Source organism: Sphingosinicella sp. BN140058 (genome assembly GCF_004135585.1).
GTDB lineage: Bacteria > Pseudomonadota > Alphaproteobacteria > Sphingomonadales > Sphingomonadaceae > Allosphingosinicella.
In genome coordinates this window covers 4609680-4667350 of record NZ_CP035501.1, presented here as the reverse complement: position 1 = coordinate 4667350, position 57671 = coordinate 4609680, and the positions used below count along the sequence as shown (strand labels likewise).

Genomic DNA, 57671 nt, shown 5'->3' with positions numbered 1-57671 from the left:
ATCGAGCCGGCGGCCACCAGGATGTCGTTATTGTAGGTCGATGCATCGATATATTGCGCGTCGAGATTGACCCGCAGACGATCGCTCACCTCCCATTTGATGTTCCCGGAAAGATCGCGCGTTCCCTCCCGGTGGGCGAAGTTGCGCGCCTCGTTCTGCAGATAAAGGCCGTCGCGCAGGGTCGCGCAATTCGCCCCCTCCCCGCAGAAATTGACGAACGGCAGGCCCGGAACGGCGGAGCCGGCATTGATCGCCGACTGGAGGCTCTCATAGGTGCCGTTGAAGCTGCCGTGCGGCTGAGTCAGCGTGCCGGATTCGAGCATCCCGTCGGCACCGAAGACGAGTGCCGGGGAGCCCGGCGCCGGCCCGAGCACGCTCGACGTGCGCGGATTGAACGCCGGCGTGCCGAAGTAATTGCCGTCCAGAATGACGTGGCTGGCACGTTCGAACCAGCCGTTGCGATAATGGGAATCGATATATTGGACGCTGGCGAGCAGGCTTCCGCTGGTATTCTCGAACTGCCCGGCAAGCGCGATGCCGCGGCGCTTGCGATCGTAATCGACCTGCGAATAGCGGATGCCGTCGGGCGCGAAGGCGAAGCCGGTGCCGCCGAACGGATTGCCGGTGCAGTTGATGCTTCCGTCCGCGTTGACGTTGCCGGCGGCCGCCGTGCCGAAGCCCGACGTGCAATAGGTATCGATCTTGTCCATGATGACGCTTTCGGTCCGCGTCACCACATGGCTATGGGCATAGCTTGCGAGCAGGCCGAAGCGCCCGATCTCGGTCTCGAAGACGTTGCTGATCAGTGCCGAATATTCCGGCGTCCAGCGGCCCGAGGCGTCACCGTAATTGTAGCGAAAGTTGCCGGTGACGAGCAGCCCCTTCTGATCGAACGGCAGGCGCGTGCGCAGGTTCACCGTTCCGGCGATGCCGCCCTCGATCATCTCGGCGGTCTGATTCTTGTAGGCATCGACCCCGGCGAGCAGCTCAGGGGACACGTCGTTGAACTGGAGGCCCCGCGCCGAATCCGCGGAAAAGCTTTCCCGGCCGTTGAACTCTGTCCGCACCTGGGTCAGGCCCCGGATCAGCACGCCGGTGGGCTCGCCCGACGGATGGGTGCTGTCGTCGGCCGATTGCAGGCGGTTGACGGTGATGCCCGGAACCCGCGCGAGCGCCTCGGCAGCCGATTTGTCCGGGAATGCGCCGATGTCGGTCGCGGTGATCGAGTCGACGAACGTGTCGGAATTCTTCTTGATGTCCTGCGACGTGCCAAGCGCGTTGCGGACGCCGACGACGACGATCTCGTCGTCGCTGCCGCTCTCTGCTGCCACGTCGCGCGTGCCTGAATTGGAGGATTGCTGCGCCTGTGCCGCCACAGCCTCGTTACTGGTTTCGGTAGCTTGCGCCTGAACGGCGCTGCCGCCTCCAATCAGGGCAAGAAGCGACACGCCCGCGTGGAGCATGACACTGGCGCAATTCGGCTGAAATGCCTTCACGATATCCCTCCTGCTGCCCGCCTGTTTCGACGGTTCGAACGGCCACTCTCCGCACGGTCGGGAACGCGACTCCGCACACCGACCGGCCCCGTGACCAACAACAGGATTGCGCAATCTTGCATGGCGATCAAGGCATTTTTTGCATAACAACCGTTCAGGAGTGCAGAATGCTCCTTACATAGCGATGCAATGTTGCATTATGTTGCACGGGTTCGCACTAGCGGCCTGGGCCGTTTTCTTGGTTGGGAATGGCGAACGTGAGCAACGCCGCAGCCGCCAGGGACGCGCCGGCAAGCGCAAGCGTCAGGATGGCCTCGCCGCCGAACATCCAGCGCACCAGGAAGCCGAGGGACGCTGCGGCGACCAGTTGCGGCAGCACCAGGAAAATGTTGTGGACGCCCATATAGACGCCCATCTTCCGGGGTGGCACCGCGTCGGCGAGCATCGCATAGGGCAGCGACAGGATCGACGCCCAGGCGCAGCCGATGCCGATCGCCGGAATCCACAACAGGCCGGGCACGTCGATCAGGACAAAGCCGGCGAAGCCGAGCGATCCGAGCAGCAGTGCGCAGCTGTGGGTGGCGCGACGCCCGATCACACGCGCCGCGCTGGGCAGGGCGAGCGCCACCAGCGCCGACACCGCATTATACTCCGCGGACAGCAGGCCGACCCAGTCGGCGCTTTCGCCGTACAAGGCCGATTGCGGATCGGTCGTGCCGTAATGCCGGGCAGCCACCGCCGGGATGACATAGACCCACAAAGCGAACATCCCGAACCAGGTGAAGAACTGGACGATGGCGAGACGCTGCAGCACCGCCGGCATGTGCAGGATGTCCTCGACGATCTCGATCATTCCGATCGAGCTTTGTCCCGCCCGCCGCAGCTGCACGGCGGCGATCTGAAGCAGCCCGAAGGCGATTGCGATGCCGGCGACGAGCTCGAGTTCGCGTCCCCAGCCGCTGCGCACCGCGCCGAAGCCGAGCAGGCACCCGCCGGCGATCCAAAGGGCGCCGCTCCGCTTCAAGGTGGCGGCGCCGGTCGAGCTCGGTATCGGATGATGGTGCGCAGCGTCCGGATCGTAGTCGAGGCATTCGGGCGGCCGCTCGCGTGTGGCGAAGACGGTCCACCCGACCGTCGCCAACAGGGCCGCCGCACCGATCGCGAACGACATCCGCACCGACAAGGGCAATCGGCCGGGTTCGGCCTGGCCGCTCAGACCGAACCAGTGGGTGAGCATCCAGGGCAAGGCCGCCGCGAAGACCGCGCCGAGACCGATGAAGAAGACTTGGGCGGCGAAGCCCGTCGTCCGCTGCGCCTGGGGCAGGTTGTCGGCGACGAGCGCCCGGAACGGTTCCATGGCGACGTTGATCGACGCGGTGAGCAGCCACAGAATGAAAGTGGCGATGATCAGGCTGTCGGCATTCGGCATGGCGATTAGCGCCGCCGCGGTCAGCACTGCGCCGGCGAGGATATAGGGGCGCCGACGGCCGAGCGGTCCCCAGCTATGGTCGCTCAGATAGCCGATCACCGGCTGCACCAGCAGCCCCGTAATCGGTGCCGCGATCCAGAGAATGGCGAGTTCGTCGACCCGCGCGCCGAGCGTCTGCAGGATTCGGCTGGTGTTGACGTTCTGCAGCCCCCAGACGACCTGGACACCGAAGAGACCGCAGCACATGTTCAGGATCTGACCGCGGCTCAGCGGCGTCCTGATTGCCTGCGCCGCTTCGCTTTTCTCCCCCGACCCTTGCAATGCCTGCCTCTCGATGTGCAATTGACGTCCGTGACGGGCCGCTTCCGAACTGGGTAACATGGGCACCAATAGCAGCAACAGCACCACGCTCCAGGATCTCGCGACTCTTGCCGGGGTTTCGCCGTCGACGGTGTCGCGCGCGCTCAACGATCATGCGCTGATCAGCACCCGCACCAAGCAACGCATCTGGGCGCTCGCCCGCGAGCACAATTACCCGTTCAAGCAGAGCATGCCGCACGCGCCGATCGGCGCCGAAGGCTCGATCGTCATCGTCACGCCGCACATGCGGGCTGCGCCGCTGCCCCTCTCCCACCCTTTCTTTCTCGAACTGCTCGCCGGCATCGGCGAAGCGGCGCGCGCCCGGGACTGCGACCTCACCGTCAGCCACACCGCGCCGGTCAGCTACGAGGATCTGGTGCTGACCACCACCACCAGCCGCGCGGACGGCGTGATCTTTCTCGGCCAGAGCATGCTGCACGACGGCTTCAACAAGCTCGTCGACACCAATGCGCGCTTCGTCGTCTGGGGCGCACAGATGCCGGGCCAGCGTTACTGCTCGATCGGCTCCGACAACCGCCTCGGCGGCCGCCGGGCCACCCTCCATCTGGCGCGGCTCGGGCGCAAGCGGATCGCATTTCTGGGCGGCAGCGATCCCGAGGCGCAGCAGCGTCGCCGCGGTTATCTCGACGGCCTCAAGGAGAGCGGCCTGGACGAGGATCCGATGCTTCTTCTGCCTGTCGAGTTCGAACTCGAATCCGCCGACGCCGCGCTCAGCGGGCTGCTGCAGCGCGGCGACCGGATCGACGGGGTCGTCGCCGCCAGCGATCTGATCGCGCTCGGCGCCATTCGTGCGCTCCGCCGCGCGGGCCGCGCAGTGCCGCGAGACGTGTCGGTGATCGGGTTCGACGACATGCTGTTCAGCCGCCTCAGCACGCCCACCCTCACCACCATCCGCCAGGACACGCAGGAAGCCGGCCGCCTGCTGGTCGCGCAAGTGCTCGATCCGAGCGCCCAGCCCCAGTCCAAGCGCCTGCCCACCGAACTGATCGTTCGCGAATCCTGCGGCGGCTGAGCGGGGGGGCACGCTTGACCCGAGATCACTCCGCTCGATCGCCGATCAGCACCGCTTGATCTCCGGTCAGCACAGTGGATTCCCAAGCGGCACCGTTCGGGCTGAGCTTGTCGAAGCTGCTCTCTTCTCGGGCGAGGATCGTGCAAACAGGGCTTCGATCGGCTCAACCCCTACGAACTTGGCAGATTGCTCTGTCAAGTGCTTGGCCGCCTTCTCATCATCAAAGCGCCTGCGTTCCGGCTCCGTAATGTTTGCGGCCTAGGCGCCACACTGGCCCACAATCGCCATTCCTGCTTCGGAACCGCTTCGTGGCGCCCGCAATCCCGGGTAGAGTCGGATCATGTCCTGGCGATGCACATTTGGGCTCCACCAGCCTTACCTCACCTCGGTGACGCGCAAGGGCGCGGGATTGCGGGCCCTGTGCGAGGGCTGCGCGACTCCGCTCGAGCGCAGCGAGTCGGGGCGCTGGAGCCCGGCCGCGCCGCTCGCCACCCGGTAGCGGTCGAGCCGCCGGACGATGTCCGGCGGCTCTCCTGATCAGGCCGCGTCGACCAGCACGATCTCGCTGTCCTCGAGAGCGGTCACGGTGATTGTCTCGAGCTTCTCGATCGCGGCACCGTCGCGGGCATTCACGCGGACTCCATTCACTTCGATCGCACCGATCGCCGGCACCAGATAGGCGCGTCGCTCGGCACCGATCCGGTACTGCGTCGTCTCGCCCGCCTTGAGCGTCGCGCCGACGACCTTGGCGTCGGTGCGGATCGGCAGCGCGTCCTTGTCGTCCGAATAACCGCTCGCGAGGGTGACGAACTGTCCGGCGCGATCGTCCTTCGGAAACGGCTTGGCGCCCCAGGCCGGCTGCTCGCCGTTGCGGGTCGGGATGATCCAGATCTGGAAGATCTGCGTTTCCTCGGCTTCCAGATTATATTCCGAATGGGTGACGCCGGTGCCCGCGCTCATCACCTGAACATCGCCCGCTTCGGTGCGGCCGACATTGCCGAGGCTGTCCTTGTGGGTGATCGCCCCTTTGCGAACATAGGTGATGATCTCCATGTCGCGGTGCGGATGCGGCGGAAAGCCCGTGTTCGGCGCGATCGTGTCGTCGTTCCAGACGCGCAGATTGCCCCATTGGACCCGCTTTGGATCATGATAATTGGCGAACGAAAAATGGTGCTTGGCGTCGAGCCAGCCGTGGTTGTCGCCGCCGAGCGTGCTGAATGGGCGCAATTCGATCATCGTAGGTCTCCTTCGCTGTCCGGTAGCGGCCTGCGGCCTTGTCCGGGCGGGCTCTCTCTCCCGCGTCTCGATGACGCTGATATGGACCTTGCCCGCTCTCCTGTTCAGTGGGATAAAGTCGCTTCCATCGTTCGAGAAAGTTGAATGGCAAGTCCTGGAACACCCACGTTCGACCAATTGCGCCTGTTTCTTGCGGTGGTCGAGACCGGCAGTTTCGGCGGCGCCGGGCGCAAGCTCAACCGCGCCGTCTCGGTGGTGAGCTACGGCATCGCCAATCTGGAAGCCCAGCTCGGCCTCACCTTGTTCGACCGCGAAGGCACCCGCAAGCCGCAGCTGACCGTCGCCGGCCAGGCGGTGCTCGCCGAAGCCCGCACCATCGCCGGCGGCGTCGACAGCCTGCGCGCCAAGGTCAAGGGACTGCTGGAGGGGCTCGAAGCCGAGGTCAGCCTCGCCGTCGACGTAATGCTGCCGACGGCGCGGCTCGGCTCGGTGCTGCGCGCCTTCCGCACCGCCTTTCCGACCGTGGCGCTGCGCCTGCACGTCGAAGCGCTGGGCGCCGTCACCGCGCTCGTCCTCGACGGCCGTGCCGGGCTCGGCCTCAGCGGCCCGCTCGCCACCGATGTCGACGGAATCGAAAGGATCGCGGCCGGATCGGTGCAGATGGTCCCGGTTGCCGCACCCGATCATCCGCTCGCGCGCATTCATCCGCTGCCCCCAGGCGCAGCGCGCGATCACATCCAGCTCGTCCTCACCGATCGTTCTCCGATCAGCGCCGGCCGCGATTTCGCGGTGCAGAGTCCACGCACCTGGCGGCTCGCCGATCTCGGCGCCAAGCATGCCTTGCTGCGGGAGGGGATCGGCTGGGGCAACATGCCGTTGCCGATGATCGAGGCGGATTTGGTCGAGGGCAGCCTGGTCCGGCTGATGATGCCCGACGATCCCGGCGGCACCTACCGCTTTTGCGCCATCCATCGCCGGGACGCGCCGCCCGGCCCTGCTTTGTCGTGGCTGCTCGAGCGCTTCGTGGAAAGCGGCGCGGAAGACGTGGCGACACCCGGCACCGCCGACCTCTGAAACGCAAACGAGCCGGAGCTGCGGCTCCGGCTCGCCCGCTCTTGCGCGTTTGTCAGCGCCGCGCGTCGAGGCTGAAGCGCCCGGCCCCGAACGCGGCCACTTGCAGCAGGCCGCCGGCCATGGCGACGTTCTTGAAGAAGTGGATGAACTGGTTCTGGTCGGCGAAGTCGGCGTGGAACGCCAGCGCCGTCACCAGCGAAAAGCCCGCCAAGGCGGCCGCGACCAGGCGGGTGCGGTAGCCGGCGATGAGCAACAGACCGCCGACGAGCTCGACGAAAACGGCGCCGGCCAGTGCGAGCGTCGGAAAGGGCAGTCCGGCCGACGCGATATAGCCGATCGTGGGATCTGGCGCGGTGAGCTTGGAGATGCCGCTGAGCACGAAGATCGCGGCGAGCCCGATCCGGCCTGCAAGCGGCAGAATCGCACCGGCGATGGTGCCGGCGGGTGCAACGCTCGAGGCGGCGGTGGGATGGAGAGTGGCGGTGGTGAGCATGGACGTTCTCCTGTCGAAAACGCTGCGCGCGCTGCGTCGGCGCTCGAAGGGAATTTAGCCGTGGCAGCTCTCCGGAGGAGTGGAATAAGATCGCACGATCCGTTCGACTTTCTCGAAGTCTCAGGATCGTTCGCCCGCACGCTGTTCATGGAGCGCGGCATCGGCCGCGCTCCATGGCAGTTCGGGATCAGCCGCGGATGAAGGCGAGCAGATCGGCGTTGATGATGTCGGCATTGATCACGAACATGCCGTGCGACAGCCCCGGATAGGTCTTCAGCGTGCCGTTCTTGACCAGCTTGATCGCCTTGTGCGCGGAATCCGCGATCGGGACGATCTGGTCATCCTCGCCATGGAGGATCAGCACCGGCACATCGATCGCCTTGAGGTCGTCGGTGAAATCGGTCTCGGAGAAGGCTTTGATGCAGTCATAATGGGCCTTGAGGCCGCCCATCATGCCCTGCCGCCACCAATTGTCGACGACGCCCTGGACGGCCGTCGCGCCGGGACGGTTGAAGCCGTAGAACGGACCGCTGGCGACCTCGCGGTAGAATTGCGCCCGGTTGGTTGCGACCGCAGTGCGGAAGCCGTCGAACACTTCGATCGGCAATCCTTCGGGATTGGCATCGGTCTTGGCCATGATCGGCGGCACGGCGCTGATCAGCACCGCCTTCGCAACCCGGCCCTCGCCGTGCTGCGCCACGTAGCGTGCAACTTCGCCGCCGCCGGTCGAATGGCCGATATGAACGGCATCCCGCAGATCCAGCGCCGCCGTCAGGGCGGCGACGTCGGCAGCATAAGTGTCCATCTCGTTGCCGGTCTCGGTTTCCGTCGAGCGGCCGTGACCACGGCGATCGTGCGCGATCACTCGGAAGCCCTCGCCGAGGAAGAACAGCAATTGATTGTCCCAATCGTCGGCGCTGAGCGGCCAGCCGTGATGGAAGACGATCGGCTGCGCGTCCTTCGGGCCCCAGTCCTTGTAGAAGATTTCGGTCCCGTCCTGCGTGGTGATGAAAGGCATGTTGGTCTCCACTGATCGCTCAGACTCGCGAACCGTCTCGCGCGCCTTGCCGCGCCGATATCCCCCGCCGCGTCCGTGACAATACCCGTTCGGGTGGTCGCGGCTGCGGCAGCATTCGTCCCGCCATGGTGCAGCGCTTGAGACAAGCAGTCCGAAACCGGTTACAGGGACGGAACGAAAACGTTGATCGGACACGAGCCCGGTGCTTATGGTCGCTTCGGAGAGGATGCCTTGGGCACGAATTGGCTTGGGAGCCGAATGTGACTGAGGCTTGTAGAGTGACGCCGGCACCGATCCGGGTGCTGGTCGTCGACGACGACGCGGCGGTGCGCGGGGACATCGTCGCAGCGCTGGCGCGCCACGACGACATGGTGGTGATCGGTGAGGCTGCCGATGGCGATGACGCAATCACCAAGGTCGCCCGCCACCGGCCCGACATTGCCTTGCTGGATCCGCGTGCCGGAGTGCTCGAGTCGATCAGGCAGCTCCGCGCCGACGCTCCGTCGGTACAGATCGTCCTGCTCGCCGCTCCGGGCGACCCGCTGGCGCTGCAGGCACGTGCCGCCGGCGCGGCCGGCACCGTGCTGAAGGACCGGCTCCGCAAGGATCTTCCGGCGACGATCCGCGCGGTCCATGGCGGCCGCCGCGCGATCGTTGCCGAAATCGCGCTTCAACGTGCCGGTGCGGCCGAGGAGGAACGGCTGAGCGAGCGCGAGATCCGGATCCTCAGCCTGGTGGCGGAGGGCCAGGCCAACAAGCAGATCGCCTGGCAACTTGCGCTGTCGATCGACACGATCAAGGCGCATTTGAAGACGATCTTCGCCAAGCTGGACGTCGCCGATCGCACTCACGCGGTGGTGACCGCGGCACGCCGCGGCTTCCTCCGCATCTAGGAGGGCGATCGAACATGCGCTGCGATCCCGGGCAATCCACGCCTTCCGGATACGATCGTCCTGCGCCCGCGCGGCCGACCTTGTCCCCGATCGGGGCATCGGAACGGACGGATCCGCTTGCCCCAAAATTGCTTATTGTTCACAAGCAACCGCAAATACCGCCTTTCGACTACTGTGAAGATAGCCCTATCGCCTTACATCTAAAAGCCTTGGCCCGCCGCAGGCACCGCGTGCTCACGCCGGCCGATCGCACCTCGCCCTCGGCGGGATCATTGCCGCGCGAGTATGCCTGTTGAGCGAAGCACCTGCCGTTTACATCGTCGAAGATGATTCCTCCGTCGCGAAATCGATGATGATCATGCTTGAGCTCACCGGTTTTGCACCCATTCTCTTCGAAACCGCCGACGATCTGTTGTCGCAGATCGGCCAAGTCGCGCCGGGCTGCCTGGTCATCGATCTCAATCTTCCGGGTACGGACGGCCTCTCCGCGCTTCGCGAACTTCGGCGACGCGGAGTGACATGGCCGGTCCTGATGATGACCGGCGCCCGCGCTGGCGAGATCGAGGGTGAGGCAATCGGGCTCGGCGCATCCGCGGTTCTCGAAAAGCCATTCTCGACTGAGTTGTTCCTCGCCGAGGTCCGGCGCGCGCTCGGAGCGGCAATCCTGGCGGTGTGACGGCGCGTCACGGTCGTTGCGCCGCGTCCGCCGCGAGACTAAGCATCTGGAGATTGGGGGATCCGCCATGCTCCAGCCGCAATTCGCCACTGCCGAAATGGGGTCGGATTTCTACCGGCTGGGCTACGTCGTGGCGCCGCTGCTGACGCCTCGAGAAGTCGCCGAGACGCGGGGCGCACTCGCCGCCGCGATGCAGAGCCACGAAATGTCCGGCCGGTCCGAAGATGATCTTCGGCAAGGCCATATCAGCTACTACAACGACAACGGCGCCTATCAGGAAGACGTTGCGGCGCTGGTCCGTGCCGCTCTGGCGCCGGCGCTACCGCGGATCGTCTCCGGCTATCGGGTCTCCGCCGGAGGCGCCTTCGTCAAGCCTCCCGGCGGCGGCGAGATGGGTGTCCATTGCGATTACCGTGCGACCAACGATCCGGACGCGGTAACCTTTACCATCTGGTGCGCCCTCGATGATGCCGACGAGGAGAATGGCGCCCTCTGCATGCTGCCGGGGAGTCACAAGGTCGAGGGACAGATCATCGGGCCGGGCGTGTCGCCCTATTTCGAAGCCTATCCTGATCGCATCAAGCCGAGGTCGCGCCCGGTACCGGTTCGCGCCGGCGAGGCGCTGCTGTTCCAGACCGGCATGATTCACTGGTCGCTGCCCAACCACAGCGACCGGCCGCGCCCGGCCATTCACGCGATCGCTCTCCCCGAACAGGCACCGCACGTCATCTACATGCCACGCGGGGACGCCCCGCCGACCAGCTTCGAGATTCTCGATCTCAGCCGGCTTCTCGCATTCCACCCCGGTGTCCACCCGCCGAGCCTCGGCCACATCGAGCATCGCAACCTGCCGCTCGGCTGGGGCGCGCTCGAGACGCTGGTGGACGAAGCGACGGGGCGGCCCGCACCGGCGGCCTCCCCGGGTCTGCTGGCCCGCTCCCGGACGTTCCTGCGCCGAACGCTCGGTGGAACGCCGGCCTGACTGGATCGAGACTCGCCCGACGAGATCGGCTAAACGTTCGGGGCGAACCGCCTGTGACTTGCTGCTGGAGGTCAGGATGAAGCCCATCGCATTTGCCGTCGCAACCCTGCTGTCCGTGACTGCGGTCGTTGCCTCTGCCCATCATGGCTGGAGTTCCTACGACGAGACCAAGCCGATTACCCTCACCGGATCCCTCAAGGACGTCTCCTGGAGCAATCCCCACGGCACCGCCCGGATGCGCTGGCAGGGACAGGATTGGGACGTCGTGCTCGCGCCAGTCGCCCGGATGGAGTCGCGCGGTCTCAGCAATGCGATGCTCTCCGGTGGAAAGAAGGTGACGATCACCGGCTATGCCCGCCGCGACGGTATCCGCGAGCTCCGGCTCGAACGGATCCGGGTCGGGGACCGGATGGTCGAGCTGCGCTGAGGCGTGAACGGGGCACTGGGCGCTCTCGCCGCCTTTGCCGAAGCGAGCGGCTTCGGACCCTGGGCGCGTTCCTCGCCAGCGGTCTACCCGCTCGCCAACATCGTTCATCTGCTCGGCCTAAGCATGCTGGTTGGTGGCATCGGCATCCTGGATCTGAGGATCATCGGTCTCTGGCGCACACTTCCGCTGCCTGCCCTGGCCCGCGCGCTGACTCCGGTGGCGATTGCCGGCCTGCTATTGCTGGCGGCGAGCGGCACCATCTTGTTCGCCGCGGACGGAAGGGCGCTCGCAACCTCCTTCATGTTTCGACTGAAGCTGCTGCTGATCGCGACCGCACTCGCCAATGCTGTGCTGTTCCGCTGGAGCTGGCGGGATCTGGCCGCGGCGCCGTCCTGGCCGATGCGCCTGCTGGCCACGGCGTCGTTGCTTCTCTGGCTTGCCGTTGGCAGCGCCGGCCGGATGATCGCCTATAGCTGAAACCGACCGCCGCAGGCGCGCTTACGGCGATTTCGTTTCGGCGCCGGTTCGGCCCGTTTTGGCGCCAATAGGCCTGAGCTCCGCCTGCGGACGTGATACAGAGGGGCCGCGGGCCCAAGGCACCGCAGCGATCCGGCAGACCGAGAGGGGTCACGCCGGATTGACGAAAACAAAAGGGGAGACGCATGCGTACCACTCGTTCCTTTACGTCGGCGTTGCTCTACGGCATCGCCCCACTCGCCGCCACCGCACCGGCCGCCGCGCAGCAGGCGGCGGTGCCGGAGTCGCCACAAACGGAAGGGGCCGACACCGCTGGCATCGCCGACACGTCCGCGGATCAGGACGAGATCGTCATCGTCGGCACCGCCGGCGCTGGCACCCGCCGTCAGGACGCCGCCTTCGCGGTGACCACGTTGAGCAATGCGGCGATCGAACAGGCTGCGCCTAACAGCACCGCCGATCTGCTGCGAACGGTTCCTGGCGTGAGCGCGGAAAGCTCCGGCGGCCAGAACGGCGCCAACATCTTCGTTCGCGGCTATCCTTCCGGCGGCGATGCGCAATTCGTGACCTTCCAGCTCAACGGCGTACCGATCTTCCCGCCTCCGACCCTGTCCTTTCTCGAAAACTCGCAGCTGGTTCGGCTCGACGAGACGGTGCAGCGGGTGGAGGCTGTGCGGGGCGGCACGGGCTCGCTCTTTTCGAGCGGGCAGCCCGGCCTGACCGTCAATGTCGTCCAGCGCGAGGGCAGCGACACGCTTCACGGCCTCGGCAAGATCTCCTACACCGATTATGACGAGCTGCGCGGCGACGCCTTCATTTCCGGGCCGATCAACGACGACACCTATTTCATGGTCGGCGGCTTCTATGCGCGCGGCCACGGCCTTCGCGACCCCGGCTTCCGTGCCGAGGATGGCGGCCAGCTCACCGCCAATCTCCGCCACGATTTCGGCAACCGCGGCTCGGTGCTGATCTACGCGCGCTACCTCAACGATCACGGCCAATGGCTGCTGCCGATCCCGATCATCCAGAATGGCGACGACATCAGCGAGTATCCGGGATTCGATGCCGGCACCGGTGCGCTCGCCGGACCGGATACCCGTATCACAACCAACAATGTCGGGCGCACGCTGGACCTTGCGGAGGGCCGCGGCGCCAACGTCGGCAACATCGGCGTGACCTTCGATTACGAGTTGGTCGACAATCTTCGCCTGCGCGAGCGGATGAGCTGGCTCGGCGGAAGCGCGGATACGGTCGGGCTGGTGCCGGTCGATCCTCCGTCGAGCGCGGCAGCGATGGCCGTCACGCTCGGCGGCCCTGGCGCGACCGTCGGCAGCCTGAGCTTCGCCTCGGGCGGCGGCTCCACTCTTCCGGCCGGTCAGCAGGTGATGCGTGCAGGCGCCTGGGAAGTGCGCAAGGAGATCCAGTCCTTCGTCAACGATCTCGCGCTCGAGCTCAAGACCGGCGGCAACATCCTCACCGCGGGCTTCTACTATGCCGATTTCGATACCCGCGATCGCTGGGCGCTCGGCAACCAGATGCTGCTGACGGCGGAGGAGAATGCGCGCCGGCTGAACCTGGTGCTTGGCGACGGCCGATTGGCGACCCGTGACGGATTCACCTCGGGCGCGACGTTCGCCGTGAATGCATATTATACCGGCACCGACTACGCCTTCTACGCGGTCGACGAGTTCCAGATTACCGATCAGCTGCGAATCGACGCGGGTGCCCGCTGGCAGCGCCACGTCGTCGACGGCCGCATCGAAAACCTGACCACCAACGTGGACACCGACGGCAATCCGGCGACCCTGTTCAACAACGGCACCTCGGTGCTGAACGGCAGCTTCCGCACCGTCGATTTCAGCAAGTCCCGCTGGTCGTGGACCGCGGGCGCGAACTTCGATTTCACCGACCGGATCGGGGTCTTCGCCCGGTACAGCAAGGGCCGCAGCTTTCCGCAGTTCGACAATCTTCGGGACAATCTCACCATTACCGCGACCGTCGACACGTACGAGGCCGGGCTCAAGCTCTCCATGCCGTGGCTGAACCTCTACGCCACTCTGTTCCACAACAAGTTCCGCGGGCTCGCCAGCACCCAGATCATCGGCAACCAGCTGGTGGAGTCGATCGGCGGCGCCAAGGCGAACGGAGTCGAGCTCGAAGGGGTGGTTCGTCCCTTCCCCGGCTTCTCCCTGAGCGCTTCGGGAACCTGGCTCGACGCCACCTACCAGGATTTCTTCACGGCCGGCGGCACGATCGACAACAGCGGCAACCGCGTCCAGCGGCAGCCGCGCTGGCGCTGGCGGGTAACGCCTTCCTACGAGGTGGATCTCGGCAGCATCAAGCCGGCGCTGTTCGCCACGCTCGAATATCTCGGCGATCGCTTTTCCGATCCGCAGAACCAGCAATTGCTGCCGCATTTCTACCAGCTCGACGCCGGCGTCTCCGTCGATCTCAACGATCGGCTGCGGCTGCAGGTGACCGGCAACAATCTCACCAACGAGATCGGCCTCACCGAAGGCAATCCGCGGCTGATCGGCTCGCAAGGCAGCGGCCCCATCCTCGCCCGTCCGATCCTCGGCCGCTCCTTTCGTTTCAGCGTGGCGTACGAGTTCTGAGGAGGCGTTCGTGACGGAAACTCCCCTCCACGACTTCGTGGAGGGGCCGCGGGTGGCTCTTCCTTTCTTGGACAAGTTCGAGAGATGTGATCACCCCTCCCTTTACTGCCCTCCCAACAGATCCGGATAACGCTCCAGCAGCGCGCTCGCGACCCCATTGGTCCAGCCGAAGCCGTCCTGCAGCGGATATTCGCCGCCGCCGCCCGGGCGGCGCTCCTCGACATCATATTTCTCGAGCATCTTGCCGGTCTCGCCGTAGGTACGGGCAATCGTGTCCAGCCACCGCCTGGCGATGTCCCGGGCCAGCGTCGCCTCGCCGTTGCGCCTCAGGCCGTCGATCGCCACCCATTGCAGCGGCGCCCACCCGTTGGGCGTATCCCATTGCTGGCCGGTGCGGTGGGGTGTGGTCCGCAATCCGCCCGGTGCGAGCAGAACCCGCTTCACGGTGGCCGCCACGGCGCGCGATTGCTCCGGTGACGCGGCGCCGACGAACAGCGGGTAGAGCGTCGCAGCGGAGACGATCGTCGTCGGCCGCCGCGACCCGCGATCCCAATCGGCATAGCGGCCTTCCGCCGCAACCCACAGATACCTGTCCATCGCCGCCTTGCGGCGCGCTGCCAGCCGCTTAAACTCCTCGGTGCAGGCCCGGTCCCCCGCCGCGTCGCAGCGCCGCGCGATCCTTTCCTCCATCGCCAACAGCAGGCTGTTGAGATCGATCGGCACGATGTCGGTGGTTCTGACGCTCGCCAACGATGCCGGATCGGCGAGCCAGCGCGAGGAATAATCCCATCCGCTCTCGGCCCCGGCGCGCAGATGCCGGTACACGGTCGTGGCAGGGCGCCCCTCTGCGGCCGCCGCGGTGGCGACATCCTCCCGGTAGGATTCGTCGCGCGGTGTGTCGCGATCGTCCCAATAGCGGTTGAGCAGGCTGCCATCGGGCATCCGCACGACGCGCTGGCACACGCCGTCGAGATCGAGGCAGGCCGCACCGGCCATCCAGAACAGATGCTCGCGGCGGAGCGCCGCCAGCCGCCGCGCCGCGACCTGTGGATCCGCGTTGCCCGAAAGATCCAGCATCAGCGCGAAGAAGGGCGGCTGCGATCGGCTGAGATAATAGGTGCGCATGCCGTTGGGGATCCGGCCGTGCCGCTCGATCGCCGCGACGAAATCGTCGAGCATGGATTCGACCAGCGCCCCCTGCCCGTCGGCGGCAAGGCCGAGCATGGTGAAATAGCTGTCCCAATAATACATTTCGCGGAAGCGCCCGCCTGGCACGACATAGGGTGCCGGCATCGCCAGCGCGGAGCCGCCTGGCTGTGCCTCGCCCGGCTGCCGAACCAGCGTCGGCCACAATGCGCGGATGTGTCGGCGCAGGTCCTGCGGCTGGTGATCGTTGACGCCGGGCACGGTGAAGTTGGTCAGCACGAAGGCCCGCAGCGCCGCCGCTCCCGCGGGCCGCTCGCGTGCATAATCCGCCATGATCTCGGCCGGACTGCGCCGCGGCACGGCATCGACGAAGGTCTTGCCGTCCTCGAACACGCGCGCGCTCTGCACATCGCGGAACAAGGCGCCATACAGATCGGCCGGCGAACCCTGCGCCCACGCCAGGCCGGCCCAGCAGAGCGCGCAGGCGATGCCGAGCGTGGCCCGCCAGTAGGAACCCTTCATCTCACCTCCGCCGACGACGTGATTCTCATGCATGCATGGATACCGCCGGCCGCGGCAATCTGCACGTCTCCGGCGGGACCGCCCTGCTCCGAAACGGACCGGTCCGAGAGTCACCGCCGCACGCAAGCGGCGGAATCGCGCCACCACCGGGGAGAGCGGCCCCGGACTACCGTCGAAACAGATTGAACTCCGCACGCAAAGCAGCCCGCGCCGAAACGGCACGGGCTGCTCTGCGTCGGCGCCTGGAATGACGCATCGACGAGGGGATCTGATTGGCAGCGCCTTAGAAGGACAGGCTCAGCGAGGTCGAGATGGTCCGGCCATTGTTGGCGCGGCCCCAACCGATGCCGTTGGCGGGCACGGTGGCCTGCGAGATCTCGTAATAGCCAAGTGTGTTGAACAGATTGTTCGCGTTCACGCTCAATTGCACCCGCTCGGTCGGGTGAAACTGGACGAAGGCATTCACCACGGTGAAGCCGGGCATACGCAGCTGGTCGGTATCCTGAGCATAGCTGCTCGTCACCGTCACGGAGCTGGCGCCGAACGTCGCATAGCGGGTGCTCACCTGCGGCATCAGCTGGAACGTCCATTCCGGCTGGTGGCGCGGCTCGAGCCCGGTCACCGCAGCATTGAGGAAGTCCTTGGTGATCTTCGCCTTGGTGTAGGTCGCCCCGGCATTCAGGCTGAACGGACCTCGGCGGAAGCTCCCCTCGAACTCCGCGCCGTAGGCGCGGTAGAGACGCGACGTGCCGAGCCCCGAGCCGGACTGGATGTTGTCGTCTTCCGATTTGGCGTGGAAGCCGGTGAGATTGAGCGCCAGCCCGTTCTGACGGAACTTAACGCCGCCCTCCAGCTGCTTGACCGTATCATAGGCGTTGGACGAATCCGGCAGGTCGCCGCTGTTGTAGTCGATCGCCGAGGTGAACAGGATCTTGTCCGCGTTGGCGCGCGCGCCGCGGCTGTAGCGCGCGAAGATCGCCAGCGGCTCGGCGATGCGATAGTTGATGCCCGCCGAATAGCTGAGGTAGCCATAGTCGTAATTGACCGGCGACGGCTGGGTGAGCGGCAGGATCGCGGTGCGGGATTCCGCCACCGAGATCACCCCATCCCGATTGAAGTCGACCGACGTGATACCCGGGCGACCGCCGCCCAGGTCTGCACCATAGACCTGGCCGTTGACGCTGCCGATGTCGTAGCGGACGCTGCCGCCGATCGCGATCTTGCCGAAGCGATAGTTGATCGAGCCGTAGGGCGCGGTGATGTCGTAATCGACGTTGAATGCACGATGGAGCAGGCTGAGCCCCTGGATCGAGAAGGCCGAATAGCCGTTCTGCGTGACCTTGGTGCCCGCTGCATTGACCACGTCGACCAGCGACGCCTTGCCGCCACCGATCACGTCCTGGATTGCGGTCGAGTACAACCAGTCCATGTCGATGGTCTGCATCGACTTGTAGAGGCCCGCAGTCACGGTCAGATCGCCCGCGCCGAGCTTCCAGACGCGGTTGGCGCGCAGATCGTTGGTGAAGTTGTCGAGCGCGTGCAGCTTGACCTTGGCGAGATAGACGCTCGCCAGCAGGCCGTTGCCGTTGAGCCCGGCCAGGTCGGTGATCGCTTGGCCGGAATTGGGGCCGCCGGCATAGCGCAATGTGGCGCCGGCACCCCCGGTCGCCGCAGCAATCGTCGCCGCAGGCGCGATGCTGCCCGGGACGAGGCGGTAGAGATCGCCCGAATTCGCCGAATAGCGGGCGCGCTCGGTGACCGACCATCCAGCGATTTCGAACTGCGCCTCGAGGCCGACCGACTTCGACTTCGCATGCATGCCGGCGTGGAAATTCTCGGCGACCGGCTGGTTGTCGCGGTCGAGGGAGAGGAAGGTCCCGATGTTGCTGGAAAGCAGCGAATCCTTCTTCGGATCGAAATTGGCGATCTTCTTGAAGTCCGGATCCTTGTCGGTGCCAGTGATCATCACCGGTGCGGGCACATATTGCGGCGAGCGGTCGTCGAGCAGCTTGCCGTAGAGCCGGACGAAACCGCTTTCGAACTGGCGGGTGACGTTGAACTTCACCTGGCCGCCGCGATAGCCGTTATAGCCGATGTCGCGTGGACCCTCGCCGCTGCGATAGAAACCGCCGACGTGGAAGCGCAACGTTTCGCTCAGCTTGGTGCCATATTCGAAATCGATGCGCTTCTCGCCGTAATCAAGTCCCGTGGTCGCCTCGACGGTGCCGCCCTCGGCATCGCCGGTCTTCGAGATCAGGTTAATCACGCCGCCGGGCGAGTTGGAGGCGAAGGTGGAGGCGGAGCCGCCGCGGATCGCTTCGATCGCCGCGAGGTTCAGGTCTGCGCGGATGAAAACGTCCGATCCGGCATTGAAGACGTCGCCGAATTCCAGCACCGGAAGGCCGTCTTCCTCGATCTGCAGATATTTGGATCCACCCGAGGCGAGCGGCAAACCGCGGATCGTGTAGTTGGAATTGCCTTCGCCGGACGACGCTTCGACGCGAATGCCGGGCAAGGTCCGCAGGATCTCGGCGAGCGACCGCGCGCCGAGCTTGTTGATTTCGGCGGACTTGAGCGAGCTGGTCGAAATGGCGCTGTCGAGAATGTCGCGCCCCTTGGCGACACCGGTCGAGAATACCTCTTCTTTCGCCTTGCCGGAGGCCGCACCCTTGGTGTCCTCCTGCGCCGCGTCGGCCGACACGGCTGCCGTCTCGCCGCCGGATGCGGCGGAGGCGCTCGCCGCATGCGCGGCATAAGCAGGCATCGCAAGCGCCAGCGGCGCAGCGGTAAGGAAGAGGATACCCCGTTTCATGATCAAATACGCTCCCGGACAAAAACTGTGTCCGGCTATTCATAGGAACGACCCGCCCGGCGCGAACGAAGCACCGACGGGATTTCTCGGCCGATCGTCTGCAGACTTCGGCTCTGCTCTCGTGAAATCGATGCTGCCTCCGTAATCGAGCGGAGGCAGTGATCGGGGTTTTATTAACCAGAAGTTGTTCGGCTCGAAGTGAGTTCTTTCAATCTCTGTGGACGAACACGTTTTGATCAACCACTGTCTTTATAGCCCCAAATGCTGATACCAGTTCGTTTCTGCTATGTTTTTCCGGCGCTGGCGGCGGTCAGCCAGACAGCATCCGCGAACCTGGAGACAAGGCGAGAGCGTCGATGCGCCGCCCGCGATCATCCTCGCCGGGCGGCAATCATCGCGCATTCCCCCCGCGTGGTCAGGCACGGCGTCCGAATGACGGCGGGCGCTCGGCCTTGGCGGCACCGAAGTGCGAGGGCTTGGGTCCCATCTCGAAGACCAGCTCTCCGCCCTTGATGATGTCGGCATGGGCGATCCAGTTGCGGCGCCACGAGCGGCCGTTCCAGCGGATCGACTGCACGTAAGGCCGGTCGGGTGCGTTGCCGGGCGCTCTGACCGTCAGCCGCCTGCCGCCGCCAAGATCCACCTCGGCCTCGTCGAACAAGGGCGATCCGAACACGTAGAGGGCGCTCACCGGATCTACGGGGTAGAGGCCGAGCGCGCTCCAGATGAACCAGGCACTCATCTGACCGCAATCGTCATTGCCGATCACCCCGTCGGGATCGTCCTTGTACATCTCCGTCAGCAGGCGGCGCACCATCGCCTGCGTCTTCCAGGGTGCCCCGCAATAGGCATAGAGATAGGGTGCGTGCTGATCGGGCTCGTTGCCGTGTGCATATTGGCCGACCAGGCCGGAAATGTCGGGCGGGGCGTTCGCCGGCAGGGTCGAGGGCCCATTGAAGAAGCCGTCGAGCTTCTTCTCGAACTTGGCGTCGCCGCCGAGATGGTCGATCAGGCCGTAAATGTCGTGCTGGTTGAGGAAGGTCGCCTGCCAGCCATTTGCCTCGGTATAATCGCGCCACCAGGGTTTCGGCATATGGCCGATCTGGATCGGATCGTAGGGCGCCCACCATTTACCGTCCGCGAACTTGGGACGTGCGAAGCCGATCTTCGCGTCGATCACGTTGCGGTAGTTGAGGCTGCGCTTGCGCAGTGCGGCGGCATCGTCATGCGCCCCCGCGGCTTCGGCGAGAACCGCCATCGCCCAGTCGTCATAGGCATATTCCTGGGTCCGGCTGACCGATTCCCACACCTTGTCGGCCGGAATGTAGCCGAGATCGTAATAGAAGCCGCGACCGAGCGAGCTGTCGCTGTCCTTGAAATCGCGGTCGAAGGCACGCCGACGGATGTTCGGCCATGCCGCGGCATAATCGGCCTCGATGCCCTTTGCCCTCGCCTCGGCGAGGACGACCACCGAATGCCAGGCGGTCATCGTGCCGGTCTCGACGCCCTGCAGCGGCCACACCGGCGGACCGTAAGGGCTTTGCTCCGTCTGGCGGATGAGGTCGCGGGTGAACATCGCCGCCTGCTCGGGGCGGACCAGCGTCATCAGCGGATGCAGCGCGCGGTACGTGTCCCAGAGCGAATAGGTGCTGAACGCCGGCGAACCGGCCGGTGCCTGGTGCACCGCGCGATCGAGGCCGACGTAGCGGCCGTCGCGATCGGTGAACAAGGTCGGCGCCAGGAAGGCATGGTAGAGCGCGCTCGCCATGATGGTTTGCTGCGCCTCGGTGCCAGCCTTCACCCGCACGCAATCCAGCGTTCGCGCCCAGATGCCACGCGCGGCGTTGCAGGCCGCGTCGAAATCCCAACCGGGCGCTTCGGCCGCGAGCGCTGCCTTGGCGCCAGCAAGGTCGATCGCCGAAATCCCGGTCTTGATCAGGATCGGGTCGCCGCCCGCATCGTCGAAGAACAGGGCGACCTTAAGCTTGTTGCCGGTGACAGCCTTCGCACCTGCCGGCGCCGGAGCGTTGCCGTCCCCGAAGAACTGCACCCGGCTCGGCCGCCGCGACAGCTGCATCGCGAAATGGATCTGCCGTCCCTTGGCCCAGCGATGGGTCCGGCGGCTGCCGGTCAGCATGCCGTCCGCGTCGATCGCAAGCGACGCCTGGTCGATGATCGTGCCCTTGTCCCATACGTCAAGGATCATGTGGGCGAAGTCGATCAGGATGTGGCCCGGCCCGGTAGGAAAGCGATAGCGGTGGAGACCGGTTCGCTCGGTAACGGTCAGCTCGGCGAGCACGCCCGATTCCAGCCGCACCCGATAATAGCCCGGCTCCGCATGTTCGTCGGAGAAACGCTGGCGATAGCCCTTGTCCGGGCCGTCGAGCGGGCCCGGATCAAGCTCCAGTTTGCCCCGGGTCGGTACCACCAGCACGTCGAGCATGTCGCCGATGCCGGTGCCCGAGAGATGGGTGTGGGAGAAGCCCATGATAGAGCCGTCGGTGCGGTGATAGCCCGAACAGGCATCCCAGCGCGCATTGTCCGTGTCGGGGCCGAGCTGGACCATGCCGAACGGCAGGGACGGCCCGGGAAAGGTATGACCATGGCCGCCGGTGCCGACGAACAGATCGGGCTTTGCGGCCGCCGGCGCCTGCGCGAAGGCGGCGCCCGGCGCGGCCGCGCCGAGCAAGGCCATGCCGCTGCCGGAAAGGAGCTGGCGGCGGGTCGTCTTCATATCTGCCTCCGGGCGTTCAGTAGCGGGCCGCGAGCAGGGCCGGCCTGCGGCGCTCGAGATCGAGGATGAGATCGCCGAACAGGCCGTTTGCCCAGGCGAACCACGAGCGGGTGAACTTGGTCGGATCGTCCTTGTGGAAGCTCTCGTGCATGAAGCCGGTGCCGCCGTGGGTCGTCTTGAGCCATGTGAGGCATTGACGGATCAGCGCATCGTCGTCGCTGAGCAGGGCGCGGGTGATGATCGACATGGGCCAGATCAGGTCCATGCCGGCATGCGGTCCGCCAATCCCTTCCGCGGCGCTGCCGCGGAAGAAATAGGCATTGCGCGGACTCCAGGCGAGCGCCGCCGTGCGGCGGTACAGCGGATCGTTGCGCTCCGCCGACCCGAGCAGCGGCAGCGCCGACAGGCTCGGCACGTTGGCATCGTCCATGAACAGCGCGTTGCCGAAGCCGTCCACTTCGAACGCCCAGACCTCGCCGCCCTGGCCGTCCGTCATCTTGCCATGCGCATCGAGCGCGGCGCGCACCTCGGCCGCGAACGCCTCGCAGGCTGCCGCGCCGGCGCTATCGCCCCGCGCCTCGCGCAGCACCACCGCGAGCATGCGCAGCGCCGACACGGCGAACAGATTGGAGGGGATCAGGAACGGGAACACGCAGGCATCGTCGGACGGGCGAAAGCCGGAGTGGATAAGGCCCACCTTGCGCGTCGGCGCGCCATACCCGCCAAGCATCAGCGTCTCGGTCGAAGACGTATCGCGGCGCTGGAAGCGATAGGGCCCCGGTCCTTCGATACGCTGCTGCTCCCGCAGGGTCGCCACTGCTTTCGCCATGCCCTCCGCCCAGAGCGCATCGAACGGCGCCTTGTCGCGGGTCGCCGTCCAATAAGCATGCGCCAGCCGCATCGGGTAACAGAGCGAATCGATCTCCCACTTCCGCTCGGCGACGCCCGGCTTCATCTCGGTCAGATCGTTGCGCGCCCCTAGATTGGATTTGGCCGCCGGATCCTTCATGAAGGCGTTGGCGTAAGGATCGATCAAGATGCAGCGCGCCTGGCGCTGCAAGGCGCCGTGGAAGACGCGCCGAAGACCGGCATCCTTGGGCGTCAGGTGAACATAGGTCTGGAGCTGCGCCGAGCTGTCGCGCAGCCACATCGCATCGATGTCGCCCGTGATCACGAAGGTGTCCGGTTTGCCGTCGACCTCGTCCAGCTGGACGGTGGTGTCGAGCGTGTTCGGATAGCAATTCTCGAACAGCCAGGCGAGTTCGGGATCGGCGATCTTCGCCTTCACCCGCCTGATCTCGGCCTCCACGACCGGGCTGCTGAAGCCGCGCTTGGCGACAGGCGGACGATGGCTTTCGAAGCGCGTGGCCGCCGCGGCGGCAGCGCCGGCCGGGAGCATGGCGGCGAGCGCGACGGTACCGGCTCCGGACATCAGGTCGCGGCGGTTGAGCTCCATGGCAATCAATCCTTCTCTTGATCGGTACGAGGTCACCGCGTGGCCGGTGCGCTCATCGAGAACGGCGCGGCGGCTTTGCCGCTCGCCCATTTCGTGTTCGGCTTCGGTCCCATCACGAAGCGCAGCGTCCCGCCCTGCTGCAACTGCTCGCGCGAGAACCATGTTTTTTCGTGCGGGCGCCCGTTGAGGGTCACGGACTGGATGTAGATATTCTCCGGGCTGTTATTCTGCGCCTCGATGGTGAGGATCTTGCCGCTCGGCATCGTCATCCGCACAGTGCGGAAGAGCGGGCTGCCGATCGCATATTGCCCGACCGCCGGCGTGACCGGATAGAATCCGAGCGCCGAGAAGACGTACCAGGCCGATGTCTGGCCATTATCCTCGTCGCCCGGATAACCGTCCGGGGTCGCCGCGTAGAGCTTCTTCATCACGTCGCGCACGTGATATTGCGTCTTCCACGGCGCGCCCGCCCAGTCGTAGAGATAGATCATGTGCTGGATCGGCTGGTTGCCATGGGCATATTGGCCCATGTCGACGATCTGCATCTCGCGAATCTCGTGGATCACCTGGCCGTAATAACTTTCGTCGAACAGCGGCGGCGTGGTGAAGATCGAATCCAGCCGATCCACGAACGCCTTGTCGCCGCCCATCAAATCGGCAAGGCCCTGCACGTCCTGCATCACCGACCAGCTGTAGTGGAGCGAATTGCCCTCGGTGAAGGCATCGCCCCACTTCAGCGGGTTGAACGGCGTCGCCCAGGATCCGTCCTGGTTCCGGCCGCGCATCCAGCCGGACTGGCTGTCGTAGAGCTTGCGGTAATTCTGCGCCTGCGCGGCATATTTCTTCGCGTCCTCGGTCTTGCCGAGCGCGGCGGCGAGGCGCGACAGCGAGAAGTCGGCCGTCGCATATTCGAGCGTCCGCGCGGCATTCTCGTTGATGCCGACGTCGTAGGGAACGTAGCCGAGGCGGTTGTAATATTCGACGCCTTCGCGGCCGACGGCGTTCACCACCCTGCCCCGCTCGTCGGTCGGCCGTCCTTCCGACGTGGTCGCATTCTTGACCATCGCTTCGTAGAGCGTCTCGACGTCGAAGCCGCGGACGCCGTTCAGATAGGCGTCGGCGATGATGTTCGCCGAATTGGAACCGATCATCACGTTGCGGTGGCCGGGGCTTGCCCATTCCGGCAGCCAGCCCGATTCCTTGTAGGTGTTGGCGAGGCCCTGCATGATCTGGCCGTCGAGCTCGGGATAGGCCAGGGCGAAGAATGGGAAGACCGAGCGCCAGGTGTCCCAGAAGCCGTTGTCCGTGAACATCGGGCCCGGATGCACCTTTCCGTCATAGGGGCTGTAGTGCACCATCCGGCCCTGCGCGTCGGTTTCGTGGAACATGCGCGGGAACAGCAGCATGCGGTACAGCGCCGAATAGAAGGTGCGGCGGTTGTCCTGGTCGGGATCGCTGACCTGGATGCGCTGGAATTCGGTTTCCCACGCCTGCTTGGCCTTTGCCTCGGTCTGGGCATAGCTGTCTCGGCCGATTTCCTGCGCCAGGTTGCGCTCGGCCTGTTCGAGACTGATGAACGACGACGCGACCTTGACGCCGATCTGCTCGCCCTTCTTCGTCTTGAAGCTGACCGCGGCGCCGACATGACCGCCTTCCGACTTCAGATCGTCGCGCAGCTGCCAATTCTGGTCCCAGGTGCGGGTGACGGTGAAATCGTGGTCGAATTCCAGCACGAAATAATTGTGGAAGTTGGCTGGCACGCCGCCGCTATTGTTGCGCGCATAGCCGGTGATCCGCCGCCGCGCCGGATCGATGTTGACCATCGAGCCTTCGTTATAGGCGTCGAGGACGATGTGGGCGTCGTCGCTTTCCGGAAAGGTGAAGCGGAACTGCGCAGCGCGGTTGGTCGGCGCCACTTCCGCGGTTACGTCGTGATCGGCGAGGTAGACCTTGTATTTGTAGGGCCGGCTCTCCTCCGCCTTGTGGCTGTACCAGGACGCGCGCTCGTCCTGGCGGATGCGCACCGGCCCGGTCACCGCCATCAGCTCGAAGGCGGCATAATCGTTCATCCAGGGGCTCGCCTGGTGGGTCTGCTTGATGCCGCTGATCTTGGTGTCGTCATAGGTATAGCCCCAGCCATTGCCCATCTTGCCGGTCACCGGAGTCCAGAAGTTCATGCCCCAGGGCACGGCGACGGCCGGATAGGTGTTGCCGTAGGACAGAGCGTAATTGCTGTCGGTGCCCATCAGCGGGTTGGCGAGATCGACCAAAGCTTCGCTCTTCGCACGGCCGCCGCCGCCCTGCGCCTCTCCGGCCCCCGGCATTGCGATGCAGAGGGCGATCAGCGCGGTCGAAGCACCCCGGAAAACTCTGTCCAAGCCGTTCCTCAAAGTCCCTCTCCCTGCTTCACTTGCCGTTCGGGCGGGCGGCGGCGGCGATCGGCCGCGGCGCGACGCCTTCGTTGGTCATCACGATCGGACGGATCGTGCCGTCCGCGTTGAAGTGCATCCTGTCGATCGCGACCTGGCGATGCTCGCCGCGGTCCGTATCGAGCGGCCGGCGATGATAGGCGATGTACCATTCGTCGGTGCCGGGCACGTTCACCACCGAATGGTGGCCTGCCCCGCGCGCGATCCGGAAGTCCTGCGCCAGGATCTTGCCCATCGGCTTGAACGGTCCGGTCGGGCTCGGACCCATCGCGTAGGCGACGCTGTAATCGGGTCCGGTCCAGCCGCCCTCCGACCACATCAGGTAATAGGTGCCGCCGCGCTCGATCACGAACGAGCCTTCGACATAGCCGGGCGGCGTGATCTCCTTATACGTCGTGCCGTCGGGGAACGGCACCACCGATGTGAGGTCGGGGCTCAGGCGCACGACGTTGCAATGCTTCCAGCCGCCATAATAAAGATAGACCTGCCCGTCCTTGTCGCGGAATGCGAACGGATCGATCGGCTGTGCGCCGTTGTGGAAGGCGTCGATCAACGGCTTGCCGAGCGCATCCTTAAAGGGGCCGGCGGGCGTGTCGCTGACCGCGAGGCCGATCCCGCCGAGCTCCTTGTCGCTCTGGATGTCGTTGGCGCTGAAGAACATGTAGTAGCGCCCGTTAGCGGCAATCACCGAAGGCGCCCAGATCGCGTACGCCGCCCAGTCGGCATTCTCGACGTCGAAGACGTGCGAATGCTTCGACCAGTGGACAAGGTCGGGCGAGGAGAAGGCGTTGAAGAAGGTCTGTTTGCCGTAGGAGGGGCGAACCGTCTTGCGCTTGCGCGCCTCGGTCTGCGCGGGCGTGAAGTGCTTGGTGACGTCGGGCGCCCCGTAATCGTCGGAATAGGTCGGGTAGATCCAGTAACGGCCGTCGAAGACCCGTATCTCGGGATCCGCATACCAGCCCGGAACGATCGGGTTGGCCGCGCTTGCAGTGCCGGCACCGCCGAGCGAGGCGGCGAGAATGAGCGCCGCATGCGCGGATCGTCGAAACATCAGCCGTGCTCCCGTTTGAATCATAACATCATGCCCCGCTTCTAACCGCCCCTGGCAAAAAAGGGGGGTGGTTCCTTGCGGAACCACCCTCAGGGGGGAGAGCCAGAGCTGGAGCCTCAGAAGTTGTAGGAAAGCCCGACATAAGCGCGCCGACCGAAATAATTGCGGTAGGTGAAGCGCGCATCGGTATCGCTGCCGAGATGGCGGCTCTCTTCCGACTTGGTGAGGTTGATCACCGACGCCGTCAGCATCAGGCGGTCGTTGAGCGCGTAGGAGGCGTTGAGATCGATCTGCTCGTAAGGATCGGTAAACTCGTTCAAGCCGGAGACGAGAGCGCCGACCACCTTGCCGCGACGATTGTAGGAGGCGCGCAGCAGCAGGTTGTCGTTCTCGTAGAAGACCGACGCATTGACCTGGGTCTTTGCGCTTCCGACCAGCGCCGACGAACCGACCTTCTGGCCGTCGAGCGACACGTCCGCCACCGAGGTGTCGTTATAGGTGAAGTTCACCTGGGCGCCGAGGCCGAACGACAATGTATGCTGGGCGTACAATTCGATGCCCTGCGACCGGGCGTTCGAACCGTTCGCCAGGGTCGAGTACGGCTCGATCGCGACCTGCTCCCCGGCAACCTCGCGGGTGACGTCGATCACCAGCGGCACGACGAAATCCGATACGTCCTTGCGGAACAGGGTGGCTCCAAGCACCGAGCCACGCTGGAAGTACCATTCGATGCCGACGTCATATTGCCAGGCCGAGAACGGATTCAGTTCGGGATTGCCGCCGCTGCCGGACCATCCTTGGAATTCGCCGAACGTGCCCCGGTCAAACGCATATTCCGGCGAACGATAGGTAAGCGAGCGTTGCGAGCCGAGATCGTTGAAGGAGGGGCGTGCGATCACCTTCGCGACCGCCCCGCGGATGATCAGGTCGGGTGTGATCTCATACGACGCGTTGAAGCTCGGCAGCCAGTCGGTATAGGTCTTCGACTGGTCGACCCGCGTGTTGACAATGGTCTCACGGACGCTGAGCGGCAGCACCAGGCAATTGCCGTCGGCCCCCAGCGGCCGGTTGGGATCGAAGGGGCCGCCGGGGCCGTCGGTGCAATAATCGTTGAGATATTGCAGGCGATCCGATGTGTTGCCCGATTGCTTGGTATTGGCAACGCGAAGCCCGACATTGCCGCGGAAGCCGCCGCTTTCGAAGTTGAGCTGCGCGTAGCCGGCGAAGACACGCTCGCCGAGATCGTAGATGAAATCCTTTTCCTCGACGCGCACCGACGGGCCGTAGGTCGTGTTCAGATAATCGAGATAATTTTCGAAATTGATGCCTGGGAAGGAGCTCGCGTCGAAGCCGCCGCTGATGTTCCCGATCGGCTTGTCGTAGAAGAATTCCGGCAGCGCGACGGCGCCTTGGGGCGTATCCTGATAGCGGCGCTGGGTCGCAGCATCCGCATACCAGTCATTGCGACCGGTCTCGCGGTGGATGCTGAGATCCCGCCACTTGCCGCCGACCTGAACCGACTTCAGGAAGCCGTCGAAACTGTAGGTCAGGTCGAGCTGGGCGTAGCGCTGCGCCAGTTCGCTGTTGATGAAGCTGGATCCCGTCGAACCGGTGTCGATCTGGGCGATGCCGTTGGTGATGTTCTGCTGGAGCTCCGGCGAGAATTCAAAAGTCGGCTTGCCGTCGGTGATGTCCCACACGCTCAGCAGATTGCCGTTCCGTTCGGCCCCCGCGACGGTGAGCCGTGGCTTGGCGGCGACGTTGATACGCATCGAGGGGCCGCCGGTGGCCTTGGTCTTGCCCATCTTCAGCACCGCATCGAAGCGATCGGTGTCCCAGCGAACTTCGGTGTCGAAGGTCTGCGACGTCTGCTTCTCACGGCTGTACGAGCCGGCAAGCTGCGGCGTCTCCATGGTGCAGGGAGTGCGGTTGGCAAGGCAGCCGGTGCCCGCCGCCGGCACCTGGAACTGGGCGGACTGGAAGATCGTGCCGCTGTCGTCGAACGTCGCGCCGGTGAAGAAATTGTCATAGCCCCATTCGGGGATCTTCAGCACGTTGCTGGTGAAGTCGCTCTTGTAGCCGAAGCGGAAATAATTGGCGGTAACGGTAAGATTGTCGAGCGGTCGCGCCTGGACGGTCGCCTGGATGCCGTAGCGCTCGCGCTCTTGGTCGAAGACCTGAGCGTTGACCGACTGCGGCGCCCAATAGCCGGAATAATGGGTGCCGTCCCGGGCCGTCACGCCGGTACCGGGCCAGTAGGAAATCGCGTCGTCATTCTCGAACGGATTGCCGTCGACGTCGGTCGCCGGCGTGAGCACCTTGCCGGTGGGATCGCGATCGCTCCACCAGCGCCAGGTCTCGGTCGACGCGCGGAGCTCGCGGTTGGATCGCTTCTGCCAGGTGCCGCCGACGAGGACGCCGAGCGTCTCGTCGGCATTCTTCCAGCTATACTGACCGGCGATCTGCGGCTCGAACTTCTCGGTGGTGTCGGAATAGGTACCCTCGACCGACAGGAAGCCGGTGCCGGACTTCACGTCGAACGGCCGGCGGGTGTTGAGGATGATCGTGCCGCCGACGCCGCCTTCCTCGAGCCGCGCCTCGGGCGACTTGTACACTTCGGTGCTGGCGATGAAGTTGGACGGCAGCAGCACGTAGTTGAACGAGCGCTGGGGATCGCCGCTGTCGGCACCCGCCAGGAAATTGCCGTTGAGCAAGGTCAGCGTAAGGCCCGATTGCAGGCCCCGGATGCTGACTCGGCTGCCTTCGCCCCCATCACGGGTGATGACGACGCCGGGCACCCGCTGCAGCGCGTCGGCGACGTTCTTGTCCGGGAACTTGCCGATATCTTCGGCGGTAATCACGTCGACGAAGGCGTTGGCTTCACGCTTCTGCGTGAGACTCTGTTCGATCGAGCGACGGTACCCGGTTACGACGATCCCTTCCGCGTCGCTCGCAGTCTGATCGCCGACGCCGGCAGCGTCCGCGGCACCGGCCTGATCGGCGTCGGCAGCGGTCTGGGAGGCACTCAGATCCTGCGCAAAGGCCGTGCCGCCACAGCCGGCGAGGATGCTGGCGGAGAGCAGAAGGTTGCGCATGGCGCCACGCTGGGCGAAGCCGCGGTACAGATTCCGGCTGTTCATGTCTGAAAATCCTCCCTTTTTGCGGGCCTTCTTGGGACCCTCGCCTTTTGTTCTTGCCGCCCTCGCCCCGGGATTTTCCCCATCGACGCGCTGTGCTGAACGTAAAATCCTATTAATTAAAGCAACTTGTCAATTTAATTATTGGTCCTATGCCAAGCGCCTCGGAAGCGCTTCCAATGGTATGGTCGAAACGTGTTCACCGACTCGGCCCCAAGGGGGCGGCATCAGCGGCGGGTGTCGTCCTCCCACAAGGGTGCGGCGATTTCTCTGAGCGCTTCGGCCGGTGCCTTGGCGGACGCCCGGTCGAACGTCAGCAGGCCGTTGATCTCGTCCTCGACGTCGGTGGTCTGGGTGTAGACCGCGGCGCTGAGCCCGTGCTCCTTCGCCTGGCGGATCACGCCGTCCAGCTTGCGCCGGTAGCGCGCCAGATAGTCGCCCTCGTCCCTGGCCGCCTGATAGCCCCAATTGTCCTTGCCGGGCCGCCACAGGTGACCGGCCACCGGCAGGCCGATGCCGCCATACTCGCCCAGCACGATCGCGCGCCGGCTCTGGCGCTGCGGCGTGTTCGGCACATCCTCATAGGTGTGGATGTCGAACACGTCCGAGACGTCCGGGGCGACGTCCAGCCAGCCGCTGTCGGCGTTGACGAGACGTCCCGGATCCATGCCCTTGACGTAACGGGCGAGCGTGGCGGAATCATATTGCCCCCACCCTTCGTTGTTGACCACCCACATCACGATCGACGGAAAGGCGCGCAGGTCGCCGATCATGTGGGTCAGCTCGTTCTGATGCTGCGCCATCATGTCGGACGACATCACCGCCTGGCTCTTGCTGTTGCCGGTGACGAACTGGTCCTCGCCGCCGCCGGACGGCATGTCCTGCCAGATCAGTATGCCGAGCCGGTCGGCATCGTAATAATAGCGCGCCGGTTCGACCTTGATGTGCTTGCGAACCATGTTGAACCCGGCCTTCTTCAGAAAGACGAGGTCGCTCTTCATCGCCTCTTCGGAGGGCGGCGTCCACAGCCCGTCGGGCCACCAGCCCTGGTCCAGCGTTCCGTTCTGGAAATAGGGCTTGTTGTTGAGCAGCAGGGCCGGCTGTCCGGCGATCGTGCCGGGACCGACCGAGATCTTCCGCATCGCGAAATAGGTCGCGACCCGGTCGCGCGGACGGCCGACCACCTGCGCCTCCGCGTAGGTCTTGCGCTCGCCCGGCGTGAACCGCGCATCGTAGGCGGTGCGGTTGCGCTCCTTGGCGCCCGCATAGGGATCGTGCACCGTCACCAGTTCGGCGGTGACGTCGTACAGGAACGGATCCTCGGGCGACCACAGATGCGGCTGCGGGATTGCGATGCTGGTTTCGCGGTTGGCCCGGATGATGGTGGAGCCGATCGTCCTGCTTCCGGATCGAACGGTGATCCGCACCGCGTCGGTATCCTCCGCCCAGCCGCTCAGCGCCACCTGCAGGTCGACCATGCCACGGTCGATGTCGGGCGTGGCGCGCACGTCGGCAATGTGGAGCCTCGACACCGGCTCGAGCCACACAGTTTGCCAGATGCCGCTCACCGCCGTGTACCAGATGCCGGACGGATCGAGGATCTGCTTGCCGCGCGGCTGGCTGCCGGCCGAGTTCGGATCGACGACCTGGACCAGCAATTCGTTCTCGCCGGGACGAAGCTGGTCGGTGATGTCGAAGCCGAACGTGTTGAAGCCGCCCTGGTGCGCGCCGACCATCGCACCGTTCACCCACACGTGCGCCTCGTGATCGACCCCGCCGAAGTTCAGCATCACCCGCTGCCCCGACCAGTCGGCGGGCACGGTGAAGCTGCGCCGGTACCAAAGGCGATCGTCGGGCTCGATCCGGCGGGCAACGCCCGACAGCCGGGATTCGACCGGAAACGGTACCAGGATCTTGCCGTCCATGCGGTCCGGCCGCGCCGCGGCGGCGCCGGTGATCGCATAGTCCCAGCGGCCGTTGAGGTTCTGCCACGCCTCGCGCCTGAACTGCGGACGCGGATAGGAGCGCCAGGCATTTTCGGGCGTGACCTTCCGGCCCCATTCGGTCGTCACCAGCCCGGTATAGACCGGCGCGCCGCGCGTCTGCGTCTGTGCCTGCCCCTGCCCGGCATCGGCGGCGACGCTCGTCGCAAGCAGGGCGGCGCCGAGCAAAAGACCGTTCATCCTGCGCATCTTCTCTCCTGTCCTGTGCATCATCGCCCCGCCTCCGACATCGATGGCGGCGCGGCCTCGGGCGCGCTGCCCCAGGCGGTGTTCGGCCTCGGACCCATGGTCAGCACCATCCTGGCGCCGTTCTTGATGTCGTCGTGGCTGAACCACGGCTTGTCCCATCTCTTGCCGTTCAGCGTCGCCGACTGGATGTACATGTTCGCTGCGGAAACGTTCTCGGCCACGATCTCGAGCGTGCGGCCGTTGCCGAGAGTGAGACGCACGTCGTCGAAGATCGGGCTGCCCAGTACATAGATCTGGCTGGACGGGTCGACCGGATAGAAGCCCATCGCACTCATCGCATACCAGGATGAGGTCGATCCCTGGTCGTCCATGCCGGGATAGCCGTAGCCGGCGGCATCGCTGCCGTAGAGCTCGTCGAGAATGCGGCGAACCAGCGCCTGCGTCTTCCAGGGCTGACCGCTCCACGCGTAGAGATAGGGCGCATGCTGATCGGGCTGGTTGCCCTGGACATATTGGCCGATCACGCCGGTGCAGTCGCGGCAGATGCCCTTGGGCGCGTAGGGCGTCGCGAAGAATTGGTCGAGCTTGGCGTTGAACCGGTCGCGTCCGCCGAGCAGGCTGATCAGGCCATGAACGTCGTGCGGCACCAGCCACAGGGTCGACCAGCCCGACGCCTCCTTCATCATATGGTTGTAATAGGGCTCGCGCGGGTCGAACGGCTCGATCCAGGCGCCGTCGGCGGTGCGGCCACGGACGAAGCCCGTCCCGCGATCGAAGACGTTGGCATAGTTGCGCGCCCGCGCCTCGAACATGCGGGCGTCCTCGGCCTTGCCGAGCCGGCGCGCAAAGCGGGCGAGCGCATAATCGTCCCACGCATATTCCAGCGTCTTGGCGGCGCCGGCCTTGCCGCCGGCGTGCGGCGGGCTCGGATTGCCCTTCGGGATTTCGTCCGAAATCCAGCCCTGCCGCTGATATTCGGCAAGATAGTCGCGCGGTCCCTCCGGGTCGGTCGCGTTCTTCTTCAGATATTCGTAGGTGCCGGCATAGTCGAACGGAATGCCGCGCTCCCAGGCGCCGAGATACAGGAACACGGCATTATCGGCGTGGAAGGACGTGTTCATGAAGCCGCGCTCGCGTGCCATGTCGAGCTCCGATCGCATCACGTTCTGGACAAGTTCGGGCTCAAGCAGTTCGAGGAGAACCAGCTGGTTTCGCCCAGTATCCCAGAACGGCACCGGCGAGTAGCGATCGTAGCCTGCGGTCTGCATCCTGCCGTTGGCATCGCTGAACGTCTCGCCCTTGCGCGCCACCAGTCGCGGGCTTGAAAAGGACTGGAACAGCGTCGAGTAGAAAAGCTTGCGCTGCTTGGGCGTGCCACCGCTGACCTGGACCCGGCCGAGCAGATCGGCCCAGGCGGACCGCGCATGGTCCTGCACCCGTTCGAAATCCCACCCGGCATTTTCACTGCGCAGGCGCTGTTCGGCCTCGGCATAGCTGTCGCCATGGGCGATCTTCATCTGGATCTGCTCGCCCTCGGCAGTGCCGAAGCTCAGATAGGCGCCAGCATATTTGCCGTTCACGCTGCGCACCTGCGGCGCCACGTCCTTGTCGCCGATCCCCCACGCCGCATCCTCGCCCGGAGACTTTCGAAACGTTCCGAAGCCGGTGAACGGCCGGGAGAATTCGGCGACAAAATAGGGCCCGTCGGCGGAGCCGTTGGCGCGCCCGTCGCCGGAGACGCCCCGCACGGCGCGATCTCCAATGATCTCTACGCTGCCGCCGTCGCGGGGCAGGTTGACGAGCAGGTTCGATCGGTCGCTCTTTGGGAAGGTGAAGCGGAACAGGCTGGTCCACTGCGTGGCGGTCGCCTCGACCTTGGTGCGCATCGTGTTGAGGTAGACGGAATAGAAACCCGGCGCGGCCTTCTCCGTCGCCTTGTCGTACCACGCCTGGGTGTAGGCCGGCGGCACCGTCCAGTCGCCGACCACCGGCATGATCATCGGCCTTGCCCGTCCGCCATAGGTGGCGCCGCCGCCGCCGGTGAAACCGATCATCGTCGGGTTGGGATAATGGTAGGGCGCTGGCACCCCGAACGGATAGCTCAGCTCCAGATTGACGTTGACCGGCGCAGCCTCCGTCGAGCTGTGCGGCAAACGTGCGCCCGGCGAGGTCTGCCCCGAATAGACGGGTTCGCCCGGCGGCGGCGCGTTGCCGATCAGACCCTGCCGATCGAGCGGCGCGGTGCCGACGAGCGGATCGGCAAGATCGACCGGAGCTGTCGACGCCGCTGCAGCGCCCGAGTGGGCAAGCAGCATGTCGGCGGGGAGTGCACAAAGCCCGAGCAGAGCGGTCGCGGCGAGAAGATGTGTGCGGCGCACCCGGCCGCCGATGACGCAAGACGCACGAAGCACTGCCACCAGCCCTCTTTGTCGCGGGGCTCCCGACCCCTCTCCTGAACCTCTATGGCGTCGACCGGCTTCCTCTTCGGGAAGGCTCGACCACGCACGAGAACGTTCCCATTAATAAAACAAGTTGTCAATTGAAAACGGTTACACACTTGCAGGTCGATGTGACGCCTCTATGCGCGCGAAAGGAAGGAGTGCAGGAATGACTCTGCTCGAAGTGGTTGTGGAAGACGTTGCCGGCATCTCTGCGGCGGTGGAAGGCGGCGCCGATCGACTGGAATTGTGTGCCGCGCTGGCGCTCGGCGGCCTCACCCCGCCGCTGTCGCTGATCGCTGAGGCGGCGGCAGCGCCGATCCCAGTCCACCTCCTCGCCCGTCCACGCGACGGCAATTTCCGCTACTCGGCCGCGGAGGCCGCTTTGGTCGCGGCCGATATCACCGCCACGGCCGAGGCCGGGCTCGCCGGACTGGTGATCGGCGCAAGCCGAAGCGATGGCCGTCTCGACACGGATCTGCTCTCCGCGTGGATCGGCCATGCCCGCGCCGCCGCGTCTAAGCGCGGCAAGCCGCTCGCCCTGACCCTGCACCGTGCCTTCGATCTTTGTCCCGATCAGATCGAGGCGATGGAAACCGCGATCGAACTCGGCTTCGACCGCATCCTCACCTCCGCCGGCGAGCCGCGCGTCGCCGACGCGCTCCCTTCGCTCGGCCGCCTTGTCGGGGCCGCCGGCGATCGCATCGTCGTCATGGCCGGCAGCGGCGTCGACGCTGCATGCCTGCCCGCGATCCTGGAGACTGGTGTTCGCGAAGTCCACGCCTCCTGCCGCGTGCCGCTCGACGACGCTGGCGCGGCCGAGCAGCGCTTCCGCTTCCAGTCGGGCCCGCGTCAGGTCACCAGTGCCGACACCGTGGCGCGGATGAAGTCGATCCTGGCCGCCTGAAACCTACAGCCGCTTCTTCTTCGCGGCGATCACGGCAGCGGCGTGGCATCCGGAGGGGCCCGCAGGATGGTCGCCGTCGCGCATCGGAATGCGCAGCTTCACCGGCGGCGCGCTGCCGCACATCGTGATCAACACGCTACGGGCATGAACCGGCGTCGCAACGCCGAACAGCATCAGCGGCGCGAGCGCGATCATGGCAAGGCTAGATCGCACTGCTGAACCGCCTCCCCTCGGGGTGCCGATAGGCGTCGAAGGCGGCTGCGATCGCACGCGCGTACGGCCGGCTTTCCTCGGTGAGATGGAGCATCGTGCCGTGCCAGGAGAGCAGGCCCCGCGCTTCGAAGGGCGCGAGCTGCGCGACCAGATCTCCGGTCCGGTATGCGCCGACATCGGCGTTGCCGGTGCAGAGCAGGGCTTCGATGATCCGCCCTCGCGCACGGTCGTCCCGGTCCCGGAACACGCCTCTGGCCGCGGGGAGGCTCCCGCCGCTGGCCAGCATCCGGTAGCGGCCGCTATTCTTCTCGTTCTGCACCAGCAGTGACGGGAATTGGCTGATCGCGCTGGCGCCGAGCCCGATCAGGATCTCGGCATCGTCCTCGGTGAATCCCTGGAAATTGCGCGCGAGTGTCCCCTCCCGGGCCGCGACGGCGATGGCGTCGCCGGGCAACGCGAAATGGTCGAAGCCGATCGCCTGGTAGCCGCCCGCAGTCAGGAATACGTGCCCGAATTCCGCCTGAAGGAAGCGCGTCCCGACATCCGGGAGCCGGCTTCCGTCGATCCGCTTCTGGCGCGGGATCATGTGCGGCACGTGGGCATAGCCGAACAAGGCGATCCGCTCGGGCGCCATCTCCGCACTCGCCTCCAGCGTTGCGCGAAGCTCCGGCAGCCCCTGTCCGGGCAGACCGTACATCAGGTCGAAATTGATCGAGCGGACTCCCGACCGGCGCAGCCCGTCCACGGTGCGGCGGATCAGCGCCTCCGGCTGCACCCGCCCGATCGCCGCCTGCACGGCCGGATCGAGGGTCTGGACCCCCAGGCTCGCTTTGGCGATCCCGGCCTCGGCGACCGCGGCGAACCATGGATCGGTCAGGGTCCGCGGATCGAGCTCGATCGAGACCGGCGCCACGCCGGCGTCGAACGCCGCGCGCACCTGTCCGAGCAGCCCGGCGAACTGGGCGGGGCTCAGCGCATTGGGGCTGCCGCCGCCGAACGCGATCCGGCCGATCCGTCCGCGCCCGCCGAGTGCGGCCGCGACCAGATCGATCTCCGCGCGGAGCGCGCCGAGATAGGACTCCAGCCGCTGGCTGCGATTGGCGGCGCCCGTGTTGCAACCGCAATACCAGCAGATTTCGTGGCAATAGGGGATGTGCAGGTAGAGCGAGATGTCGGCATCGGGCGCAACGCTGCCGAGCGCCGCTACCATGTCCGCGGGCGCGATCCGGTCGTGGAACTCGGCCGCAGTCGGATAGGAGGTGTAGCGCGGCACCGGTCGGGCGAGCAGTTCCGGATGATAGGTCCAGCTCATTGGGCGTCTCCCGCATTGCGGCCGGGCAGCGGCGCTTCGTCGTCGATGAGGATTCGAAGCGCGGCCCCGTCCATGTCCTCGAACTGCCCGACCTTCATCGCCCAGAAAAAGGCGGCAAGTCCTGAAAGGCCGAGCAGCAAGGCGATCGGAATGAGAATGACGAGGCCGGTCATCGGGCGGCTCCCCTGAGACGAAGTGCGTTCAGGACGACGATAACGGAGGAGCCCGACATCGCCAGCGCGGCAACCAGGGGCGTGACCAGACCGGCGAGCGCGAGCGGCACGGCGACCGCATTATAGGCGATGGCGACGATGAAGTTCTGCCGCACGATCCGCATCGTCCGCCGCGCGACCTTGATCGCGGTCGCCACGGGCGCCAGGCTGTCGCCGAGGAACACCGCGTCGGCGGCGGTCTGGCCGACGTCGCTCGCCGAGGCCGGCGCCATCGACACATGGCCGGCGGCGAGCGCGGGCCCGTCGTTCAGACCGTCGCCGACCATCAGCACCTTGGCGCCGGCGCCGGACAGCCGCGCGATCGCGTCCAATTTGTCCTGCGGCTGCATTCCCGTCTGCGCGGTGAGGTGAAGCGCCCGCGCGACCGGCGCGACGGCATCGGCACGATCGCCCGACACGATCGAGGAGACGAGGCCGAGCCGTTGCAGCGCGTCCACGGTCTCGCCCGCCTGCGGCCGCAGCGAATCCCGGAAGCGCAGCGTCACCAATGCCTCTCCGTCGACGACGAACGCGCAGCTGAGCGCGGCGCCCGCAACCCCGTCGGACCGGCCGAGCCGGACCGGACGCGCGTTCCAGAGCCCGATCATCCCGGAGCCCGGCTCCTCCCGCAGTGCCGCGAGCTTTGCCGGCGCGACGCCGTCCGCCTCGAGCGCCTGACGCAAGGCCTGGCTGAGCGGATGGCGGCTCGCGCGCGCCAGCGCGAGCACCACCGGCTTGTATTCCTGCGGCAGCGCTTCGGGATTTTCGAGCGCCGGCCGGCCGAGGGTCAGCGTCCCGGTCTTGTCGAACAGGGCACGGTCGGTCTCGGCGAGACGCTCCAGCGCGGAGCCGTCCTTGACCAGCACACCGGCCCGCATCAACGCCGCCGCCGCAACGATCTGCGCCGCCGGCACGGCAAGGCCGAGCGCGCACGGGCAGGTGATGATCAGCACCGCCGCGGCGATCAGCAGGGCCTCGTGCCAGCCGGCGCCGGCGATCATCCAGCCGACGAACGACAAAGCCGCCAGCATGTGCACCGCCGGCGCATACAGGCGCGCCGCACGGTCGGCGATCCGGACGTAGCGCGAGCGCGGCTGCGCCGCTTCCTCCATCAGTCGGGCGATGTCGGCGATCGCCGTGTCGGCACCTGCCGCCGTCACCCGCACGATCAGCGGCGCATCGAGGTTGAGCGTGCCGGCGAGCACCTCATCGCCCTCGCCTGCCTTCACCGCCGCGCTCTCGCCGGTGATCAGCGCACGGTCGAGCTGGCTCTCGCCGCACACGATCACGCCGTCCGCCGCGAGCCGCGCGCCGGCGGCAACGATCATCCGGCTGCCGGGTACGATGGCCTGCGCGTCGGTCCAGCGGCTGCTTCCGTCGGCCTGTTCGATCAGCGCGCCGGGCGCCGTCTGCTTGAGCAGGGCGGTGACCCCGTCGCGGGCGCGATCGCGCATCACGCTGTCGAGCACACGCCCGACCAGCAGGAAGAAGAGCAGCATCACCGCGCCGTCGAAATAGGCATGCGGGCCGCTTGTCAGTGTCTCGAACAGGCTGAGGGCGGTGACCAGCAGCACGCCGATCGAGATCGGCACGTCCATGTTGGTGCGCCCGTTCTTCAGCGCGGCCCAGGCCGATCGGAAGAATGGGCGGCCGGAATAAGCGACCGTCGGGATCGCGATCAGCGCCGAAAGTGCATGAAAGAGATCTCGGGTGGCGCCCTCCGCGCCGGACCAGACCGAGACCGACAGCAGCATCACGTTCATGGCCGCAAAGCCCGCGACGGCGGTCGCCTTGAGCAGGTCGCGGCTTTCGGAAGCCTCGTTCAGCGCTGCACCGGCGCGGATCGGCTCGGCATCGAAGCCGATCGCCGCGATCGCGTCCTTCAGCGCCGGTACGTCCAGATCGGGGTCGTGATCGATGATGAGCTGCCTCGCGGTGAAGTTGACCCGCGCCGAGGCGATCCCCGCAACCGGGGCGAGGCCGTTCTCGAGCTTGGCGATGCAGCCGGCGCAGCGCATGCCGGGCACCGAGAACAGGCTCCGCGAAGCCGCCGCAGCGGCCTTGATCTCCGCCTGTGCGGTCATTGCACGGACTCGATGAAGTCGGCTTCGTCCCGGCCGTGCACCGCCTGAAGGTGCAGGTACCAGCGCCCGGCCGGAAGCGGACGATCGCTCTCGTAGCGGCCGGGGCCGGCCGAGACGAAGCGCAGAGTCACTTCAGCCTCGCGGCCGAGCGGGTGGCGCGCCACCCCGCGCAGCGTCGCCCCCGCCAGCGGGGCGCCGGCCGCAGAGATCGAGACCGTCAGCACGCGGCGGGCGTCGAGGGCGATGGAATGGCTCCAGCCGAGCGCCTTTTGCGCGCGTGCTTCCTTCAGCCAGAGGTTGAAATTCTGGCTTGCGACATAGCTGTTCTCCACCACCTTGCCGCCGAAGGTGCGGGTGGCGAAGGTCGCCATCGTCAGGTTGACCGCGATCACGACGCCGAAAAAGGCGATCAGGATGCCGGTCATGTGCCATCCGGTAAAAGGCCGTTGCATGCGCGTCCCCTCAGGGCCGCTCGAACACGGCCTTGGTGCTGTCGCTGCCGCCTTCCGGATCGAGCGCCCGGACGGTGAAAGCGAATTCGTCACGTGTCTCTTCGCCCGGCGGGGCGATCACGAATATACGGAATTTCCCGAGGGCATCCGGGGCCACCTCGGCCGTGACCGTGCGGTCGGCCCGGTCGCGCGCGCCGGTCTCGAGCCACATGGTGGCGCCCGACAGGCCTTCGAGGCCGATCGCGAAGCGCCTGGGCCGTGTCTCCATGTTGCGGATCTTGACCGTGAAGGCGTTGCGGATGGTGCCGTCGGACAGCCGCACATAGACGGGATTGCGCTGCTGCTGCGCACTGATGTCGAGGCGGGTGCGCTCGCCGAGTGCGAACAGCATGCCGAGGCCGATCGCGGCCCACAGGGCGAAGTAGAGAATCGTGCGCGGCCGCAGAAGCGTCTTCAGCACCGGCTTCGGCGTCTCGCCCGCTTTTTCCGCTTTCGCGTCCTCGAACGTCGCATAGTCGATCAGTCCACGCGGGCGACCGACCTGCGCCATCACCTTGTCGCAAGCATCGATGCAGAGCGCGCAGGTGATGCAGCCCACCTGCGGCCCGTTGCGGATGTCGATGCCCGTCGGGCAAACCGCGACGCACTGGTTGCAGTCGATGCAGTCGCCGAGCTTCAGATCCTCCAGCGTCGCCTTCTTGGTGCCGCGCTTGCGCGGCTCGCCGCGCCAGTCCTTGTAGGTGACGATCAGGCTCTTCTCGTCGAGCATCGCGGTCTGGATGCGCGGCCACGGACACATGTAGATGCACACTTGTTCGCGCAGGAAGCCGGCGAGCAGGAAGGTGGTGGCGGTGAGGATCGCGACCGTCGCATAGGCGACGAACGCGGCGTTGCCGGTGGCGAAGTCACGCGCCAGCGTCGGCGCGTCGGCGAAATAGAAGATCCAGGCGCCGCCCGTCGCCAGCGAAATGGCGAGATAGACTGTGTATTTGAGGCTCCGCCGGGCGATCTTGGACGCGGTCCACGGCGCGTTCTGAAGGCGGATCTGGGCATTGCGGTCGCCATCGATCAGCCGATCGACATGCTGGAACAGATCGGTCCAAACCGTCTGCGGACAGGCATAGCCGCACCAGGCGCGTCCCACCGCTGAGGTGACCAGAAACAGGCCGACCCCGGCCATGATCAGAAGGCCCGCGACGTAGTAGAATTCGTGCGGCCAGATCTCGATTCCGAACATGTAGAATCGGCGGCCGGCAAGGTCGATCAGAACCGCCTGATCGGGTGCCCAGGCGCCGCGGTCCCAGCGCAGCCAGGGCGTGACGTAATAGATGGTCAGCGTGATCGCCATGATCGCCCACTTCAGCCGCCGGAAGCGGCCGTCGACCGCCTTTGGAAACACCGGCTCGCGCTTGGCGTAGAGGCTCTTGGGCTTGGTGACCCCGGTGAGATCGGACGGGCTGACCATTATTCTATCTCCATTCCTCCCCGAGCAAAGCTCGGGGAGGATGCTTTTACTTCGCCGCCGTTTCGACAGGCGCCGCGCCCTCGCCGCCGCCCAGCGAATGGACATAGGCTGCAAGCATCTTGATCGTTGCCGGATCGAGCCGGCCGCCCCATTTCGGCATCACTCCGAAGCGGCTGTTGGTGACCGTCGCCTGGATGGTCTCGGCATCGCCCCCGTAGAGCCAGATCGCGTCGGTCAGCCTGGGGGCACCCACCGCGCGATTGCCCTCGCCGCCGGCACCGTGACAGGAGGCGCAATTCTGGGCGAACACCGCGCCGCCTCTGCGTGCCGCGGCATCCGCTTTCTGCTGGTGCGAGATCGTCCGGACGTAGGCCGCGACATCGTGTATCTCGTCCCCCTTCAGCATCCCGTCGCGGCCGAAGGCCGGCATCTGCGAGAAGCGGGTGGCGTCGTGGTCGGGCTGCCGGGTACCGTGGGTGATCGTATATTCGATCGCCTTGAGGTCCCCGCCCCACAGCCAGTCGTCGTCGTTGAGGTTGGGATAGCCCTTGGCGCCGGCCGCGCCCGAACCGTGGCAGGCGACGCAATTGACCCGGAAGGCGGCGCGGCCGCCCTCCACCGCCGCCTGCAGCAGCGCCGGGTTGTTCGGCAATTGCTCGATCGGGGTCGCCGCAAGCGCCTTCAGCACCGGCGCCTTCTTGGCCTGCTCCGCCGCGAGTTCCTGCTCGAGCTGGCCCCGGCTGGTCCAGCCGAGCGTGCCCTTGGTGGCGCTGCTCAGCATCGGCCAGGCCGGGTAGAAGACCATGAAGGCCAGGCCCCAGACGATGGTCGCGTAGAAGCTCCAAAGCCACCAGCGCGGCAGCGGCGTGTTGAGCTCCTCGATTCCGTCCCATTCGTGGCCCATGGTCTCGGTGCCGGTGGGGACATCGATCCGCTTCTTGTCGTCAGCCATGGTCGCTGTCCTTGAAGATCATGGTGGCGGCAGCCTGGTTGCGGCCGCGATTGCGGGGCAGGAAAGCCCAGCCGGTGAAGGCGAGATAGACGAGGCCCATGAACACGAGGCCCCAGCTGTCGGCGAAGTGGCGGAAGCTGTCGTAGCTCATTTCGCTGCCTCCTTTTCTTGCGGTGCGGCCGCCTCGAAATCGACCAGGGTGCCGAGCATCTGCAGATAGGCGACGAGCGCATCCATCTCGGTCAGCCGCGACGGATCGCCATCGAAGTCGCGCACTTGCGACTTGGGGTAGCGGGCGGTCAGCGCCTTGGTGTCGGCATCCGGATCGGCCTGATTTCTGAGATCGTCATTGGCCGCCGCGATCGCCGCCTGGTCGTAGGGAACGCCGACCCGCGACAGCGCGGTCAGATCCTGGCGCATGTCCCCGGCTTTGAGCTCCCGCTCGGCCAGAAAGGCGTAGGCCGGCATGATCGATTCCGGCACCACCGCCCGCGGATCCTTGAGGTGGGTGACGTGCCACTCGTCCGAATAGCGGCCGCCGACGCGGGCGAGATCGGGCCCGGTGCGCTTGGAGCCCCACTGGAACGGATGGTCGTACATGCTCTCGGCGGCGAGGCTGTAATGGCCGTAGCGCTCGGTTTCGTCCCGGAACGGCCGGATCATCTGGCTGTGGCAGCCCGAACAGCCTTCGCGGATGTAGATGTTGCGGCCGGCGAGCTCGAGCGGCGTGTAGGGGCGCACCCCCTCCACTTTCTCGATCGTCGAGTCGATCCAGAAGAGCGGCGCGATCTCGACGATGCCGCCGATCGCGACGGTGAGGAACGCGAGCACGCCCAGAAGGGTGACGTTGCGCTCCAGCCGCCCGTGGTCGAGGAACTTGGTTGCCATTTCGAAAGGTCCTTGCTTGGCGACTGGATTATTCGGCTGCGATCAGCGGCTCGGCCGGATCGTTGGCCGGCGCGGCGGTCCGCACCGGCGCCGTCTTCGACAGCGGCCGGTCGGCGGCGGGATTGAAGGCCGCGTCGGACATCGGCTTCTCCTCGCGGAGCTTGCCCTTCACCGTCATCCAGACGTTGAACACCATGATCAGGAAGCCGGCGAGGTAGAGCAGACCGCCCGCGGAGCGGATCACGTACATCGGGAACATCGCGGCGACGACTTCGGAGAAGGCGTAGACGAGGTAGCCGTCGGCGCCATATTCCCGCCACATCAGGCCCTGCATGATGCCGGCCGTCCACATCGCGGCGGCGTAAAGGACGATGCCGAGCGTCGCGAGCCAGAAGTGCCAGTTCACCATCCGCAGCGAATAGAGCCGGTGGCGGCCCCACAGCCGCGGCGCCAGATAATAGACGCAGGCGAAGGTGATCATGCCGTTCCAGCCGAGCGCGCCGGCGTGGACGTGTCCGATGGTCCAGTCGGTGTAATGCGACAGGCTGTTGACCGTGCGCACCGACATCATCGGGCCCTCGAAAGTCGCCATGCCGTAGAAAGCGAGGGCGATTACCATCATCCGGATGATCGGATCGGTCCGGATCTTGTCCCATGCCCCGTTCAAGGTCATCAGGCCGTTGATCATCCCGCCCCAGCTCGGCATCCACAGCATGATCGAGAACACCATGCCGAGCGTCTGCGCCCAATCGGGCAGCGCCGTGTAGTGGAGGTGGTGCGGACCCGCCCAGATGTAGAGGAAGATCAGCGACCAGAAGTGGATGATCGAGAGCCGGTAGGAATAGACCGGCCGCTCCGCCTGCTTCGGCACGAAGTAATACATCATCGCCAGGAAGCCGGCGGTCAGGAAGAACCCGACTGCGTTATGGCCATACCACCATTGGGTCAGCGCATCCTGGACGCCGGAGAAGGCAGAGTAGGATTTGGAGCCGACCAGGCTGACCGGGATCGTCAGATTGTTGACGATGTGCAGCATCGCGATGGTCACGATGAAGGCCAGGTAGAACCAGTTCGCCACATAGATGTGCGGCTCGCGGCGCTTGACGAGGGTGCCGACGAACACGGCGAGATAGGCGACCCAGACGATGGTCAGCCAGATGTCGACATACCATTCGGGTTCGGCATATTCCTTGCTCTCGGTGATACCAAGCACGTAGCCGGTCGCCGCCAGTACGATGAACAATTGGTAGCCCCAGAACACGAAGCGGGCGAGGCTCGGGAAGGCGAGCCGCGCACGGCAGGTGCGCTGGACGACGTAGAAACTGGTCGCGATCAGGGCGTTGCCGCCAAAGGCGAAGATCACCGCAGAGGTGTGCAGTGGCCGCAGCCGTCCGAAGCTGGTGTATTCGAAGCCGAGATTCAGTGCCGGAAAGGCAAGTTGCATCGCGATGAACAGGCCTGCCCCGAAACCCGCGACGCCCCAGAACAGTGTCGCGATCACGCCCCAGCGGATCGGCTCGTCGTCATAGACGCTCTGATCGGGCGACACCTTCGCGCGGCCGGAGGCAAGCGCGTCATAATCTGCGCTCTTCATCGTCCACGCCATTGCCGCCAAAGCGGCGATGGCGACGATCGTCAGATGCGCCGAGAAACCGAAATCGGCCGAGATGCCGACCAGCAAGGCCGCCACCACCGCCAGGAGCAGCCACAAGCCGCTCTTCATCACCAAAGTGTCCATGTCCGTCCCCGCCCGGCCCTGCCGGTCTGTTGCGCAGCACAGGACACCCTGTGCGGCACCGGATCGGCTAGCCTCGAAAGGCTGGTTTGGGACTACGGGATGTCCCCTATTCGGCCCGGTCGCAAAGAGAGACGCTGCGTCCGCTAGGTATTCTTCCGGAAGCCTCGCGCAGGTTCTGGCCGAATCTGGCTATCGTTGTTGTGCTTCGTATCGAAGCGCCAGGTTATCGTTGCTGCGCAGGCGGCGAACCCGGCTGCGACCGCCAGACTGCCGCCGAGCCCGAGCCAGGGCCGCGCCGATGCGCCACCGATCGCACCGGCCAGAAATCCGGTCCAGAGCAGCACGAGACTGGCCCAGCCAGGGCGTATCGTTCCGCGCAGGAGTGCGGCGATGCTTTGGCCGAGCTTCACGAGCGTCCCGCTCATGTAAGTGAGACCGATCCGCACCTCCCCCTGCTCCTCGAAAACCGCGTTCTCCGCGCCCATGGCAAGGGCGACCAGCGCTGCGGCTGCGAAGCCGCCGAACAGAATTCCGATTGCCGATCCGATCGCAAGTGCGCCGGCGACCAGCGCCAGCACCGCGGCGCGCCGATTCCCACCGGCGGCTTCACCGATCAGGGATCCCAACGCGGCGCCGGCCACGAACGAGGCGATCAATCCTGCTGCGATCCATGCCGAAGGCGAAAGGTGCGCGACGCCGACCGCAAGACGGGTCGAATTGCCGCTCATGAACGAAACGAAGAACCCGCCCAGCTCGAGAAAGGCGATCGCGTCGACATATCCGGCCATCGCGGAGAGCAGGATTGCGAGCCCCCGAAGCCGGGTATCGTAGCGCATCATCTCCGATCAGGCGTCCTGCGCCTCGTCGCCGACCTCCGCATCGTCGCCGAGCCCCGCGGCGAAAGCGATGCGCAGCGCATCGGAAAGGCTCGGCACCTCCAGCTTCTGCATCACGTTGGCGCGATGGATTTCCACGGTGCGCGGGCTGATGCCCAGGTCGTAGGCGATCGTCTTGTTGGGATGTCCACGCACGAGACCTTCCAGGATCTCGACCTCCCGGCCCGTGAGCACCTTGAGGCGCGCTTTGGCTTCCTCGGCCCGGGCACGCCGTCGACCGCTCTGCTCCAGCCGGGCGAAGCCCTCCTCCAGCGCTGCGATCATCGTCGCTTTCTCGAACGGCTTTTCGATGAAGTCGACTGCCCCACCTTTCATCGCCTCCACGGCGATGCCGATGTCGCCGTGGCCGGTCATCACGATCACCGGCAGGAACACGCCATTGTCGCGCAGCGCCTTCTGGACTTCGAGGCCGTCCATCTCGGGCATGCGCACGTCCATCAGGATCACGCCCGGAGCGATGTCGCGTCCCAGTTCGAGCATTGGAACGCCGGACGGATAGGTCTTCACCAGGAAGCCGGAGGTGCGCAGCATGAAGCTGGCGGAGCGGCGGATCGCCTCGTCATCGTCAACCAGGTGAACGATTCGGCCGTTCTCAGACATGACATCTCCCGAGGCGTTGATCATAACGCACGGCACGCCGGGCCCACAGACCCTTCGCACCGCAGGCCTTCGGGTAGAGCCCTCCTCCATCTCTATCAATGTTCTTGTTCGGACGGTACAGCGGCGAAATGATCGATCGCGCGTCGACACCGTTTCGCGGCGCGAGACCCTTTTGGGGTGATTGACGCGGCGCGATGCAGTCGCAAGCAAGCGCAGGAACATATTCGGGAGGGCAGAATGGCTAAGCGGATGCTATTGGCAGCGAGTGTTACGGCGGGGCTGCTGCTGACGGGGTGCGGCAGCAAGGACGAGCACAGCTTCAAGACGGACGAGGGCGGCGAGGTCAAGGTCGCAACCGACGGGGACGGCGAGGCGGCGGTGATCACGACCACCGCGCCCGACGGCAGCCAGTCGCGGATCGAGACCGGCGGCAGCTGGCCTACCGCGCTTGCGGCGATCGCCCCCGCTTACCCCGGCGCCAAGCTCTCGACGACGATGTCGGGCAATCGCGACGGCTCGGACGGCGCGATGGCCGCCTTCGACACGTCGGACCCGCCGGCCAAGGTGATCGACTTCTACAAGGCGCGCTCCGCCGCCGCCGGCCTCACTGGCACGATGAACATGGAGAGCGGCGAGACCCGCATGTTCACCGCCGCCGACGACAAGACCGGACGGACCTTGTCGGTGCAGACCAGCTTCCAGGACGGCAAGACCAGCGCGATCGTGACGGGCAGCACCAAAAAGCCCTGAAGCCCCGGCCCGCGATCACGCCGGCAGCCACAGCCGGAAAATCGTCGCCACCCCCGGCTCCAGCGTCAGGCCGCCGCCGTGCGCGGTGGCGACCTGGCGGGCGAGGCTGAGACCGATACCGGATCCGTCGGGCTTGCTGGTGTGGAACGGCCTGAAGATGTTGCGCGTGGCATCGGGCGGGATCCCGGGGCCATTGTCCTGCACGTCTACGGCAAGCCCCGCTCCAGCCCGTTGGATCCGCAAGCAAACGGCCGCATCCTTGTCGGCCGGAGCCGCCTCGGCCGCATTCTGCAGCAGCGCCCAGACGGCCTGGTTGATCTGGTCGCGATCGAGCGGCCACGCCAAATCCTCCGGTACGTCGACCTCCAGCGTCACCTTCGGCCAGCGGCCGGCGAACAGACGCGACAGGTCGAACGCGAGATCCGCGAGCCGAACCGGCCGGATCGCCGGGGCGGGCAGCCTGGCGAGCGCCCGATAGCTGGCGGTGAAGCGCTGCAGCCCGTCGGCCCGCCGCGCCAACGTGCCGAGGATCTCCCGCAGCAGCACCGGGTCGTCGGCGGCGGCGAGACCGCTCTCCGCCAGCGACACGATCGGCGACAGGCCATTGAGCAGTTCGTGACCCAGTATCTGGATCAACTCGGCGCCGGCCCGCGCTTCCGCCGCCCGTTCCTCCTGCTCGATATCGATCAGCGCGGCGAGTGCCGCCGGCCCGCCGGTCTCGCGCATCTCGACCCGGTCGATCCGCCAGCGGCGCCCCTCGAAGCCGAAGTAGGCAGCGTCGGCATCGAGCAGCGCTGCAGGCGTCGGAACGATGCGATCGTCGGTCGCGAACAGGCGGCGCCCGGCACGGTTGAGGGCGCGTGCCGAACTGCCCTCGATCGCCACCAGCGGGGTCGGCAACGCATCGAGCAGCAGGCGCAGCGCAAACGCGCTGCCCGGCTCCGGTGCCGCGACCGCCACTTTCGGCGCACGTCGCTCCGCCACCTCCCATCCGATCAGCGCGGCGAGCCAGAACGCGGCCAGCATCGCACCGGTGAGCAGACCCCAAAGTCCGTGCCGCCACGCCACGTCACCGAGGATGCCGCAGAGGACCAGGCCGAGCGCGAACAGGAACGCGCGCAGCCCTGATCTAGAGCCCATGGCGGGCCATTCGCCGGTAAAGAGCGCCGCGGCTGAGACCGAGCGCATCCGCGGCGCGGGTGACGTTGAAGCGATGCTCCCGCAAGGCCGCTTCGATCACCTTCTTCTCGGTCTCGTCGAGGTCGTATGGCGCTACCGGCTGAGCGACCGTCTGCCCAGCGGCCGGCAGCGCCAGTGCCGCCGCATCGATCCTGCCATCGTCGGCGAGCAGGACGGCACGCTCGATCGCCAACGCGAGCCCGCGCACCTCGTCTGGCCAGGCCGCGGCGCGGATCGCAGCCTCCGCAGCCGGGCTGAGCGATGTGGGCGGACGGCCGAACCGTTCTGCTGCTGCCGCCGCGAAATGGCGGGCCAGCAACAATATGTCGTTGCCGCGTGCGGCAAGCGCGGGCACCGGTATCTCCACCGTTGCGATCCGCCGCCGCAGTCCGGGGGACAGCCGAACGGCATCGTCGACAATCCCGATACAGCGAAGATCCGGCGGCAGCCGCGCGAGCAACCGCGCCTGGTTGACCGCGTCGAGGCTGTCCGGATAGCGCAGCAGCACGCTGCCATGGGCGGCGTCGAGCAGCGCCCAGGCGTCCGGATCGCGCAGATCGACGCGGACGAGCGGGGTCGCGGCGTGCGCAGAGGCGGCATGGATCGCTGTCGCCGCCAGAGTGCGGCCCGACCCTGGCCTGCCGGTGATGGTGATTCCGGCCGACGTAGGCGCGACCCGCCGGATCATCGCGCGGAGCGTCTCGATGGCCGGGCTGTCGCCGAGGAGCCGCGCCGGTCCCGGCAGCGGCCGCGCCGCCGCCGCCGCCGCCGGGCTGGCGGGCCCGCCACGCGCGATCGCCGCCTCCATCTTCGCGATCAGTTCGGCGTTGCGCCACGGCTTCATCACGAAATCGCGTGCGCCCGCCTGCATCGCCGCCACCGCCACCCGGATGCCGCTGTGGGCGGTGATGACCACCACGCAGGCGGCCGGATCCTCCGCGAGGATCCGCGCCAGGCAGGCGAGCCCTTCGGCACCGCCGGACTCGCCAGGGGCGAAGTTGAGGTCGAGCAGGATCGCGTCGAAGCGCCGGCGGGCCAGGCGTGAATGCGCCTCTTCCGGGGAAGCGGCGCGTTCCAGGCCGTGCCCCGCCAGAACGAACGCGATCTCGAGCGCTCGGGAAACGATCGGATCATCGTCGATCAGCAGAATCGTCGCCCTGCTTGACGCTTCGTCGGACCGTCCATTTCCGGACGAAGTGTCCGCCGCCGGCCGGTCAGCTCGCCCAGCATCCTGAAAAAATCTCGTTTCCATAATCGGTTAGGCTTTCGGCGGCGGATCGGTGACACTGTCCTCATGATGACCGAACCATCCGCACACGCAACCGTCTCTTTGCCGGAGGCTCCATGATCCGTCTCGAGAAGATCCAGCGTCGCTATCGTTCCGACGAGGTCGAGACCACCGCGCTCGACGCTATCGACCTATGCGTCGAGGCCGGAGAGTTCGTCGCGGTGATGGGCCCATCGGGCTGCGGCAAGTCGACCTTGCTCAACGTCCTCGGCACCGTCGATCGGCCGACGGCGGGCAAATACCTGTTCGCTGGTCGTGATCTTGCCGATCTTGGCGAAAAGCAGCGCGCCCGCTTTCGCGGCGAAACCCTCGGCTTCGTCTTCCAGAGCTTCAACCTGATCGACGAGCTGACCATCGCCGAGAATGTCGCGCTCGGCCTCGCCTACCGGGCCATTGGCGATCGTGCCGCCCTGGTCGCCGCCGCCATGGACAAGGTCGGCATCGCCCACCGCGCCCGTCACTTTCCACACCAGCTTTCGGGCGGACAGCAGCAGCGTGCCGCCATTGCCCGCGCGATCGTTGCGGGGCCGCGGCTGATCCTCGCCGACGAGCCCACCGGCAACCTCGATACCGAGAATGGACGCCAGGTGATGGACATGCTCGCCGGGCTCAACGCCGAGGGCGCGACCATCGTCATGGTCACCCACTCGCTCAGTCACGCCGATTGCGCCGGCCGCCGCATCGACATGCTCGACGGCCGCATAATCGCCTCCGCCGCCGGCGCCCTCTAGGCTCGAGCCCTTCAGGCCAAACCCCGTCAGGAACACCGCCGATGAACCGCTTCGCCCTGCTTGGCCTGTACCGCGCGCTGACCCGCCACAGGCTCTACGCCGCTCTCAATATCGGCGGGCTCGCGCTCGGCATCGCCATCTTCCTCGTTCTCGGGCTCTACGTCCGGTTCGAGACCAGTTACGAGACGTGGCTGCCGCACCATGACGAGCTCTACCGCGTCCAGATGCGGCTCGACTTTCCCGGCAGCCCGTTCAACGGCGACTATCCCCTGACGATGTCGGGATTGCTCGAGCAGATGCACGACGATTTTCCGGGCGTGGCCGGCACCCGTCTGCGCGGCGGCAAGGCGGGCGGCAGCGTGATCCGCGACGGTCAGGCGGTGAGCGAGGATGTCGTCCAGGTGGACAAATCCTTGTTCGACATCCTCGATCTTCCGATGGTGGCCGGGGACGGCCGCCGCGCGCTTGCCGATCCGGCCGCGGCCCTGATCAGCCGCACCGCCGCACGGCGCTATTTCGGCACTTCGGATCCGATCGGCCAAACTCTGACGATCGCGTTGGACTCGCCGGCGGCCTACCGCATTGCCGGGATATTCGAGGATCTTCCCGCCAACACCGATCTCGTCGCCTCGATCCTGATCCCGATCCCTGCAACTCCGCCGCCGGCGGAATGGACCTGGTACAAATGGGGCACCGCATCGCTCACCACGATCCTGCGCTTCCCGAACCCGGGGGAAGCGCGTGCGTTCGAGCGCAAGCTGCCCGCCTTCATCGATCGCCGCGCCACTGCCGACATCGGCCCCCAAGCCTCCAAATGGCTGTCGCTGAAGCTGCTGCCGCTCGCCGAGACCCATCTCCAGCCCACCGGACCGGAAAGCGCCGGCCGCAAGCTCATGGTCGCGACGCTCGGCATCGTCGGCCTCCTCACGCTGCTGATCGCGATCGTCAATTACGTGAACCTCGCCACCGCCCGCGCCGGGCTTCGGGCGCGTGAGGTGGCGATCCGCAAAGTGGTCGGTGCCGATCGCGGCGCGCTCATCCGGCAATTCCTCGGCGAGTCGATCGTCACCGTCGCCGTGGCGGCCCTGCTCGGCCTGATCCTCGCCGAGCTCGGCCTGCCGTTCGTCAACGCCGTCGGCGATCTCAGGCTTGCCATTCCCTACGGCTTCACCGTTGCGACGCTCGCCCTGCTGACCCTGCTGATCGGCCTCGCCGCCGGTCTCTACCCGGCGCTGCTGCTGTCGCGCTTTCCCGCTGCCGCCGTGCTCGCATCGGCGTATGCGCCGGGCGGCGGCCGCTCCGGCAGCCGCCTGCGCGAGGCGCTGGTGGTGCTCCAGTTCGGGCTCGCCATCGCCTTCATGGTCGCCACCCTGGTCCTTGCCGCCCAGATGCGCCACGTCCGCAATGCCGATCTCGGCTTCCGCCGGGAGGGCCTGATCACGGTACCCTCGCTAGCCGATACGCGGCTCGGTGCCGATCAGGCGAAAAGCCTGCTCGCCGCATTCCGGGCGTTGCCGGGTGTCACGTCCGTGGGCACCGCCAACGCCAGCCCCGGTGACGGCGGAGGCGCTGTCGACGTGATCGAGACCGCCGGTGCGCCGATGGGCGGACCGATGCTCCGACTGACCGGCGTCGGGCCCGATTTCTTCCGCACCTACGGCCCGCGCCTGCTTGCCGGGCGATTGCTCGACGACGCACACGGCGCCGATGATTCCACCGATTGGCGACGCTGGAACGAAGGCCGCAACATCATCGTCAATCGCCAGGCGCTGGCGGTGCTCGGCTTCCGCTCGCCGCAGGAAGCGGTCGGCAAGACCGTCGGCGGACCGCGTCCGCGCACGATCGTCGGCGTCATCGACGAAATGCGCTTCTTCTCGCCGCGCATCGCCGACAATGCCGGCCATTACATCTACTATCGCGATCTGCCGCCGCAGCCGATCGCCGCAATCCGCTTCACCGGCGATCCGCGCGCAATGCTCGATCGCGTTCGCGCCGTCTGGCGCCGCCTCGCGCCCGAAATCCCGCTCCGCGCCGACACCGCCGATGCCAGGCTCGCCGAGCTGAACGAAGCCGACGAGCGCGCCGCCCGCCTGTTCGCGATCGGCTCCGCCCTCGCCATGCTGATCGGCTGCGTGGGCCTCTGGGGTCTCGCCGCGTTCAACACCGCGCGGCGGGTCAAGGAGATCGGCATCCGCAAGACGCTTGGCGCGTCCTCCACCAACATCGTCACCCTGCTGCTGGGCCAGTTCCTCCGCCCCGTCCTGATCGCCAATCTGCTCGCCTGGCCGCTCGCCTGGATCGCCGCACGAACGTGGCTCGCCGGCTTCCCCGATCGCATCCCCCTCTCCCCGCTCTACTTCGCAGGAGCCAGCCTCCTCGCACTCGCCATCGCCCTGCTCACCATCCTCACCATCGCCCTCCGCGCCAGCCGCGCCGCCCCCGCCGCAGCCCTCCGCCACGAATGACCCCGCGGCAGCGCCCAAAGCGGGGACACTATACCTATTTCCGCGCTCTCCCTCGAAGGGCTCTCAAGAGGCGCGCGCTGACGAGGGCCCTTACCCATGGACGCGCGACCGATTGGCGCCAGGCGACCGATCATGGTAGCACCGATCATGGCCCGGCTCGCCCGCATCGTCATCCCCGACGTCGCCCATCACGTCATCCAGCGCGGCAACAGGCGGCTGCCGGTCTTCTTCCAAGAGAGCGACCGATCTTTCTATCTCAGCCTCGTCGCCGCCGGCTGCGAAGCCGCCGGCGTGCGCTGCTTCGCCTGGTGCCTGATGGACAACCACGTTCATCTGATCCTCGTGCCGAAGTGCGCCGACGGACTGCGCGCCGCCCTCGCCGAAGCGCATCGCCGCTACACCCGCCAGATCAACGAACGCGAGGGCTGGCGCGGTTACCTTTTCCAGGGCCGCTTCGCCAGCTATCCGATGGACGACGCGCATCTGATGGCGGCGATCCGCTACGTCGAGCGCAACCCGGTCGCCGCCGGGCTGGTGGCGCGCGCCGAGGATTGGCGCTGGTCGAGCGCGCGCAGCCACATCGCCGGCCGCCGGGTCAGAGACGATGTGCTGACCGATCTCGCAGGGCTCACCGACCACTTTCCCAACTGGCGGGCGATGCTGCGCCACGGCCTGGAAGCGGGTGACGCCGCGCCCGATGGCGAAGCGGTGGCAGAGGCGATCGAGGCGCGCCTACGCACTGGCCGGCCGCTCGGTTCCGAGCTTTGGATTGCGGCACAGGAAGCGGCGCTCGACAGGCCGCTCCGTCCGGCACGCCCCGGCCGCAAGCCGGCGCGCGCCGTCCCCGCTAATCAGTAAAGTGTCCCCGCGAAGCTAAAGTGTCCCCGCGAAGCTGAAGTGTCCCCGCGAAGCTGCCGACCGCATCGCCATCGCCCTGCTCACCATCGGTCCCCGCGCCGGCAGCGCCGCCCCGCCCTACCCTTCCGCCACGAAGAGGCGCGATCCTCGAGAGAGCCGTCAGGCGGGTTGGTCCGGGGCAGCAATGAGCATCGGGGCCGGCGTCAGCGCCGCGGCCCGCGCTTCATAATCCTCGGCCATTTCGATCAGGCTGAGCGCGAGCGGATCCGCGCCCATGCCCGCGGCGATCCGGCGGCAGGTGGCAGCTTCCGCCAGAAGGGCCTCCGCCGAGTGAGTCATGATGCGCATGTCCAATCCTAATCGAGATCAGTCTCGCGCCGCATTCACATAGGTTGGAATGGCGAGGCCGGCGAGCGATGGCTCATTCCGGATCATGAAGGATCGACGGGCGCAGACTGGCCGTCGCAATCGCGATTGCCTGCTGATCCCTGCCTTGAGGCTGCCGCTAGGATGAAAGACGGTGGCGCACCCGACAGGATTCGAACCTGTGACCTCTGCCTTCGGAGGGCAGCGCTCTATCCAGCTGAGCTACGGGTGCGTGGTGGGGAGGCGCTTAACAAAGCTTTCGGCGCACCGCCAGAGCTTTTGCCGGCTCCCGTGCTTTTGCGGTCGGTCGGGTCAGCCTCGCCCGCGCTTGGCCGCGATCACCTTCGCCTCGGCGTCGCCTCCGGGCGGCGGCGTCTTGGGTTCGTAGCGGCAGAGGTCCGCGACCACGCAGCGCCAGCATTCCGGCTTCTTCGCCTTGCAGACGTAGCGGCCGTGGAGGATCAGATAATGGTGCGCGTCGCGCCGCCACGGCTGCGGAGTTTCGGCATCGAGGATCGCTTCGACCGCATCGACGTCCTTGCCGGGCGCAAGACCGGTGCGATTGGAGACGCGGAAGACATGGGTGTCGACGGCGAACGTCTCGGCGCCGAACGCGCAGTTCATTACCACGTTCGCCGTCTTGCGCCCGACCCCGGGCAAAGTCTGCAGCGCATCGCGGTCGGCGGGCACCCGGCTGCCATGAGTGTCGATCAGCGCCTGCGACAGCGCGATGACGTTCTTCGCCTTGGTGTTGAACAGGCCGATCGTCTTGATGTGCGCCTTCAGCCCTTCTTCGCCGAGCGCGACCATCGCTTCGGGCGTGTTCACGGTCGCGAACAAGGCACGCGTGGCGAGATTGACGCCGGCGTCGGTCGCCTGCGCGGAAAGCACCACCGCCACCAGCAGGGTGTAGTCGTTGACATATTCGAGCTCGGTTTCAGGATTGGGCGTGCGGTCCGCGAGACGCCGATAGAATTCCGCAACCGCCTCCGGCGACAGCTTCGGCGTGAGCTTCGGCATCGCAGCCTTGCCGCCGCGTGCCGGCTTTTTCGACGGCGACACGACCTCCACGCGCGTACGCTTGATCGCCACGCTCAGAATCCGAGCACGTCGGCCATCGTGTAGCGGCCCGCCGGCTTGCCGGCGAGCCATGCCGCTGCCGCGACTGCGCCGCGCGCGAACACGATCCGGCTCTCGGCCCGGTGGCCGAGTTCGATCCGCTCGCCGTCCGCGGCGAGGATGACCTGATGGTCGCCGGCAACGCTGCCGCCGCGTAGCGCCGCAAAGCCGATATGGCCGCTCGTTCGTGCGCCGCTGATCCCGTCGCGGCCGCGATCGGCGACCGCATCGAGATCCACCCCGCGCCCCTCGGCGGCAGCGCGGCCGAGCAGCAAAGCGGTCCCCGAGGGCGCGTCGACCTTCATCCGGTGGTGCATCTCGAAGATCTCGATATCCCAGTCGTCGCCCAGTCGCGCCGCCGCCTCGCGCACCAGATGGGACAGAAGATTGACGCCGAGCGACGTGTTCGCCGCCTGGATCAGCGCGACGCGCTCCGCAGCGGCATCGATCGCGCGCTGGTGCGCGGCTTCGAGGCCGGTAGTGCCGATCACGATCGGCGTGCCGCCCGCCACGGCCGCGTCGAGATGCGCATCGAGTGCCGCCGGCACCGAAAAGTCGACGAAGACGTCGCCGCCATCAGGCACGATGGCCACGTCCGCGCGCTGCCCGGCGACCTCTGCGATCGCCCGCCCCATCCGCCCCGAACCGCCGAAAAGTGTGATGCTGACCATGGCGATCTCATGGGCGAGCAAGAGCAACGGTGCAACGGGCAGATTTGAAGGCGGCGCCGAGGACCGTCCCGGTATTCTCGGGCCCGAGGAGAGGGCTAGAGGATGCCCTGTTCGACTGCCCGCCCCCGGAGTTTCGTCCCGAAAAAGACATCCCACCGCCTTTGTGCGGTGTTCCGCCTCCGGAACCTTTGCCCTGCACCGAACGCTTTGATGGTTAAGACTTCACATCGATCCTAAGGACATATGGCCACTCTCTTTCAATGGTCGCCCGCGGCGGAACGCCGCACCCTTCCCTTTACCGCGGACCAGCAGCGACGACTCGCGCACTGGAACCACGATCGCCTCGCACCGCAGTTTCCAACCGCCGATTGGCGCGACGATCTCGAGCGCGAATATGACATGCGCCGAACGGAGGTCGCCTTCCTGGAAGCCCTTCGCGCGGAGATCGCGGACGAGGCGGCCACGGTGCCGACCGACGTCGAAGGCTTCATCGCCTGGTTCGAAGCCCTGCAGGACAACGGCCCCGGCCAGGGCGACCCACTCTTCCCCTGGATCGCGGAGCAGGCGAGCCTCGACGAGATCAAATGGTTCCTCGAACAGGAAGCCGCCGGCGAGGCTGGTTTCGACGATCTCGTCGCCTACACCCAGGTCAAGATTCCTGAGCAGGCCAAGCTCGAGCTCGCCCGGAATTATTGGGACGAAATGGGCCGTGGCAATCCGAAGGGCATGCACGGCCCGATGCTGCACTATCTGGTCGAAGCGCTCGGCCTCACCCCGACGATCGAGCGCACCGCTGCCGAAAGCCTTGCGCTCGCCAATGCGATGACGGCGATGGCGACCAACCGGCGCTACGCCTGGCATTCGATCGGCGCCCTCGGCGCGATCGAGCTGACCGCGCCGGGCCGCTCCGCCGCGACGGCGGCAGGTCTTCGCCGCCTCGAGCAGACGCCGAAGGTTCGTCGCTACTTCGATCTTCACGCGACCCTGGACGTCAAGCACAGCGAAGAGTGGAACCGCGAAGCGTTGCGCCCGCTCGTCGCCGAGGATCCGGCCAGGGCTACCGCAATGGCCGAAGGCGCCCTCATTCGCCTCACCGCCGGCGCCCGCTGTTTCGCCCGCTATCGCGCCGAATTGTGGGGCGATGCGGCAGAGGTGGCGGCACCGCAGGCGGAGCCGGTCGCGCGCCGTACGCTGTCGATCGTGACCGCTCGCTCATGAACGCGCATCGCACCGGAACTCTGGGAGCGCCGGCGCGGCAGCCTTCATCCGTCGACGATGTCGGAATATTCGGGATGCTTGACGTAGAAATGCGCCATGAACGGGCACAGCAAGACGGCTTTCCGTCCACTCGCCCGTATCTGCTCGAAGACCTGCGTGGCGAGCCGGGTGCCGATGCCCTGACCACCATGATCGGACGGAACTTCGGTGTGGGTGAGGACGAGCCGGCCGTGCGGATCGATCCTGTAATAAGCCGCGGCGATGCTGCCGTCCCCGAGAGCGAGTTCGAACCGGTGCCGATCCGTATTCTCGACGACGCCACCTTCGTTCCCGTTCTCGGGCGCCGCGGGGCGCGCAGGTCCACTTTCCATGTCGGTCTCCCGGTTCGCGTTCATGACGGCCGTTCGGTGCCGATCGGGCGGACCGCCGCCGCCTGATCTTCGCGCCGTCCGCCGCTCAGGCGTGCGCGGCCACTCGCTCCACGATCACCTTCGGCTGATCCTGTTCCGCGAGATAGGCGTGGATCGACGCGACCGCCTGGGCACCGTCGCCGACCGCTGCGGCCACCCTCTTGACCGACTCGGCGCGAACGTCGCCCACCGCAAAGATGCCGCGCCGGCAGGTCTCCAGTGGCAGCCGTGCCGCCCCGCAGGACGCACCGGTGCGAACGAAGCCCCGCGCGTCCATCTCCAGGCCCGCATTCGCTAGCCAGTCGGTGTTCGGATCGGCACCGATGAACAGAAACAGCTGCCGCGCCTCGCGCCAGCTCTCCGCGCCGGTTCGCCGGTCGCGCAGCTGGATCGCGTGCAAGGCCCCGCCCTCACCTTCGAGCGCGCTGATCTCGGCACCGATGACGACTTCGACATTGGGAAGGCTAGAAATGCGCTCGATCAGATAGGCCGACATCGTTTCGGCAAGCGGCCGCCGCACCACCATGGTCACCCGGGCGGCATGTTCGGCAAGGTAGACCACCGCCTGACCCGCCGAATTGCCGCCGCCGACGAGTGCGATCGACTCGCCCCCGCACAGCCGCGCCTCCTGGGGCGATGCCCAATAATGGATCGAGGCGCCTTCGAACCGCTCGACATCGCGGACAGGAAGGCGGCGATAGCGGGCTCCGGTTGCGATTACGATCGTCCGCGCCCGCACCCGCTCGCCCTCGGCAAGGCGTACGAACAGGC

49 protein-coding genes and 1 tRNA gene (2 of these 50 cut by a window edge) are annotated in these 57671 nt (G+C 66.3%); 16 read left to right on the top strand and 34 right to left on the bottom strand.

Annotated elements, in window-relative coordinates; genetic code table 11:
- Both ETR14_RS21060 and ETR14_RS21055 read right to left on the bottom strand, forming a co-directional pair.
- Positions 1–1496, bottom strand: the beginning of a protein-coding gene (locus tag ETR14_RS21060; protein ID WP_243455615.1) for a TonB-dependent receptor. The gene continues 1954 nt to the left of window position 1, outside the view; only the first 1496 of its 3450 coding nucleotides appear in the window; the start codon lies at positions 1494–1496; its stop codon lies beyond the left edge, outside the window.
- Positions 1497–1713: 217 nt separating this feature from the next.
- A complete protein-coding gene (locus tag ETR14_RS21055) occupies positions 1714–3306 on the bottom strand; it encodes an MFS transporter (RefSeq protein ID WP_243455614.1) in 1593 nt (530 codons plus the stop codon).
- Between ETR14_RS21055 and ETR14_RS21050 the strand changes: the two genes are divergently transcribed.
- Both ETR14_RS21050 and ETR14_RS28545 read left to right on the top strand, forming a co-directional pair.
- Positions 3305–4318, top strand: coding sequence for a LacI family DNA-binding transcriptional regulator (locus ETR14_RS21050; RefSeq protein ID WP_129388529.1), 1014 nt, complete (start codon positions 3305–3307; stop codon positions 4316–4318). The genes ETR14_RS21055 and ETR14_RS21050 overlap by 2 nt on opposite strands.
- A 340-nt stretch (positions 4319–4658) precedes the next feature.
- Entirely contained in the window at positions 4659–4817 is a 159-nt protein-coding gene (locus ETR14_RS28545) for a hypothetical protein (protein ID WP_165356557.1), read from the top strand.
- Between the two features lie 38 nt (positions 4818–4855).
- Here the strand turns inward: ETR14_RS28545 and ETR14_RS21045 are convergent, their stop codons facing one another.
- Positions 4856–5554, bottom strand: a complete 699-nt coding sequence (locus ETR14_RS21045) for a pirin family protein (protein WP_129388526.1) — start codon at positions 5552–5554, stop codon at positions 4856–4858.
- Between the two features lie 144 nt (positions 5555–5698).
- On the opposite strand from ETR14_RS21045, the gene ETR14_RS21040 reads away from it, so the two are divergent.
- Positions 5699–6628 (top strand): LysR family transcriptional regulator, encoded by a 930-nt coding sequence (locus ETR14_RS21040; RefSeq protein ID WP_129388523.1) that lies wholly within the window; start codon positions 5699–5701, stop codon positions 6626–6628.
- A gap of 52 nt (positions 6629–6680) precedes the next feature.
- On the opposite strand, the gene ETR14_RS21035 is transcribed toward ETR14_RS21040, so the two are convergent.
- Entirely contained in the window at positions 6681–7121 is a 441-nt protein-coding gene (locus ETR14_RS21035; RefSeq protein ID WP_129388520.1) for a DoxX family protein, read from the bottom strand.
- A gap of 60 nt (positions 7122–7181) precedes the next feature.
- Here ETR14_RS21035 and ETR14_RS28540 point away from each other — a divergent pair, with 60 nt between their 5' ends.
- Positions 7182–7322 carry a hypothetical protein gene (locus ETR14_RS28540; RefSeq protein WP_165356556.1) on the top strand — a complete coding sequence of 47 codons (141 nt, stop codon included), beginning with the start codon at positions 7182–7184 and terminating at the stop codon, positions 7320–7322.
- Here the strand turns inward: ETR14_RS28540 and ETR14_RS21030 are convergent.
- Complete coding sequence (locus ETR14_RS21030) at positions 7309–8139, bottom strand: alpha/beta fold hydrolase (RefSeq protein WP_129388517.1); 831 nt, start codon at positions 8137–8139, stop codon at positions 7309–7311. The two genes, ETR14_RS28540 and ETR14_RS21030, sit on opposite strands and share 14 nt — an antisense overlap.
- A 260-nt stretch (positions 8140–8399) precedes the next feature.
- Here ETR14_RS21030 and ETR14_RS21025 point away from each other — a divergent pair, with 260 nt between their 5' ends.
- From ETR14_RS21025 to ETR14_RS21000, 6 genes are all read left to right on the top strand, one after another.
- Positions 8400–9032: a response regulator transcription factor gene (locus ETR14_RS21025; RefSeq protein ID WP_243455613.1), complete on the top strand. Its 633-nt coding sequence runs from the start codon at positions 8400–8402 to the stop codon at positions 9030–9032.
- A gap of 292 nt (positions 9033–9324) precedes the next feature.
- Positions 9325–9708, top strand: a complete 384-nt coding sequence (locus tag ETR14_RS21020) for a response regulator transcription factor (RefSeq protein ID WP_165356555.1) — start codon at positions 9325–9327, stop codon at positions 9706–9708.
- A gap of 67 nt (positions 9709–9775) precedes the next feature.
- Positions 9776–10690 (top strand): phytanoyl-CoA dioxygenase family protein, encoded by a 915-nt coding sequence (locus ETR14_RS21015; RefSeq protein WP_129388510.1) that lies wholly within the window; start codon positions 9776–9778, stop codon positions 10688–10690.
- A 76-nt stretch (positions 10691–10766) separates the two neighbouring features.
- On the top strand, positions 10767–11117 hold the full coding sequence (locus ETR14_RS21010; protein WP_129388507.1) for a DUF6152 family protein: 351 nt from the start codon (positions 10767–10769) through the stop codon (positions 11115–11117).
- 3 nt (positions 11118–11120) lie between these two features.
- Positions 11121–11594 carry a hypothetical protein gene (locus ETR14_RS21005; protein WP_129388504.1) on the top strand — a complete coding sequence of 158 codons (474 nt, stop codon included), beginning with the start codon at positions 11121–11123 and terminating at the stop codon, positions 11592–11594.
- 185 nt (positions 11595–11779) lie between these two features.
- Positions 11780–14209 (top strand): TonB-dependent receptor, encoded by a 2430-nt coding sequence (locus ETR14_RS21000; RefSeq protein ID WP_129388502.1) that lies wholly within the window; start codon positions 11780–11782, stop codon positions 14207–14209.
- 102 nt (positions 14210–14311) lie between these two features.
- Here ETR14_RS21000 and treF read toward each other — a convergent pair whose 3' ends face one another.
- The 9 genes from treF to ETR14_RS20955 all read right to left on the bottom strand — a co-directional run bounded on the left by treF (position 14312) and on the right by ETR14_RS20955 (position 34105).
- On the bottom strand, positions 14312–15877 hold the full coding sequence (gene treF / locus ETR14_RS20995) for an alpha,alpha-trehalase TreF (protein ID WP_129388499.1): 1566 nt from the start codon (positions 15875–15877) through the stop codon (positions 14312–14314).
- A 283-nt stretch (positions 15878–16160) separates the two neighbouring features.
- The gene (locus ETR14_RS20990; protein WP_129388495.1) at positions 16161–18689 is read right to left on the bottom strand and encodes a TonB-dependent receptor domain-containing protein; all 2529 of its coding nucleotides are present in this window, start codon (positions 18687–18689) and stop codon (positions 16161–16163) included.
- A 415-nt stretch (positions 18690–19104) separates the two neighbouring features.
- Positions 19105–21423, bottom strand: a complete 2319-nt coding sequence (locus ETR14_RS20985; RefSeq protein WP_129388492.1) for a GH92 family glycosyl hydrolase — start codon at positions 21421–21423, stop codon at positions 19105–19107.
- A 16-nt stretch (positions 21424–21439) separates the two neighbouring features.
- Positions 21440–22879: a glycoside hydrolase family 125 protein gene (locus ETR14_RS20980; RefSeq protein ID WP_129388489.1), complete on the bottom strand. Its 1440-nt coding sequence runs from the start codon at positions 22877–22879 to the stop codon at positions 21440–21442.
- A gap of 32 nt (positions 22880–22911) precedes the next feature.
- Positions 22912–25203, bottom strand: a complete 2292-nt coding sequence (locus ETR14_RS20975) for a GH92 family glycosyl hydrolase (RefSeq protein WP_129392202.1) — start codon at positions 25201–25203, stop codon at positions 22912–22914.
- Between the two features lie 82 nt (positions 25204–25285).
- Positions 25286–26359, bottom strand: a complete 1074-nt coding sequence (locus ETR14_RS20970; protein ID WP_129388486.1) for a glycoside hydrolase family 43 protein — start codon at positions 26357–26359, stop codon at positions 25286–25288.
- Positions 26360–26475: 116 nt separating this feature from the next.
- Positions 26476–29499: a TonB-dependent receptor gene (locus ETR14_RS20965; protein ID WP_243455612.1), complete on the bottom strand. Its 3024-nt coding sequence runs from the start codon at positions 29497–29499 to the stop codon at positions 26476–26478.
- 224 nt (positions 29500–29723) lie between these two features.
- On the bottom strand, positions 29724–31688 hold the full coding sequence (locus ETR14_RS20960) for a glycoside hydrolase family 2 protein (protein WP_206185884.1): 1965 nt from the start codon (positions 31686–31688) through the stop codon (positions 29724–29726).
- Positions 31689–31708: 20 nt separating this feature from the next.
- Positions 31709–34105 (bottom strand): GH92 family glycosyl hydrolase, encoded by a 2397-nt coding sequence (locus tag ETR14_RS20955; RefSeq protein WP_243455611.1) that lies wholly within the window; start codon positions 34103–34105, stop codon positions 31709–31711.
- 190 nt (positions 34106–34295) lie between these two features.
- On the opposite strand from ETR14_RS20955, the gene ETR14_RS20950 reads away from it, so the two are divergent.
- Complete coding sequence (locus tag ETR14_RS20950; RefSeq protein WP_129388483.1) at positions 34296–35033, top strand: copper homeostasis protein CutC; 738 nt, start codon at positions 34296–34298, stop codon at positions 35031–35033.
- 3 nt (positions 35034–35036) lie between these two features.
- Here ETR14_RS20950 and ETR14_RS20945 read toward each other — a convergent pair whose 3' ends face one another.
- From ETR14_RS20945 to ETR14_RS20890, 12 genes are all read right to left on the bottom strand, one after another.
- The gene (locus ETR14_RS20945) at positions 35037–35246 is read right to left on the bottom strand and encodes a hypothetical protein (protein ID WP_129388480.1); all 210 of its coding nucleotides are present in this window, start codon (positions 35244–35246) and stop codon (positions 35037–35039) included.
- Positions 35236–36558 (bottom strand): oxygen-independent coproporphyrinogen III oxidase, encoded by a 1323-nt coding sequence (gene hemN, locus ETR14_RS20940; RefSeq protein WP_129388477.1) that lies wholly within the window; start codon positions 36556–36558, stop codon positions 35236–35238. The genes ETR14_RS20945 and hemN overlap by 11 nt, the downstream gene beginning before the upstream one ends.
- A complete protein-coding gene (ccoS, locus tag ETR14_RS20935) occupies positions 36555–36731 on the bottom strand; it encodes a cbb3-type cytochrome oxidase assembly protein CcoS (RefSeq protein ID WP_129388473.1) in 177 nt (58 codons plus the stop codon). The genes hemN and ccoS overlap by 4 nt, the downstream gene beginning before the upstream one ends.
- Positions 36728–38854 carry a heavy metal translocating P-type ATPase gene (locus tag ETR14_RS20930; RefSeq protein ID WP_129388470.1) on the bottom strand — a complete coding sequence of 709 codons (2127 nt, stop codon included), beginning with the start codon at positions 38852–38854 and terminating at the stop codon, positions 36728–36730. Before ETR14_RS20930 ends, ccoS begins: the two co-directional genes overlap by 4 nt.
- Entirely contained in the window at positions 38851–39306 is a 456-nt protein-coding gene (locus ETR14_RS20925; RefSeq protein WP_129388467.1) for a FixH family protein, read from the bottom strand. Before ETR14_RS20925 ends, ETR14_RS20930 begins: the two co-directional genes overlap by 4 nt.
- Positions 39307–39316: 10 nt before the next feature.
- A complete protein-coding gene (ccoG, locus tag ETR14_RS20920) occupies positions 39317–40771 on the bottom strand; it encodes a cytochrome c oxidase accessory protein CcoG (protein WP_129388464.1) in 1455 nt (484 codons plus the stop codon).
- Between the two features lie 46 nt (positions 40772–40817).
- Positions 40818–41723 carry a cytochrome-c oxidase, cbb3-type subunit III gene (gene ccoP / locus ETR14_RS20915; protein ID WP_129388461.1) on the bottom strand — a complete coding sequence of 302 codons (906 nt, stop codon included), beginning with the start codon at positions 41721–41723 and terminating at the stop codon, positions 40818–40820.
- On the bottom strand, positions 41716–41874 hold the full coding sequence (locus ETR14_RS20910) for a cbb3-type cytochrome c oxidase subunit 3 (protein ID WP_129388458.1): 159 nt from the start codon (positions 41872–41874) through the stop codon (positions 41716–41718). The genes ccoP and ETR14_RS20910 overlap by 8 nt, the downstream gene beginning before the upstream one ends.
- Complete coding sequence (ccoO, locus tag ETR14_RS20905; RefSeq protein WP_129388455.1) at positions 41871–42611, bottom strand: cytochrome-c oxidase, cbb3-type subunit II; 741 nt, start codon at positions 42609–42611, stop codon at positions 41871–41873. The genes ETR14_RS20910 and ccoO overlap by 4 nt, the downstream gene beginning before the upstream one ends.
- Before the next feature lie 28 nt (positions 42612–42639).
- Positions 42640–44349 (bottom strand): cytochrome-c oxidase, cbb3-type subunit I, encoded by a 1710-nt coding sequence (gene ccoN, locus ETR14_RS20900; protein ID WP_129388452.1) that lies wholly within the window; start codon positions 44347–44349, stop codon positions 42640–42642.
- Positions 44350–44492: 143 nt separating this feature from the next.
- Positions 44493–45188, bottom strand: coding sequence for a YoaK family protein (locus tag ETR14_RS20895; protein WP_129388450.1), 696 nt, complete (start codon positions 45186–45188; stop codon positions 44493–44495).
- Positions 45189–45194: 6 nt separating this feature from the next.
- Positions 45195–45845 (bottom strand): response regulator transcription factor, encoded by a 651-nt coding sequence (locus ETR14_RS20890; RefSeq protein ID WP_129388448.1) that lies wholly within the window; start codon positions 45843–45845, stop codon positions 45195–45197.
- Positions 45846–46082: 237 nt separating this feature from the next.
- On the opposite strand from ETR14_RS20890, the gene ETR14_RS20885 reads away from it, so the two are divergent.
- Positions 46083–46595, top strand: a complete 513-nt coding sequence (locus ETR14_RS20885) for a hypothetical protein (protein WP_129388445.1) — start codon at positions 46083–46085, stop codon at positions 46593–46595.
- A gap of 15 nt (positions 46596–46610) precedes the next feature.
- Here the strand turns inward: ETR14_RS20885 and ETR14_RS20880 are convergent, their stop codons facing one another.
- Positions 46611–47735, bottom strand: a complete 1125-nt coding sequence (locus tag ETR14_RS20880; RefSeq protein ID WP_129388443.1) for a PAS domain-containing sensor histidine kinase — start codon at positions 47733–47735, stop codon at positions 46611–46613.
- A complete protein-coding gene (locus ETR14_RS20875; RefSeq protein WP_129388440.1) occupies positions 47725–49026 on the bottom strand; it encodes a sigma-54 dependent transcriptional regulator in 1302 nt (433 codons plus the stop codon). The genes ETR14_RS20880 and ETR14_RS20875 overlap by 11 nt, the downstream gene beginning before the upstream one ends.
- Before the next feature lie 92 nt (positions 49027–49118).
- Between ETR14_RS20875 and ETR14_RS20870 the strand changes: the two genes are divergently transcribed.
- The 3 genes from ETR14_RS20870 to ETR14_RS20860 all read left to right on the top strand — a co-directional run bounded on the left by ETR14_RS20870 (position 49119) and on the right by ETR14_RS20860 (position 53116).
- Positions 49119–49793 (top strand): ABC transporter ATP-binding protein, encoded by a 675-nt coding sequence (locus tag ETR14_RS20870; protein ID WP_129388437.1) that lies wholly within the window; start codon positions 49119–49121, stop codon positions 49791–49793.
- Between the two features lie 41 nt (positions 49794–49834).
- Complete coding sequence (locus ETR14_RS20865) at positions 49835–52258, top strand: ABC transporter permease (protein ID WP_129388434.1); 2424 nt, start codon at positions 49835–49837, stop codon at positions 52256–52258.
- A gap of 132 nt (positions 52259–52390) precedes the next feature.
- The gene (locus ETR14_RS20860; protein WP_206185883.1) at positions 52391–53116 is read left to right on the top strand and encodes a transposase; all 726 of its coding nucleotides are present in this window, start codon (positions 52391–52393) and stop codon (positions 53114–53116) included.
- A 159-nt stretch (positions 53117–53275) separates the two neighbouring features.
- Here the strand turns inward: ETR14_RS20860 and ETR14_RS20855 are convergent, their stop codons facing one another.
- From ETR14_RS20855 to dapB, 4 genes are all read right to left on the bottom strand, one after another.
- Positions 53276–53464, bottom strand: a complete 189-nt coding sequence (locus tag ETR14_RS20855; RefSeq protein ID WP_129388431.1) for a hypothetical protein — start codon at positions 53462–53464, stop codon at positions 53276–53278.
- A 173-nt stretch (positions 53465–53637) separates the two neighbouring features.
- Positions 53638–53714: transfer RNA gene (locus ETR14_RS20850), tRNA-Arg, on the bottom strand.
- An 80-nt stretch (positions 53715–53794) separates the two neighbouring features.
- Positions 53795–54502, bottom strand: coding sequence for an endonuclease III (nth, locus tag ETR14_RS20845; protein WP_371416826.1), 708 nt, complete (start codon positions 54500–54502; stop codon positions 53795–53797).
- Between the two features lie 74 nt (positions 54503–54576).
- Positions 54577–55272 carry a 4-hydroxy-tetrahydrodipicolinate reductase gene (dapB, locus tag ETR14_RS20840; protein WP_129388428.1) on the bottom strand — a complete coding sequence of 232 codons (696 nt, stop codon included), beginning with the start codon at positions 55270–55272 and terminating at the stop codon, positions 54577–54579.
- A 243-nt stretch (positions 55273–55515) separates the two neighbouring features.
- Between dapB and ETR14_RS20835 the strand changes: the two genes are divergently transcribed.
- On the top strand, positions 55516–56490 hold the full coding sequence (locus ETR14_RS20835) for an iron-containing redox enzyme family protein (RefSeq protein WP_129388425.1): 975 nt from the start codon (positions 55516–55518) through the stop codon (positions 56488–56490).
- A gap of 44 nt (positions 56491–56534) precedes the next feature.
- Here ETR14_RS20835 and ETR14_RS20830 read toward each other — a convergent pair whose 3' ends face one another.
- Together ETR14_RS20830 and ETR14_RS20825 are read right to left on the bottom strand one after the other, a co-directional pair.
- Positions 56535–56861: a GNAT family N-acetyltransferase gene (locus ETR14_RS20830; RefSeq protein ID WP_129388422.1), complete on the bottom strand. Its 327-nt coding sequence runs from the start codon at positions 56859–56861 to the stop codon at positions 56535–56537.
- An 85-nt stretch (positions 56862–56946) separates the two neighbouring features.
- On the bottom strand, positions 56947–57671 hold the 3' end of the coding sequence (locus ETR14_RS20825) for an FAD-dependent oxidoreductase (RefSeq protein ID WP_129388419.1). 961 nt of this gene lie beyond the right edge of the window; only the last 725 of its 1686 coding nucleotides appear in the window; its start codon lies off the right edge, out of view — the gene reads right to left on this strand; the stop codon is at positions 56947–56949.

Bases quoted from the DNA above. Each gene is read 5' to 3' on its own strand.
- ETR14_RS21050 (WP_129388529.1), top strand. From the start codon at position 3,305: ATGGGCACCAATAGCAGCAACAGCACCACGCTCCAGGATCTCGCGACT.
- ETR14_RS21055 (WP_243455614.1), bottom strand. From the start codon at position 3,306: ATGTTACCCAGTTCGGAAGCGGCCCGTCACGGACGTCAATTGCACATC.
- ETR14_RS28545 (WP_165356557.1), top strand. From the start codon at position 4,659: ATGTCCTGGCGATGCACATTTGGGCTCCACCAGCCTTACCTCACCTCG.
- ETR14_RS21045 (WP_129388526.1), bottom strand. From the start codon at position 5,554: ATGATCGAATTGCGCCCATTCAGCACGCTCGGCGGCGACAACCACGGC.
- ETR14_RS21040 (WP_129388523.1), top strand. From the start codon at position 5,699: ATGGCAAGTCCTGGAACACCCACGTTCGACCAATTGCGCCTGTTTCTT.
- ETR14_RS21035 (WP_129388520.1), bottom strand. From the start codon at position 7,121: ATGCTCACCACCGCCACTCTCCATCCCACCGCCGCCTCGAGCGTTGCA.
- ETR14_RS21030 (WP_129388517.1), bottom strand. From the start codon at position 8,139: ATGCCTTTCATCACCACGCAGGACGGGACCGAAATCTTCTACAAGGAC.
- ETR14_RS21015 (WP_129388510.1), top strand. From the start codon at position 9,776: ATGCTCCAGCCGCAATTCGCCACTGCCGAAATGGGGTCGGATTTCTAC.
- ETR14_RS21010 (WP_129388507.1), top strand. From the start codon at position 10,767: ATGAAGCCCATCGCATTTGCCGTCGCAACCCTGCTGTCCGTGACTGCG.
- ETR14_RS21000 (WP_129388502.1), top strand. From the start codon at position 11,780: ATGCGTACCACTCGTTCCTTTACGTCGGCGTTGCTCTACGGCATCGCC.
- treF (WP_129388499.1), bottom strand. From the start codon at position 15,877: ATGAAGGGTTCCTACTGGCGGGCCACGCTCGGCATCGCCTGCGCGCTC.
- ETR14_RS20990 (WP_129388495.1), bottom strand. From the start codon at position 18,689: ATGAAACGGGGTATCCTCTTCCTTACCGCTGCGCCGCTGGCGCTTGCG.
- ETR14_RS20985 (WP_129388492.1), bottom strand. From the start codon at position 21,423: ATGAAGACGACCCGCCGCCAGCTCCTTTCCGGCAGCGGCATGGCCTTG.
- ETR14_RS20980 (WP_129388489.1), bottom strand. From the start codon at position 22,879: ATGGAGCTCAACCGCCGCGACCTGATGTCCGGAGCCGGTACCGTCGCG.
- ETR14_RS20975 (WP_129392202.1), bottom strand. From the start codon at position 25,203: ATGCCGGGGGCCGGAGAGGCGCAGGGCGGCGGCGGCCGTGCGAAGAGC.
- ETR14_RS20970 (WP_129388486.1), bottom strand. From the start codon at position 26,359: ATGTTTCGACGATCCGCGCATGCGGCGCTCATTCTCGCCGCCTCGCTC.
- ETR14_RS20965 (WP_243455612.1), bottom strand. From the start codon at position 29,499: ATGAACAGCCGGAATCTGTACCGCGGCTTCGCCCAGCGTGGCGCCATG.
- ETR14_RS20960 (WP_206185884.1), bottom strand. From the start codon at position 31,688: ATGCGCAGGATGAACGGTCTTTTGCTCGGCGCCGCCCTGCTTGCGACG.
- ETR14_RS20950 (WP_129388483.1), top strand. From the start codon at position 34,296: ATGACTCTGCTCGAAGTGGTTGTGGAAGACGTTGCCGGCATCTCTGCG.
- hemN (WP_129388477.1), bottom strand. From the start codon at position 36,558: ATGAGCTGGACCTATCATCCGGAACTGCTCGCCCGACCGGTGCCGCGC.
- ccoS (WP_129388473.1), bottom strand. From the start codon at position 36,731: ATGACCGGCCTCGTCATTCTCATTCCGATCGCCTTGCTGCTCGGCCTT.
- ETR14_RS20930 (WP_129388470.1), bottom strand. From the start codon at position 38,854: ATGACCGCACAGGCGGAGATCAAGGCCGCTGCGGCGGCTTCGCGGAGC.
- ETR14_RS20925 (WP_129388467.1), bottom strand. From the start codon at position 39,306: ATGCAACGGCCTTTTACCGGATGGCACATGACCGGCATCCTGATCGCC.
- ccoG (WP_129388464.1), bottom strand. From the start codon at position 40,771: ATGGTCAGCCCGTCCGATCTCACCGGGGTCACCAAGCCCAAGAGCCTC.
- ccoP (WP_129388461.1), bottom strand. From the start codon at position 41,723: ATGGCTGACGACAAGAAGCGGATCGATGTCCCCACCGGCACCGAGACC.
- ETR14_RS20910 (WP_129388458.1), bottom strand. From the start codon at position 41,874: ATGAGCTACGACAGCTTCCGCCACTTCGCCGACAGCTGGGGCCTCGTG.
- ccoO (WP_129388455.1), bottom strand. From the start codon at position 42,611: ATGGCAACCAAGTTCCTCGACCACGGGCGGCTGGAGCGCAACGTCACC.
- ccoN (WP_129388452.1), bottom strand. From the start codon at position 44,349: ATGGACACTTTGGTGATGAAGAGCGGCTTGTGGCTGCTCCTGGCGGTG.
- ETR14_RS20895 (WP_129388450.1), bottom strand. From the start codon at position 45,188: ATGATGCGCTACGATACCCGGCTTCGGGGGCTCGCAATCCTGCTCTCC.
- ETR14_RS20890 (WP_129388448.1), bottom strand. From the start codon at position 45,845: ATGTCTGAGAACGGCCGAATCGTTCACCTGGTTGACGATGACGAGGCG.
- ETR14_RS20885 (WP_129388445.1), top strand. From the start codon at position 46,083: ATGGCTAAGCGGATGCTATTGGCAGCGAGTGTTACGGCGGGGCTGCTG.
- ETR14_RS20880 (WP_129388443.1), bottom strand. From the start codon at position 47,735: ATGGGCTCTAGATCAGGGCTGCGCGCGTTCCTGTTCGCGCTCGGCCTG.
- ETR14_RS20875 (WP_129388440.1), bottom strand. From the start codon at position 49,026: ATGGAAACGAGATTTTTTCAGGATGCTGGGCGAGCTGACCGGCCGGCG.
- ETR14_RS20870 (WP_129388437.1), top strand. From the start codon at position 49,119: ATGATCCGTCTCGAGAAGATCCAGCGTCGCTATCGTTCCGACGAGGTC.
- ETR14_RS20865 (WP_129388434.1), top strand. From the start codon at position 49,835: ATGAACCGCTTCGCCCTGCTTGGCCTGTACCGCGCGCTGACCCGCCAC.
- ETR14_RS20860 (WP_206185883.1), top strand. From the start codon at position 52,391: ATGGTAGCACCGATCATGGCCCGGCTCGCCCGCATCGTCATCCCCGAC.
- ETR14_RS20855 (WP_129388431.1), bottom strand. From the start codon at position 53,464: ATGCGCATCATGACTCACTCGGCGGAGGCCCTTCTGGCGGAAGCTGCC.
- nth (WP_371416826.1), bottom strand. From the start codon at position 54,502: ATGCCGAAGCTCACGCCGAAGCTGTCGCCGGAGGCGGTTGCGGAATTC.
- dapB (WP_129388428.1), bottom strand. From the start codon at position 55,272: ATGGTCAGCATCACACTTTTCGGCGGTTCGGGGCGGATGGGGCGGGCG.
- ETR14_RS20835 (WP_129388425.1), top strand. From the start codon at position 55,516: ATGGCCACTCTCTTTCAATGGTCGCCCGCGGCGGAACGCCGCACCCTT.
- ETR14_RS20830 (WP_129388422.1), bottom strand. From the start codon at position 56,861: ATGGAAAGTGGACCTGCGCGCCCCGCGGCGCCCGAGAACGGGAACGAA.